The organism is Oligella sp. HMSC09E12, assembly GCF_001808505.1.
GTDB classification, from domain to species: Bacteria; Pseudomonadota; Gammaproteobacteria; order Burkholderiales; family Burkholderiaceae_B; genus Oligella; species Oligella urethralis.
Genome location: NZ_KV793581.1, coordinates 1 through 52,597, shown reverse-complemented (window position 1 = coordinate 52,597; position 52,597 = coordinate 1). Strand labels below are relative to the sequence as shown.

The window sequence follows — 52,597 nt, the reverse complement described above, 5'->3', positions numbered from 1 at the left end:
ATCTCCGGCCTTCAGGCCGGGGAGGATGTCAAAAACTGCGCTAGTACCTTAGCACTACGCTGCAGTGACTCAAGCCGTGCATCAATATCAAAAATTCGGGCATGCACCATTAACTCATCCGTCGGCACATCATTTAAAAACTGCTCTAATTGCGCTGCGACCGTCGCCTCCGAGCCCACAAAAGAATAGCGCAAATGTGAATCCACGGCATGACGCTCAGACACATTTAAGGACGCCTCATAGCCCTCGATCGGTGCCTGCAACTTCTGACTTTGATTACGGAATAAAGCCAAAACACTTTGTTGATGCGAACTAAACCAATACTTCGCCTCTTCATCCGTCTCGGCCACCACCATATTTACCGCAGGCATCGCATACGGCTCCGCTACCGCTTTAGAGGCCTTAAATTGCTGACGATACACCCTGAAGGCATCATGTAACATGGCTGGTGCAAAGTGTGAGGCAAAGGAGTACGGCAAACCTAAATACGCGGCTAATTGTGCCCCATACAAACTGGAGCCTAAGACCCATGGCTGCACTTGTGAATTCTGACCAGGAAAGGCCTGCACCTGCTGCCCCGCCTGCGGTTCCCCGAGGTACATTTGTAATTCTTGAATATCTTGAGGAAATGACTCAGCGGCTGCCCTGAGATCACGGCGCATGGCTCTCGCCGTCGTCTGATCGGTGCCCGGTGCTCGACCCAGACCCAAGTCCACCCGTCCTGGATACAGCGCATCCAAAGTACCATATTGCTCCGCAATCACTAAGGGCGAATGATTTGGCAACATCACCCCACCGGCACCAATGCGAATTGACTGGGTACCTGCCCCGATATAGGCTAAGGCAACCGCTGTCGCCGAACTGGCAATGGCCGGAAAATTATGATGCTCTGCCATCCAAAAACGGTGATAACCGTTGGCCTCAGCGGCTTGCGCCAATTGTAATGACTTGGCTAGAGCCTCACTCGCTCCCTCACCCTCAATAATGGTTGAAAAATCCAGTACCGAATACGCTTGCATAAAAAACTCCCTTACTCATTAGCTCATGCATCATTTTTATGTGGGGCGTATTGCTAGATTATCAATAGATCATATCTCTATCACTCAGCCACCCTATTCAGGCACATAGATCATACGACCGTCATTTAAGCGATAGGTAACACCGGCGCGCAAGCCCTCACCCTCACCGATTTGTTGAGTGGACTCATACTGTTGAATTTCCTCACCCTCTTTGATGGTGATGCGCATACGCTCCTCGCCGGGATTTTCTATCACAATCACCCTATCCTGCTGAAAAGGGCTTAAAGGATTTTGTGCCATCATGATCATCAGCACACCGATAATCACCAAAAAAAGATCAATTAAATTGACCACCGAGAGCATCGGATCGTTATCCTCTTCCGTGATAAATCGCATGCTTTAGGACTCCTGCTTTGCACTTTCGACACGACGCAAATCTTCTAATAACCAGCGACGCCTAAAGCTGAAAATAAAAAAGCTAAGGCTCGCAGCTAGCAGGGCCAAAATCACAGAAGAAAAGGCGACAACCATATTACGCCCAACCGCCGCCGTATCATGCTGACCTAAAGCCAGTAAGGCCGGCCCCATGGGAATCATGGTTGCAATTAAGCCCAACATGGGCGCTGTGCGCGAAATAATACGCAACCAATCCAGCGCTTTGATAATTTTCAATTCCAAATCATCGCTCTGAGAGCTCGCGCCATCACGCACAACAAAGGAACGGAATTGACCGCGTCGACGCTGCCACGCCTCCATTAAAAAAGCCCCAAAAGCAAATAGTGAATACAGCAAAGCCACCACGATTAATATCATCACCGGCACTAAAAAGAGTCGGGAGAAAGCATATAAAAAGCCTTCAAACTGTTGCATAACTTCCATTTAAACACTCATCATTTATGGCTAAGGACGTTGTTGACGATATTGCCAAAAACCACCCAAAGCGATCCATAACATTAAAAACAACACGTAATACGCCGGGCGAGGGTCGATAGCTTGCACCCTCACCCTTTCCAATACTTGTCCCTGTACCTGCTCTAATGGCGGTGCCTGCGAAGCGTCAGCTACCTCGTTCTGAGGCGGCTGTGCAGACTCAGTTGCCAGCTCAGCAGCGCTATCTGGACGAGCTCCAGTTAAACCATAACCCGCAGCCATCTCAGCTAAAAACGTCTGACTGACAGCGGCAATATCCGTGATCTCATAGCGCGCATTCAAATCCTGCCAACGCTCGGCCAAAGCCGCTTTGGTACTAGCCGAGGCCTCCCAGTAACCGTGACGAATAGCCTCTGCCATCCGCTCTAACAGTTGCGCCTCGGCATTGGGGTTATGCGCTTCAAACCATTGATTTAAACCGAGCTCATAGCGATCCATCACATAAGTATCAAACATGGCTTGCCATTGATCGTCTCGCACCGTGTTCTGATTCATCACTTGCCAACCAAATAAATTATTGGTGATATTCAACATCGCTAGGGTCCCAGCATAGCCCTCTCCTTGCATCGCTTGAATCCACTGCGGATTCAGATAGCGTGAACGCAATTCCTGCGCTAAAAAATGTTCTAACGAGCTCGTATGAGGTGTCTGCTGACGCAAATCAGACACCAATAACTGCGGCGCAGCCCCATTTATCAACTCAATCGCAGCCGATAAGCCACCCAAAAACTCAAAGCCATGATCGGTGGACAAAACGCCGTGGACATGAGAAGAACGGCTCATAATCGCTGCATCTACGCCTGCTAATTGAGCTGACAACACCGCCTTAGCATTTTCTGCACTAAGCTGACTTAAGCCAGTACCGTTGCGATAAGGATAGGATTGACTTTGCATAAATTGCTGCGCCAACACCTCGGCATCATCCCACTGACTAGACTGCAAGGCCAAATGTGGTACGCCCGTGCCATAATGACCGGCATCATTCGAGAAAATGCGTAAATTTGCCTGCGCCAGTGCCGCTTCTGCTGATAGCGACAGACCCGCTGTCTGCCTCAAATGCGCCGCCACGGCTTGACTATTCGCAGCAATGGGATTCATCGCCGGATCCTCATCTAAGGTCGCCAACTCGGCAATTGCCTGATTTAATAGCGTCATAAAATGATCAAACTGATCACGATAAACACCGGTCACCTGCACCACCACATCAACCCGTGCTCGCCCCAGTTCACTGAGCGGGATAATATCCAAGCGCTCTAGCCGCCCACTCGGTTCCCAGACGGGGCGCAGACCCAAGGCATGTAGTAACTGCGCCTCGGTGACACCTAAATGACGAATCGCCTCCGACGACCACAAACTGAAAGCCAATTTCTTAGGTAATGCGCCCTGATGCGCAGCTTGATACGCCGCTACCAACTGCTTAAAGGCAAGCTCACCCGCCTCATAGCTCTGCTTGGTAGGGATTTTATTTGCCTCAAATGCGTATAGATTACGCCCGCTAATCAGACCAGGTTGACGTATCGGATCACCCCCATTACCCGGCAAGACATAACCACCAGCCAAGGCCCGAATTAAGGCTGCATTTTCTTCATTCTGCTGCAGGGCTTGATTAAAGCTTAATGCATCATCATAAAAACCGCTTAAGGCACTCATTGCCTCAGGTACCTCGGCGCCATTTAGCCAAGCGGCAATTTTAAGATAGGCCGGATGCTGTTGTACTGTCTCCGCATCACTTACTAAGCGCTCCTCTGCAGCTAAACCCAAGGCATCATAAAAAGGCTCACCCAATTGCTGCATCAGGGTCACCATACGCTCATGCTCGCTCGCCGGCTCACCGAAAGTATGTAAACCTAAAGGTATGGCCGCTTCGGCTATCTCATGCAAATAATCATGTAACGCTGCGCTAAAAGCCAAGCTATCTTGCTCTGCCGTCTCACGCGTCCACCCTAAATCCTCTAGGTAGTGATGCTGAGCTGCCAAATCAATCAACTGCGCAAGAGTTTGCTGCTTGACCATGCCCTCATCTAATTGACTTAAGGCATGAATTAAATCGTGCATTGTGCGCAACTGATCGTATAAACCGGCCGGCGCAAAGGCAGGCGTTTGATGACTAATCATCACGGCCCGTCCGCGGCGTTTTGCTTGAATCGCTTCACCGACGTTATCTTGAATGTAGGGATAAAATACCGGCAAATCACCCAAGGCCAACCAAGGATAATCCTCCACCGCCAAGCCTCTGTCCTTACCCGGCAACCATTCCTGTGTACCATGCGTACCCAGATGAATTAAAGCGTGGGCGGCATACTGTTGTTGCAAATAAAGATAAGCTGCCATATAAAGATGATCCGGAATCTGCTGCACATCATGATAATGTGCATTCGGATCACCGGCTCGCGGCATTTGTGGCATCAATACTAGATTTGCTAAGCGTAAACGCGGCAGAACAAAATAGCGCTTACCGTCAACCTCTCGCAGCGCCCAATGGGCTTGAAGATCATGGTGACGCATCATGGCAGTCTGCACCGCTGGTGCTTGGATTTGCAACCATTGCATATAACGTTCGAGTGGCAACAAGGCATAGTGACGATACTCAAGCCGCTCTGCTGTTGGCACTTCCGCGGCAAGTAAGGCGTCCAGCTGCTCAGGCCTATAAATCGCACTCAACAAGGCCTGCAACTCAGTAATCAAAGTCTCTTCACTTAGCGTCTCACCCACCTCATAGGCGGCCGCTTGTAAAGCCTGTTGAATCGACAACACACTCCGCGGCACATTAAGATTAGAAGCACCGAGATTCTTTTCACCGGGCGGGTAGTTCCAAAACAATAACGCCAAACGCTTTTGTGGATTCGGCGTTTTTCTTAAGGCAATTAACTTCCTCAGTTTAGCCATCAAGGCATCCAACTGCTTTGGCATGAGGACATCACGCCCCTGACTACGCCCAGCCAACACAATCGGATCGCTTAAACCCCAGGTCTCGGGTAGCGCCAAAAACGTTGCCGCCACCGAGGCCGAGACCCCGCTACTTGCTTTGGACCACTGACGGATATCTGCCTCTCTAAAGCGCAAACTCTGAATCACCGGAATATCTAAAGCATCAAACTCACTGACTAAATCATGGCTATTTTGCAAGTGTGTCAAATTGACGAGGGCATCTAGCTGCGCCTCCTTAAATAGCGCTTGTAAGGCACCCGCTGGGGCATCATTTGCCAGCCAAAATACGATTGGCTGAATCCCCTTCAACTCCGCCGCAAGCATGATCTCATCAATTATGTCGGTGACTAAATCTGACACCACGCTAGCCGAAATTAAAAAAGCCACACGTCCTTGAGGTACGACCACTGGCGCTTGAAAATGATTGCCAGCCTCTTGTAAATAGGACTGATGCCACGCCAAATAGGCATTTAAATCGCTAAACACCGTTGCTGCGGCAAAGTGATAAAAGCCGCTTTCCGGCAAAGTCTGCACGGTCGGCAAGTCATTGACCTCTAAAGTAGCCAATGCTTGCTGCTGAATCAACTCAAAGAAATGCTGAAAATTCTGCGCCCCACCCTGTGTGTACAAGGCAATCAAGTGCTTTGCCAAGGTCGCATCCATATGCTGCCAATGCGCTGGCCCAGCGCCCATCACTAATTGCTTTTTGTCCTGTACATCAAAGGCCGCCAAAAAACGCGCTACACTCGCCCTATCACTGGGCCGAGGCACATCCAAAATTAAGCAATCGGCATCCGCAATTAACTCCGCAGCACGGGCTGCAGGCGTATTAATATTGAGCGATTGCAATACCACCTCATGCGCATCAGCAAAGCGCTGCAACACCTCGATTTTCTGCGTCGCCACAAAATCATTATGCACCACTAACAGCCGTGGCTGACTGTGCGCTGTTGTCATCGCCCCCATTAAGCAGACAATGAAACACAAGGCTTGTATAACTCGACACCACATACCGCTTAATACGCCAAATTAAAACCTGCGTAAAAACGTCTACCCTCATCCGCCGCCTGATAAAGCTCGGGCTGCTCATTGGCTAAACGTTTATTGCTGATATTTTCTACCCCACCATAGAGTCTGAGCGATTTATTCAGCTCATAACTTATATCCCAGTGGATTAAGGCATAGCTTGGACGTTTAATTGATTGATTAGCGACGGCGCCACTACCTAACTGCGATCCCACATACTCATAACGCAACGTCGTCTCAAGCTGCGCCAATGGGCTCCAAGTTAAAGCCACATTCGCGCGATGACGCGAACGATCCAATAAAGGCTCATTTTTTAGGCGATCGCGCGCACTTAAATAAGTGTAATTCGCACTGACTGCCCAGTCCGTACTAATATCCCATTGCGCACTTAATTCCACCCCTTGTAGCCGTGTTTGATTAATATTTTGGTAATTTAGACAAACAAAGCCACGCTCATTGCACTTGGGTAAACGTACGGTGGTGATAAGATTTTTCACATGATTTTGAAATAAGGTCGCTGCCACCGACCAATCATCCGCACGATACGCAGCCCCTAATTCGTAGGAGGTATTTGTTTCTGCGGCCAAGTCCGGATTACCCCGAACAATACCACGCCCTCCCATGGCCGCTCGGGACTCATAAGATGGTGACAATTGTTTTAAGGTTGGTGCTTTAAAACCCTTACCCACACCGGCTCTGAACGTCCAGTTATCAGTAGGTTTAAATAACAAATAACTGCGTGGGCTAAACTGCCAACCAAAGCGCTGATGCTTATCAAAACGCCCACCAATCACAGCCTCCCACTGCTCGCCTAAACTAATTTCATCCTGTAAATAAACCGCAAAATGACTTTGCTTATCCTTTTGCTCTGCATTGATATTCGGATCTTCCACCTGTTCACGGCGCCATTCCACACCTAAGCTCAGACGCTGGTAGGCTCCCACATCAATTTGCGTTTGCGCATCCCAAACCGTGTCCACAAAGCGGTTTGGTGCGCTTACTTCCTTGGTATCACTCCGCTCTACATCACGCTTTAAACGGCTTTGGTACCAGCGCAACTGCAACGATCCCCAAGCCCAATCACCACGATAAGCCAAGCTATAGCGATGTCGACGAATCAAGCTATCAATCTCATAGGGCGTATTAGCCTTAGTCCGTCCAGCAGATGCTAAGCGCACCCCCGCTAATTCCTCTCGATTGATATCAACCCCTAAATCAATGCGTTGATTCGTATCTGGCGTCCACGTCAATCCCACATGCAAGCTTTTTGCTTGTTGTTCATCGAGCGTACTAAGACGCCGATCCTGCGCATTTAATAAAGCTTGACGACGACGCAATTCACCCCATAGATTGATCCCTAAGGTATTTTCAATCAACGGTCCACCCGCATAAAAACCGCTTTTATATAAATCCCCCTTTAAGCGCTTGGAGCCCAAGCGAAAAAGCTGATTAAAAGAGGCCTGCCATTGTTCAGTGGCTGCCCGCGTTACCACATTCACCACACCGCCCAAAGACTCGGAACCATAAAGCGAGGACATCGGACCACGCACAATTTCAATACGCTCAATCGCTTCGGCAGGGACCCATGTTTGTTCCAAATTCGAGTGCGCAATGCTGCCTGCCGTATGATTAATCCGCTGCCCATCAATTAATATCAAGCTATGCTCTGAATCCATGCCACGAATGGATATACCGCGTCCGCCCCCAGCACCCACATACTCAGAAGCTATACCGACTTGATCGTGAATCATATCGAACAAATCATTATGCGGACGACGTCGCACCACAACACCATCGACCACGGACACACTGGCCATGGCTCGCTCAAGCTCACGTGTGGACGCTGTGGTTGAAACCACCACATTAGGTAATTGCTGAATTTCCTCCAACGCTTGGGCCTGCAACGCAGTGACTGGCACCAATGAATACATGGCAAAGACGATGCCTTTTATCGCTACAGGCTGATAACACGGTTTAAATGGAATCATTTTTAATCTTTTTATACACTCTGAAATATACGATATAACATAACAAACATTATGTAACGATATATCGTATCATTTTATACTAGTGCATTGCAATGGTTGTGAATGATTCCCAACACGATTTATGACAAATTATCGCTTGCTAGTTGTGCTAAAAATTTTAGATCAGCCTTAGAAAGGAGGCCTTTATCCCTAGCCTGTTGCAGCAGATCGGGACGACGCTCTGCGGTCAGTTGAAGCGAGCGCTGACGGCGCCATTGCTGGATATTGGCATGATGCCCAGAGAGTAATACCGGCGGCACCGCAAGCCCCTCAAACACCTCCGGCCGAGTGTAATGCTCACAGTCCAAGAGCCCTGACAGCTGCGGATGAAAGGAGTCCTGCAAGGCCGATTGCTGGTCATTCAACACCCCGGGCAGCAAACGGATGGTGGCATCCAACACCGCTAAAGCGGCGATCTCACCCCCCGACAACACAAAGTCACCGAGCGAGATTTCCTCATCCACATAGTGCTCGATAAAGCGCTGATCAATGCCTTCATAACGACCACAGACAAAGGTCATGTGCGGTAATTGCGAGAGCCGCTCTGCCTGCGCCTGATTAAAAGGTACCCCCGCAGGGCTTAGTAAAATCACTGGGCCGCTACTTTGCTGATGCTGCTTAATATCATTGAGCGCATCCAGTAAGGGCTGTGCTAGCATCACCATACCCGGGCCACCACCATACGGACGATCATCGACCGTTTTATGGATATCATGCGTGTAGTGCCGAGGGTTCCATGTACTTAGGGACCAAATCCCTTGCTCATGCGCCCTACCCGTCACGCCCTGCGTACTCAGCAGCTCGAACATCTGCGGGAATAGGCTAATGACATTAACTTGCATTAGAAATCCAAGGGCCAATCAACCTCAAGCCAGTTATTTTCGAGGTCAACCTCTAACACATGGGCATCTACAAAAGGCACCAGACTTTGCTGCGGCTGCCCCTTGGCATTAAAGAGCGGTTGCGGCTCGCTATCGGGCTCGCCACTATCGACATAACGATCGATATGCAGCACGGCGTGCACGCCATTATCCGATAGCTCACGTACACGACCTAGGAGTACATAGTCCTCATCAGCCACGGCTAACTCACGCACCGCCGCCTCATCAACGGTATAAACCCAGCAACCCACCAGATCGACCCAATAGAACTCATCCTCAGCCTGTACCGGAAAATCCGCTCGGGAAACCGAAATCACCATCCCTTTGAGCTCTTCTGCTACATCACGATCGCTAATATCACTAAAGGCGGCAATTAAATGGTCCGCATGCCAGCGGCACTGACTCACCTCAAACAGCTGATGCGCTGCCGGTGCCACGCTAGCGGCCGTCATGCCAGGCGCTAAACGACGCTGTAACCACCAACGATCGACCTGCGGCAAAATGGACTCGGTAGAGTACGGCTTGATCTTGACCATACCACGCACCCCGAAGGCGCCGGTAATGTGACCTAATGCGACCAGATCATCTGGTACTATGGAAGGACTTTGCTGCTGTGAGTGAGCTTTTTTCATAGAATTGTGCTTTTTTATAGGCATAAAAACAAGATTGACCGTCAAATAGTTGACGGTCAATCAAATCCACTAGGATCATCGCCTTTATGCTAATGAGTCAAAAGAGCTACTCCGCCTCGGTCAATCCCGGGCGCATAACGATAAACTCAATTAAGCAGCTTGCTGCTGAGCGTACTCTTTAGCTAAACGAGCAACGGTAGGAGATAACTGAGCGCCCTGACCCTTCCAGTACTCTAAACGATCCAAGGCAATACGTAAGGCCTCAGTGCCCTCAGGAGCTACTGGGTTATAAAAACCGATGCGCTCAATAAAGCGACCATCACGACGGTCACTACGGTTAGCTGCAACAATTGTATAAAATGGACGTTTTTTAGAGCCACCACGGGCTAAACGAATAACCACCATAGGTGTACTATCCTCATTAATTGGTAAATTGATATAAATATTGACAAAAATTAGCTAGATAGTATAACAACTTATTAGCCCTGACCGCAACAAAGCTTCACAACTAGGGGAAAAAGTGTCGCCTTTTCCCCTATGAAGCAGCGCTTATCCTACAAAAAAGTAAATAAATAACGACACCGCTGCCACGCATAGTACGTTAAGCACCATCCCGGCACGGATCATTTCTCGCTGATGAATTAAACCACTACCAAACACAATCGCATTAGGCGGCGTTGCAACTGGCAGCATAAAGGCGCAAGAGGCACCAATACCGATCACCAACACCAAGACCTCTGGCGGCATATTCATCTGCGTTGCCACACCAGCAAACACCGGCACTAGTAGCGCAGCCGAGGCCGTGTTACTTGTGAACTCTGTCAAGACAATAATGAAGGTACAAATCACAAAGATAACTAGCAGCGGATGAGCACCGCCAAAGGTATCCGCCACCAACTGACCAAGCACCTGGGAAGCACCGGATTGCTGCATGACCTGACTGAGGGTAATACCACCACCAAATAGCAATAACACGCCCCAGTCAGTATTATCCACCACGTCCTTCCAGCTAGCACAACCTAAGACGACCACCATCACGGCCGCAAAGATCGCAATCAATGAGTCAGTACTGCTAGTACCTAATAGGGCCGTGATATTGCTACTGAAAATCCAGCAAAGCGCAATAAACACAAACAAGACCAAGGTCACCAAGCGGATCGGGGTCCACTCAATATCCTCTTTAATCGCTAAGCTACCAGTCTCACCCTTAAAATTAGGACGGAAAACTAACCATAAAACATAAATCATCAATGGTAATAAAATGATCACCATTGGCAAGCCGATTTTCATCCAAGCAGCGAAATCCATACCCAGCTCACGTGCAGCAATGGCATTTGGCGGCGAGCCAACTAGGGTACCTAAACCACCGATACTGGCACTATACGCCACACCCAATAAGACAAACACGTAGCTGTTACGGTTAGTATTGCGATCCAAATTGCTCATCACGCCCAAGGCTAAAGGCAACATCATGGCAGCCGTTGCGGTATTACTAATCCACATAGACATAAAGGCTGTCACCGCAAAGATCATCAAGGATGCGAGCAGTAAATTACCGCGTGATAAAGACAGCAAATAATAGGCAATTTTGCGATCTAATTGCTGTATGTGCAAGGCAGTGGCTAAGGCAAAACCACCAAAGAAAATAAAGATCACGGGATCGGCAAAATTACTTAAAGCTGATTTAGTCGTGATCCCCTCAAAACCCAAGACCACCGCAATAATTGGCACCATCAAGGCCGTCACGGTAATGTGCACCGCTTCGGTAAACCATAAAATTGCGATAAACAAAAGCACCGCTAGGCCTTTGTTAACATCATTTTCAAAAGGCAAGAATAAATACAACAAATAAGCCAACACAAAGGCAAGCACAGCAACGGCCATCCCCTTGATACTGCCGCGAGGCATCAGACGTGTTAGCTGTTGATTCGATTGAGGCTCCGTCATACATACGCTCCATAAAGATAGAAAAATCGATACTAGCTGTACTCACATCAGATTGAATAGCAGGCACTAGCGACGCTGAATATAATGCTCGGTCGTCGCACCGGAATCGCGCTGAGCCAGTAATTGGTTTTTAGATTGCGCACAAAAAGCCTGAAAATCCCCCATCGCCTTAGGATCGGTGGTAAGCACCTTAAGCACTTGCCCACTCTCCATCGTAGACAAGGCCTTTTTAGCTTTTAAAATAGGTAGTGGACAAAGTAAGTTTTGCGCCTCAACCACCTGATCAAAATGAACCTCAGTCATATCACATCGCTCCGCAGCAGAAATTAACATATACAACAAATCATAACGACACTGCCCCGACACAATCCATCGGGGCAGCGGAATCAATTAATACATCAGTAAGATGGCCATATCAAGCAATAACGCTTAAGCCAGACAAAGGACCGTTTAACTTAATTTATCCTGTAGCCAAGGCATTACCGCATCCATGGCCGCCGGTAAAGCAGCCACATCGCTACCGCCACCCATCGCCATATCGGGGCGACCGCCCCCCTTACCACTGATATTGGAGCACACCAAGGACACTAATTCACCCGCCTTAATCCGCTCCGTAAGATCAGCGGTAACGCCCGCAGCAACGGATACCTTATCCGCCGAGGGTGCCGCTAAGACAATGACGGCAGACTTTAACTTATCCTTGAGCTGATCGATCATGCCACGTAAATCCTTGGCCTCAACTCCCTCAAGCGACTTGATGAGCACCTTAATACCGGCGACTTCAAGCGCTTCGGCGCTGAGATCGGCACTGGTCGCCGCAGCCAGCTTGGCCTTTAATTGGCTTAGCTCTTTTTCCAAGCCGCGTAACTGCTCTTGGGTGGCTGTCACACGCTCAAGTAAATCAGCCGGATTGGCTTTAAGCACTGCCGCTGCTTGATGCAATTGCTGCGTGAGTGACTCCACCCAAGCAAGTGCATTGGTACCTGTGATCGCCTCAACCCGTCGAATCCCGGCAGCGATACCACCCTCGGAAACAATTTTAAAAAGACCAATATCACCGGTGCGGGCAACGTGCGTACCACCGCAAAGCTCACGTGAGGTACCAATATCCAATACTCGCACCTCATCCTCGTACTTCTCACCAAATAACGCCATTGCACCACCAGCAACCGCCTCATCAAAACTCATCAATGCGGCTTGTACTGGCGTATTAGCAAGAATTTCTTGATTCACAATGGCCTCAACCGCAGCAATCTGCTCGTCCGTCATCGGTGCATCATGTGAAAAGTCGAAACGGGTCTTATCAGCATCCACCAACGAACCCTTTTGCTGCACATGCTCACCTAAGATCTCACGTAGAGCCTTGTGCATAATATGAGTGACCGAGTGGTTACGTACCGTATTTTGACGCTGCTCAAGATCAATCCGAGCACTCAGCTGATCACCCAGCTTAATCGTGCCTAAACTCACAACCCCGTAATGACCAAAGACATGCGGCAGAATCTTTTGCGTATCCTCTACCTTAAAGCTGCTGCCGTAGCCGCTCAACACACCGGCATCACCGACCTGACCACCAGACTCGGCATAAAACGGCGTCTGATCCAACACCACCACGCCCTCTTGCCCCTCGGCCAACTGCTCCACCTGAGTACCCTCAAAATAGAGCGCTAACACCGTGGCCTCGGTCTCTGACTTCTCATAGCCCTCAAAGCGCGTATCCTCGCCCTCGTAGCTTAGCTGCTGCTTAACCTTAAACTTACCGCTGGCACGTGCCATCTCGCGCTGCTTCGTCATGGCAGCCTCAAAGCCTGCCTCATCCACCTCAATGCCATGCTCACGGCATACATCTGCAGTCAAATCAAAAGGGAAGCCGTAGGTATCATACAAGGTAAACGCCACCTGGCCATCAAGCCGATCGCCCTGCTTTAGCTCGGCAAGGGCACGCCCTAGGATATCCATGCCGTTAGACAGGGTTTGTAAGAAGCGCTGCTCCTCTTGCAACAGGACTTTTGTAATGCGCTCACTTTGCTCGTTCAAGGCCGGATACGCCTCACCCATCTCAAGCGCTAAATCAGCCACTAGCCGATGGAAAAACGGCGTCGTCTGACCTAAACGATAACCATGACGCAAGGCACGACGGATAATACGGCGTAACACATAGCCACGACCCTCATTACCCGGCACGATACCATCCACAATCATAAAACTGCAAGCACGAATATGGTCAGCAATGACCTTAAGCGAGCTGTTACTCAAATCATCGGTCGCCGTCTCGCGCGCAGCCGCTTTAATTAACTGTTGGAACAGATCAATCTCATAATTAGAATGCACATGCTGTAATACTGCAGCAATACGCTCTAAGCCCATCCCTGTATCCACACAAGGATTAGGCAGTGGGTGCAGCACACCGTCCTCATCGCGGTTAAACTGCATAAAGACTAAATTCCAAATCTCGATATAGCGATCACCATCCTCCTCAGGTGAACCTGGAGGGCCTCCCCAGACCTCGGGGCCGTGATCATAGAAGATTTCGGAACATGGTCCACAGGGACCCGTATCTGCCATTTGCCAAAAGTTATCCGAGGCGTAGCGAGCGCCCTTATTATCACCGATACGGATAATGCGCTCTGCAGGCACACCGATTTGCTTTGCCCAAATATCGTAGGCCTCGTCATCCTCCGCATACACGGTCACCCAAAGCTTTTCTGCGGGTAAATGATAAACCTCGGTCAACAACTCCCAGGCATAGCTAATTGCCTTTTCCTTAAAATAATCACCGAAACTGAAATTACCCAGCATCTCAAAAAAGGTGTGATGGCGTGCGGTGTAGCCGACATTTTCTAAGTCGTTATGCTTACCGCCGGCGCGCAAACAGCGCTGCGACGAAGTCGCACGCACATAAGGACGCTTATCGTGCCCTGTAAACACATCTTTAAACTGTACCATGCCAGAGTTTGTAAATAACAACGTCGGGTCATTCGACGGCACTAAAGAGGAAGAAGGAACGATCGTATGCGCTTTGGATTCAAAGAAGTTCAAAAACTTACTACGTATTTCAGATGCTTTCATGGGCAAAGGCTATAGAAATAAAATGATTAAGATTAACCCTTAATTATAACGACTTCTATATACAAGCGGTGTCTTTTCAAGTAATTAGCACCTGAACAACAGCACAATAACACTAACGATCTAAGTTAAAGCTCGCATAGGCCTGCTCACCGCCTAAATTAAACTGCAATATCGGCCAATGATCTTTGATCACTAAATAGGGTAATTGACGATGATAGCTCAGCACCTGTCGCCGCCCCGCATGGTCAATACCAACAATCACCGGCAACTCACGCTGCGCCGGCCACTGCACCCATAGCTCATCTGAAGCGCTAAAAACCTGCTGCGGCGAGGCGTAGGCAGCGCCACTGATATGCCAATCAAAGCTGTAATCATGCACTTGCCGCGTTGAGTACTCCCAGCCGTGATACTGACGCTTGCGCTGTAACCAATCGGGCTGCGTACTGCAAGCGCTTAAAAATAGCAGCAAGAGAATAAAAGAGAGAGATTTGATCATAAGTACCACCTTAAGGTTGAGATGGTACTTATTGTGAAGTAGGATTCAGACCGTGACCATACCCGCGATTACTTACATCAGCCGCAGCGCCACCCTACTCGTCATCGGCCAATTGAGTTTGGGCAATTAAGCGGCGGTTAAAACGGTTTCTAAATAAGTGGCGATACACAAAACCGGGATATGCCAACACAATATATAAGCACAGCGCAATCGCATAAAACTGCCATTGTTGGCTATGCGCATTAGCATAATAGCCCTCAATCACAAAGCCGATCGCGCCGACAAAGAAATAAAAGGCCAACAGCTCAAAAATACGCACGGCAAAGCTTTTAACCGGCACCTGTCGACTAACGGTTAATAAGGGCAAGGCAAATAATAGCAAGCTGCCGCCAAAGGCGATTAATTGATAGCTATGCGCTGCGCTATTGGCCATGAGATAGGCCGCAACAATAATTAATATCCACTGCAAAAAGGCACGCACAGCAATCAGCCACGCAGGTGTAGCGCTTGACTCGCCCTGTTGGCGCCAAGGCACAAAGACAAAGGATTTTTCAGTAAAAAAAGGCAATAATGCGCTAAACGCGGCAATTGCGATAATCAACCAAAAGGACGACTCTGGAAACATAAAACAATCAGGTCCATATAAAAAATGACACGACGGCCAAAAGGCTAGCAGACTATTTTAACTGAAGTCTTAACAACAAAGCTCCAACAAAGCAAGCCTTTAGAGTTTATATCGCCAGATAAAGTTCAATGCGCCACGCATAAACCCCGAAAAGTATCGGAAATAATGACTCGCCGCATAAATTAAGGCTATAGTGGACCTTACATTATTCCTTTTAGTAGACAGGAGATTGTCATGATTAAATCACGTGCCGCCGTTGCTTTTGCTCCGGGTGAACCACTAAAAATCGTCGAAATTGATGTGGCCCCGCCCAAAAAGGGCGAGGTATTAATTCGTTGTACGCATACCGGTGTTTGCCATACCGATGCATTTACCCTCTCGGGCGATGACCCTGAAGGCGTGTTCCCAGCGGTGCTAGGCCACGAAGGCGCTGGTATTGTGGTTGAGGTGGGCGAAGGGGTGACAAGTGTCAAACCGGGCGACCACGTGATCCCGCTTTATACTGCCGAATGTGGTGAATGTGAATTCTGTACCTCCGGTAAAACCAACCTCTGTGTTGCTGTGCGTGAGACCCAGGGCAAGGGCGTCATGCCTGATGGCACCACCCGCTTCTCTTATCAAGGTGAACCCATCTATCACTATATGGGCTGCTCAACCTTTAGTGAATACACGGTGGTGGCCGAGGTTTCTCTCGCTAAAATCAACCCAGATGCTAATCCTGAACATGTGTGTCTGCTAGGGTGTGGTATCACCACGGGGATCGGTGCCGTACACAATACTGCCAAGGTACAAGAGGGCGACTCAGTGGTCGTGTTCGGCCTAGGGGCCATTGGTTTAGCGGTGGTGCAAGGCGCGCGTCAAGCCAAAGCAGGTCGCATTATTGCTATCGATCTCAATTCAGATAAATTTGAACTGGCCAAACAATTTGGGGCAACTGATTGTATCAACCCTAAGGATCACGATAAACCCATCAAAGACGTTTTACTAGACATCAGCAAATGGGGCTTTGACCACACCTTTGAGTGTATCGGCAATGTCAATGTGATGCGCGACGCACTCGAAACAGCCCATCGAGGCTGGGGACAATCCGTGATCATCGGTGTCGCTGGCGCTGGTCAAGAAATTTCCACGCGCCCGTTCCAGCTGGTAACCGGTCGCACGTGGAAAGGCACCGCTTTTGGAGGCGTTAAGGGCCGCAGTGAATTGCCCGGCATGGTAGAAGAAGCGATGAAGGGTGATATTGAATTAGCCCCTTTTGTCACACATACCATGCCACTCGATCAAATTAACGAGGCTTTTGACTTAATGCATGCAGGCAAGTCAATCCGCTCGGTGATTGTTTACTAATTTGGAGGCTTTATGAAACAAAAAGAACAGCACTTGGTTTTTGGTGGCTCGCAAGAGGTTTGGGAGCATCAGTCCGAGCTTTTGTCTTGTCCAATGAACTTTGCGATTTACATCCCACCACAAGCCAAAGATAAAAAACTTCCTGTGCTTTACTGGCTCTCAGGTCTTACCTGCAATGAGCAGAACTTTATTACAAAAGCTGGTTTTCAGCGCTATGCAGCCGAACAGGGACTGATTGTCGTCTGCCCGGACACTAGCCCTCGCGGTGAGGATGTGGCTGATGATGAGGGCTATGATTTAGGTCAAGGTGCTGGCTTTTACCTTAATGCCACCGAAGCGCCTTGGGCAAAGCACTACCGCATGTACGATTACATTGTCGAAGAATTGCCGGCCTTGATCCGTGAGCATTTCCCCGTGAGCGATAAGCAATCTATTTGCGGCCATTCAATGGGTGGTCATGGCGCATTAGTACTGGCACTTAAAAATCCCGAGTTTTATACTAGCGTATCTGCCTTTGCACCGATTGTCTCACCTACGCAAGTGCCTTGGGGTCACAAAGCCCTTGGCGCCTATTTAGGTGATGACAAGACGGCCTGGCAACAATACGATGCGGTCAAACTCATTGAACATGGCGCTCGTGTACGCAGCTTATTAGTGGACCAGGGGCTGGCGGATACTTTCTACGAGGAGCAATTGCGCACACCGCTGCTAGAAAAAGCCTGCGCGGATGCTGGGATCGCTGCGGATATTCGCTATCACGAAGGCTATGACCATAGCTACTACTTTATTGCTAGCTTTATCGTAGAGCATATTGCTTATCACGCTGACAAACTACGCTCAGACTAAAGCGTCGACAGTATAAACAACCGGGCCTTATTCAAACTGACTAAGGCCCTGATTTTATTCACCACTAAGACAATTCAATCCACTGTCGATCCCGATCTAAAATCCATACCGAGACCTTTGAAATCTGCTTTAAGGTGTTCTTAATCGACTCTATTGGCATTATCGAAAAGGCCGTTGCCAAAGCATCTGCTTGAGTTGCGGTTGGAGCAATTACTGTAACACTTAAATAGCGCTCATCGGATTGTGAAGTTGCGGGATCAAAGATATGATTAATACTTTTTTCATAGCTTAGATAAGTGCCTCTAGAAGATGAGGTTGCCATTGCTTGATTACCGAGTTCAAGCGTTTTTAAAATCTGACTAGCATCAAGCGGATCAGCTATCCCCAAGGACCAAGGTGCTTTGCCCAACGGTAATAAACCACGAATTTCACCCATATTGATTAGGGCATGGTCTACTCCTCGTTGTTGCATTAGATCCGTGACTCTATCGGTAATAAAACCCTGAGCAATGCCATTGAGAGTAATACGCTGTCCCGGTTTTGCTAAGCGAATACGATTAGGCGTTAATTGAATACCGTCCCAACCTAGTAAGTGCCGCACTTCTGTCATTCTTGCCTTTAACTCCTCCGGACTGGCCTGAGGATTCTCAATAAGATAATCTCTATAAGTTTCCCAAAGTATCTGAACAGTTGGGTCGAACACTCCGTGAGTTAATCTGACATGCTCATCAGCTAAAGACATTAGCCAATAAAAATCATGAGAAAATCCGGAGACTTCACCCTCATTATTTAAGTGGCTAATAACACTATCATCTCGGTATAAACTAAACAAACGCTCTTGACGCTGAACCTCTTTTAATATGGCCTGAAGCAGGTGACGGGCCTCGTGCTTATCCTCGTGGTAGATTTTTAACTGTGCATCAGCGCCTAGCGCAATCCCACGCCACTCTAACAATTCCACCTCATTGGAATTAGCAAGTGACACCAGCGGCCATTGTGATAGCGCTACTGTGCTACAAAACAAAGCAAGAATTTGTCTTCGCTTGGTCTTAAAAGGTTGCTTCATCATTTTTCACCAATTAGTGATTATGGTGCGCATCATGGGCAGAATGCTCTGCTTTAGAACCATGATTATCATGAGCACCTTGTGTGCCATGTCCTGCATGCGATTGTGGAGGTTGCTGGAACACAAAAGACTTTGGCATTTCATCAAAGGTCACCACACGTCCACCATGAGTGCTGGAATATTCTTCGGCCTTTGCGCGCTCTTTAAACGGTAAAGCATCTGAGCTACCCATCCCCCCGACAAAAGAACTTTCAATCACATAAAAAGCGGTTTTTGCGTCTAGCCATTTTTTGTTTACGCTGTGGTCAGTCCAATCTTCTACATCTGTAGCGTCATTAACGTACATAGCGCTAATATTTTTAGCCTCTTCTGGCAATAGACGGAAAGCAAAGAGCTGATTTACCTCGGTAAACCAAATCGGATCCTCCTGATCTGTCAAGAATAAATGTGCTTTAGGACCATCGTGCTCAGACAAAAACATATGACAAAAATGCCCTGTTGAGTCATCACTGATTTGTGCAGCAAGAGGTACTTCTACAGACTCTGAACTTGGTTTACAAGCAGTCAGGCTAAAACATAATAATAAAGAAGCTCCAATCACTTTAAATGTCATTTTCATCAAAATTTCTCCGATATGTTATAACTGCTTACGATTAAATACTGCTACAGCAAGAATAAAGGGCACCATTACCCATAAGCTTAAGGCGACATACAAAACACTGACTCGCAAATTCATTTGATCACTCAACCCCGCCATTCCTGCAAAAACAGAAATATTTTCAGAGTCCACTAAATTCAGTAAACGGTAAATATCAGCTGGATTAAAGAGTAATATATAGTTCAGCGTATCAGCGGTAATCGTTTGCTGCGTATCGGCCACCAAAATACCGATCAGTGCGATATCAAAAATCACCACCATAAAGAGCCATACAAAAAGTGCTAAACCAGCAGCAGTGGCTCGCTCTTTAACCAGCGTACTCAGCAAATAGCCAAGACTTAAAAAACTCGCCCCCAAAAAAATACTTAAAGTAATCATTTTGGAGAAATCTATCCACGCCTCAGTGCTAGAACCGTAAATAAAATGCAATACGAGTCCGGCAATCCCATAACCCACGACGGTAGCAATCGCTAAAATAGCCACATGCCCAATAAACTTTCCAGCTAACACGTGCCAACGCGCAACTGGATAACTTAGCAACAAAGACATCGTGCCACGCTCAACCTCACCAACAATGGCGTCATAACTAAGCAATAAGGCAATCAGTGGAATTAAAAATATCGATAGACTGGACAAACTCACCAACGTCACGGTTAAAGGATCAACCTTGACCGTACCAGTCGGAGCTGTACCCAATAAACCAAGCACCAAAGCAAACACCACTAACAATAAAGTGGTTGCCAATACCCAGCGATTTCTTAAACCGTCACGGATTTCTTTTAGACTGATAGACAGGATTTGCCTCATACATCCTCTCTTCTTAAATAATGAGCATAGATTTCATCTAAACTCGGCGCATATGTATTCACATCCAAAACGTGGGGATTTTGTACTAGCGTACTGAGCAATGACATTTTTTCATTTTGTTCACAATTGAATCGATAAATATTAGCATCAATTCTCTGCCACTCGTGCCCCGTATCCGGTGGATTGTCTGTGACGGTTTTTATCTGAATACGATAGCTCAATCCACTGTCACTGCGTAAACTATCTAAACTACCATCAGCGACCTTAAGCCCTTGATTCATCACCACTACTCTATCAACATTACCTTCAAGCTCAGTCAAAGCGTGAGTGCATAATAAAATCGTTGCACCACGTTCACGAAGCTCACGAATGATGTCGTAAAATTGTTGTCGTGATGCCGGATCTAAACCTGTAGTCGGTTCATCAAATAATAAAATTTTAGGATCACCTAAAAGCGCCTGAGCCAAAGCCAAACGCTGTTTCATACCTTTAGAGTAAGTATTAACTCGTTGCTTAGCGGCATTAGCGATCCCGACTTTTGCCAATAACTCAGGATAAGACCTATCCTTGATTTGTTTTAGTTCAGCATAAAAATCTAGTGTTTCCCTGCCAGTCAAATTCGGGTACAAAGACACGACTTCGGGTAAGTAACCTATATCAAAGCGTAGCTTGACTGATTGACGAGCGGAAGCTTGGCGTCCGAGTAAGCGCACCTCCCCCTTGCTCGGACTAATTAGCCCCAGGATCAACTTCATTACCGTACTTTTACCTGCGCCGTTATGCCCAGCCAAAGCAACGCACTCACCCTCGTGTAAAACCATATCCAGAGAATGAATAACTGTCCGTTTACCGTAAGTCATTTCGACCTGTTCAAGACAAACCAACTCATTTGCGCTCATCCAACAACTCCTGTAGTTTTTCATAAGTCTGGGTTTGCGGCATCCGCATAATCGGTGAGCTATCCATCAGACCACCTGGTAATAAAGCAGGAAACTGTGATTGCGCCCAACGCACGACAGCGACAGCCGGACTATTTAATAGAATGCGGCTGCTGGGTGCCCGCCAAATGACTTGATCAATAATGTCATTAGGTCGATAGGCTGTATCCGAAATCCCATCGCCATCCAAATCAAAACCACTATGATCGCTCCAGTAGTTACCCCTGCCCTCATAAGCCCAGTCCTCATAACGAGTACCTACATACTTGACCTGAGTCTGGTTGTAAACAAAGGCATTATTAAAAATGACATTACCTTGAGCAGCGCCCGTATAATGAACACCAATCTCACATTGTTCAAAATAATTATCTGTGATTTTATTGATATTGGCGTTATAGAAATAAACGCATTTCTCGGCTTTATGAACTGCATTAGCTATTACCGTAGAGTGATTGGCGTAGTTCATCATCACACCCTGATCTCTACTATTAATTGATATATTGCGCAATACTTGGATGCGATCTGAAAACATAATCGCATAACCAATATCATTATCTAAAGATATATTGTCCGACACCTCACTGTCATTGGTGTACATATAATGCACCCCATAACGTAAATTTCTAAAGGTATTACCGGAAAAGACATTTTCCCTACTCGTGTTAGAGAAAATGCCATCACGACCATTGAGAATGTCATTTTTTAAAACTTGACTGCCAGGAGAGTTCCAGACCGTCACCCCATTACCACGTTCTGACATACGTAATTTATTATTGCCGACGATATAATTTTCCCGGACCACCACATTATGCGGCCCCCAAAGATAAACGCCGACCAAATTGTCCAACACGCGATTTTTTTCAATTAAAGCTCGGTGCGCTGTTTTATCCAGGAAAATGCCGGCATCCATCTGCGATAAACTCTGACCAGAATTCATGACCGTTAAAGAACGTACCGTCACGTCTTCACTTTTAATCCAGAGAGTACGTCCTTCACGAGCTCCCTTAAGCACCGCGCTATGATCATCGGGGCCAATGAGTTTGAGATTGTTAACATCAACAACAAACTGCCCTTCATATTGACCTGACTCAAGCTGAATCGTATCACCTGACTGTGCAGCGTTCAGGACGGCTTGTAAATCATCACCTTCCTGAACAACATGCACATCACTGTGGGCTGCTGAGTGCAGCATCAACGCACCAAACAACCCACTAGATGCTAGACTTATAAGACGTTGCCATCTAAATAAAGTCATAGACACTCAATTACACCTTTTTAGGGTGAACCAACATCTGACCAGACATCTCCATATGTAATGCATGGCAGAACCACTGGCAGTAGTACCACTGTACGCCAGGACGTGAAGCTTTAAAAGTTACTGAAGCAGTTTGACCCGGAGAAACCTCCATCGCAATACCATGACCTTCTAACGTAAAGCCGTGAGTCAAGTCTTCAATTACTTCCACGTTACTGACATACACAGTGACTTCATCACCTTGATTTACTTCAAACTGGCTTAAACCAAACTGAGGTGCAGTCGCCGTCATATAAACACGCACTTTATCACCATCTCTAATGACTGTGTTAGCTGTATCTAAATCAACACCATCGGCCTTGGCTTGTTGTCTTGCAGTTTCCCATTGCGGGTCATCGCGATCCCAGATATTTTTCGGATTAACGACGGAACGATGTACTAAAAGCATATCGTGCGGTTCAGCAAAACTTGGTACGTCAGCGACTAATTTCATCTCATCACCCGAAATATCAATTAACTGATCGTTTTCAGGCTTTAATGGACCAACGTTAAGAAATCGGTCTTTAGAGAATTTATTCAGAGAAACTAACCACTTACCATCAGCATCTTTCGTCTCACCCATGGTTGAGTGATTATGACCTGGCTGGTAGTGAACATCAAGTTTCTGAATAATTGGGTCAACATCTTCACCCTCGTACTGACGTCTCGCTAAATCGATATTCCATTTCACTAATTGGCTATCAATAAAGAGTGTAGTGTAAGCATTACCACGACCATCGAAGGCAGTGTGTAGAGGACCTAAACCTAACTGAGGCTCAGCCACCACACAATCACGCGGTTCGATCTTGTCATCAAACAAATCATCCAATCTGCGCACGTCAATTAAAGTGACAGTTGGGGAGACCTTACCATTAAGAGCAATGTGAATACCATCAGGAGCAGCGTTACAACCGTGCGGAGAGTTAGGGATCGGAATATAACGAGTGTATGGCGAACCATGACGTCCATCAACCATCTTCACGCCGTTTAGTTCCTCATAATCACCTTTTTCAATCGCTTCTTCAATACGCTTAATATTAAAGACCACTACCCAGTCTTGCTCATTAGCAGAAGAACCTGCTAAATTAAGTGCTTGCTCAGAGTTATAACAAGTAGCAAAGGAGTATTTACCTTGGTAATCCGCATCACCGTTATCAAGGTTACCGTCAACCTTGACCTGCCATGCAATTTCCATGGTTTCACCGTCAACCGCAGTATAGACAGCAAAGAAATTCTCTTTTGGATTATCCATCACAGTACCATCATTAGGCAGCGGGATAATATGTTCACCATTACAAAATACGTAACCAGTCTTAGGATAACGCTGTGGACGTAAACCGTGAACTGCTGCAACGTTAGGTAACTCAACAATCTTGTCGGTTTTCATTACATCACAGCGAATACGAGCAATACGGTTATTGGCCTTATCATTAATGTAAACATAACGACCGTCATAGGTTTGATCAGTGAAGGACATATGCGGGTGATGCGCGTCACCGTTAGGCAAGCAACGTAAGTTCTGATCTTCCAAGAACTGGCGAGTTTGTGGCGTAATATTCCCATTAAGTATCTCTAGGCTCTCATTGGTACGCCCCCAACCGGTAGCACTACACATATTAAAAACTGGGATACGCATAAGCTCACGCATAGAAGGTAAGCCTAGAATACGGATTTCACCAGACTGACCACCTGAGTTAAAGGCGTAGTACTCGTCCAATTCACCAGGACCTACATGATTATCCAAACCCCCTTCAGCCCCTTTAGCTTGAGCATGGGCGTTCTTAGCGCCAAAGACTTTAGGCAATCCGACGCCACCCGCAAAACCGGCAGCACCGGTAGCTGCTGCCGCACCTAAAAATCGACGGCGCTTCATTTCAAGAATTGGCTTCTTGTCTGCATTATCTTTCATAGTAAACCTCATGGATTATTGTGCTTTTTCAAGCACGATGACTCAGAATAAATAGAACACCAAACTATCTACCCTCTTTCTGCTTCTTGGGCTTTGCTTCAAAAGCAGTGGCATTAGGCATAAAGCGTAATACCTCTTCTGTAAACACCGGCTCCGGACTCGCTTTCGCACCAGGTGATGGACGACGACGACGTTTAGCCGAACGTTGAATTAATTCAGGACATTTTTTCTCATGTAAATACAACATCTGACAATGTAAGCACTGGATACACTCATTAGGTTCAATAGGACCTTCCGGTGTAATCGCATCAACCGGACACTCCACCGCACAACGCTGACATGGGTCACCACACATTTTGTAACGGCGTAACCAGTCAAAAATTCGTAACCTAGCAGGAATCGCTAAGCCGGCACCAAGGGCACATAAATAGCGGCAATAAAAGCGTTCAATAAATAGACCTGCAACAAGTAATAACACTGCAAAAGTAACAAACGGCCAACTGCGCAAGAACTTCAAGATAATTGCCGTCTTAAATGGTTCAACCTCTGCCAACTTCTCGGCAAATGCCAAGTCATATAAAGAGAAGCCGAATAAAGCAATAAAGATGACGTACTTAATTGCAGCTGCCCGATGGTGAATGGCATAAGGCACCTTGATCTGTTTAATGCCCAGCTTTTTAGCTACTTTATTAAGTAATTCCTGTAAGGAGCCAAAGGGACATAACCAGCCGCAGAATGCACCACGGTTCCAGAAGATCATAGAGATCGCTGTGGCACACCAGAGAATAAAGACAACGGGATCCATCAGGAAGTATTCCCAATTAAACTCTGTCCGCAGTGAGGTGGTAAAGGTTAAGACGTTGACTACTGATAATTGTGCATTGGCGTACCAGCCGATATAAAACAGACTAAATAGTAAGAAAGCAGTGCGGAAGTAATTGTATAGCTTCTCGTGACGCGCCAAGGCATGCTGGAAGAAGAATACAAAGCCAAGCAATATCAGTGCAATAACAACCACGATAATCTGTGGCAATTTAGTTTTCCAAATAATCTGCCATAACGGCACGTCGTCCGCAAACATTTGCGCATGATCAGTGACTTGGTGATCAACAGGTCCAGCCGTTTCGGCTTGAGAAGGCGTCGCTACAGCTGCAGCGATGTCTGTCACCACCGGTGCAGAAGGATCATCAATGGTATAAATCTCAGGCAATTGATAATTTAGTTCGACTGGAATGAAAATTTTCTCATGCACGGTGATTTCACGCTGAACTAACAACTGCAGACGCCAAGGTTCAACCGGATTAAAGAAATCATAATCCTCAGATACAAAAAATAAACCAACCTCTTTAAAGCGAGGCGACCCCTCAGCCATCACATCATAAAGTCGCTTATGTTCCAAGTCGGTAAAACGGAAACTATGTTCGCCCTGAATAATATCGAAACGATCAAAAATACCGCCGCGCACATAACCAGAGCCTTTAAAAGAATAAATGCCATTACCGGCAATCAGAATCGCCTGCTGTCCCTCCTTTAGGCGAGACTGCATATAGTTAAACTCAGCCTCTCCTAAAAGACTACGACCAATGGATGGCACAGACACCACTGCCGCATACAAATCAATAAACTCAGCTTCAGGGTCCCCACCTACTTCTTTACGCCCAGCCCCGGGACGACCAGAGTCTATGAAGCGTTGATTAATCTCACCAACGTTGATGTTTAGATTAGCAACAGCGCCCTCTTCTAATAAAACATCCCAAGACTTTATCTCCAACAGGTCTTGATTAATTACTTTAGGTGTCGCCTTAGTGTCAGTCTCAGCTCTTGCTACGGTATCGGCAACGGGAGAGACCGCATCTGGTGACATACCAATTTGATACGCTTGCCCCATAATTCTGGATGAACGCAAAATACTGTCACCAATAACCATCAATGTCACCGTAGCACCACTAATCATATCGACTGGTGGCGGCGCGCCGACCGGTAATGGGTTTTTAATTAAGTTCATACCAATGTAGCCGTTAATGAAATCGACCATCTTGGTTTCAGGAATACCAATTAAAACAATTGGTTCGTGGTGTTCAACTAATTTAGCACCGACAATCTTACCCTCATTATCCAATGCCACTAAGGTATCAATAGGCTTACTGGAATAACCACGCGTGTTCACAATATCCGTGGTCAGAAATACATAGCCCACAGCCTCCTGGCCTTTAAATACCTGAGCATAGGGCGGATTACCCTGAACGGCACCATAACCATCAGCGTCAGGAAACACCTCAGAAGCTTGAACCGTAGCGAGAAACTCACCCAAGCGCGAGTTAGCCACAGCAGCTGAGCTAAAGAACATACAGCAAACAATGAGCATAAAGCTCAGCAGAAATGGTAGAAAGGATTTAGAAAAGGGGCATGCTAAGCACTCTAACTGAGTTGACCCAGAACTATCTGAAGGATTTACTGGTATATTTTGTCGATATAGCAAGATATTCTCCTTAGCTTTTCCTCTACCTACAGCCAAGAAAAGCTCTCTTAAGCTTTAATTTTTAACTTGAAAAATATATGTATTTTAAATACATCTTTTGTAATGAATATTAACATGAAACTTCGCTAGCATTTAATCACTTATTGACAATTTTTGATTTTAATCAAAATCTTTAATGAACTATTACACTTATTAATAAGATAACTAGGGCAAATCTTAATTTACATTCATGCTTTCTAGCGTATAATCATGCTCTGTCGCAGGAGAGAGGTTTTCTACACCCGCCGAAGGCGCAAACTCCCATAAACGCTCAGGCTCATGTACTGCACATCGCAATTATCCGCCAACTGGAGAGTGGTTAGATGACTAACCCACCGAAGGAGCAAGTAGCCTTAGCTATCAAAACTCTCAGGTACCAAGAACAGAGGGAGTGGCATCACAATCTAGTAGGTCTTGCCGATGATGTTAAACTATATTTTTGTGATCGCTATTACTGCCGAAGCCATGTCCGGGGCACTAGCCGCTGGTCGTCGCAATATGGACTTATTCGGCGTTGCGCTGATTGCCTTTTTAACTGCACTTGGTGGTGGTACCGTGCGTGATATGCTGCTCGGCAACTACCCCATCACTTGGACCCAACACCCACTCTATATTTATCTCACCATTGGTGCCGGCCTGTTTACCATTGTCATTGCCAAATACATGCGTAAACTCAATCAGATCTTCTTATTAGTGGATGCCATGGGTCTGGTTGCCTTTACCATTATTGGTTGCAATGTCGCGCTGAAACTGAACTATGCCCTACCCGTGGTAATTATGGCAGGGATTACGACGGGGATTTTCGGCGGCATACTCAGAGATATTATGTGTAATCGCACGCCCTTAGTGCTTCGCAAGGAGCTCTATGCGAGCGTGTCCTTTATTGTGGCAAATGTCTATCTGCTACTGATTTACTTTAAGTTTAATGAAAATATCACCTTACTGGTACCTTTTGTACTGGGCCTCAGTATGCGCTTAGCCGCATTGAAATGGCAATGGTCACTGCCCGTTTTCTCCTACGATCCCGAGCGCTGGGATAATTAGCCACCCTGCCCTCACTTCCCCTCATCAATACAAAGCCGTTCAGCGCATGAACGGCTGATTTTTTACTACCCTAGCCCAAGTCCTCTATCCCTTAACATTGTTGTAAAAAACTTACAGAAAATTAACAATTATTGCAAATACATTAAAATCTTTGCCTTTCTTAATAGTAATCATTACCATTTGCATTAGTGTTCTTGACATAAATCAAGGGCCCCACTTTTTAACACTCAATTTTCCTCAGAGGGAAAGGGAAAAATTAATGTCTACAAAGTTTGATTTAAATAAGCCGATCACACAGACGGTGCTATTTTCTGCCATGTCTGCTGCCTTAGGCAGTGGTATTGCACTGGCACAGGAGCAAGGGAATGTGCAACAGCTGCCGTCGCTCAACGTTGAAGCGAGCGCAGCGAGCAACTACCAGGTAACGCGCGCCCAATCACGCAAAATGACGGCGCCATTAGTGGATACGCCGCGTACAGTGAATGTGGTGACAGAAGAGCTGATGAAAGACAGAGCAGCCACTTCATTACAAGACGTATTAAGAACCACGCCGGGTGTGACCCTAGGCTCAGGTGAAGGTGGTACGCCCACAGGTGACCGTCCATTTATTCGTGGTTACGAAGCCAGTACCGATATTTTTATTGATGGTGCACGTGACTATGCACGCGGTTCACACGAAACCTTTAACCTAGAATCGGTAGAAGTAGTAAAGGGCCCAAGTTCAGCCTATACAGGCCGTGGTGGTACCGGTGGTAGCATTAACCTCGTGACCAAGAAGCCTCACTTAAACAATGCGATCGAAGGCGGTGTCACCTATGGTAACCGTGGTCAGCATCGTTTAACCTTTGATGGGAATGCAGTCTTAACCGATAGCATCGCCTTCCGCTTAAATGCCATGCGTATGGGTGGTCAGGTGCCCGGTCGTGGTCCGGTCAAGTATGACCGCTGGGGTATTGCTCCGTCTATCGCCTTTGGTTTAGGCACACCAACACGCGCTATCTTAAGCTACTCACATATTGAAAATAACGACACGCCAGACTTTGGTATACCGTATCAAAATTTTCGCCAGCCTGATATGAGCGAGCCATTAAAACCTAACCGTAGTAATTACTACGGCCGTTATGGTGCGGACTTTAGAAAAAATATCTTTGATACGGCAACGATTGAATTAGAGCATGATATTAACGATAGCTTCACCGTACGTAACTTAACGCGCTATGGCCGTAGCTTAAATAAATACCTCTATACTCGCCCAAGCTTTGATAACTGCGGTTCGATGCGTCGTGGTAAATTAGCCCCAGGTCCAAAAGCCCATTTAGCAAGTTGTCGCTCGCTTGATGATAACCTCATGTTCCGACGCGATGATCGTGCTCGTTGGCGCTTAGCGGAGTCACTCATCAACCAAACTGATATTTACGGTGAGTTCAAAACAGGCTCTGTGGAGCACAGCATCAGTGCGGGCTTCGAATTTGCTAAAGAGGATATTTATAACCGTGATACGAGCAAGGTAAAGATCGGCAGAAGTCATGATAACTTCTGGCAGCCTAACCCACACCAAGACTGGGGGCACGTCAACAAAAGCTTTGGTGATAAAAGCAAAGCAGGTGATATCAGGACTAAATCAGTCTATTTATTTGATACCATCACGTTTAATCCAAACTGGTTAGTTAACGCCGGTGTTCGCTTCGATAATTTCAGAGTGCACGATGCGCTTAACAATCAACGTGCCGATCACAATATCGTGAGTTGGCAAGCTGCCTTAATTTATAAACCTGTGGAGTACGGTTCTATCTACTTCTCGTATGCGAGTTCTGCTAACCCGCCAGGTGAAAACTTAGGTCAGGCAGGTGGTGCAGACGGTCCAGCGGGCGCAGCTAAAATCTATGAGGATCTAAAGCCTGAGCGCGCCCACAGCTATGAGTTAGGTACCAAGTGGGATCTACTGAATGAGCGCTTAAGCGTTGCCGCAGCCATCTTTGAAACCCGCAAAAATAATGCCCGTTCATCTGACCTTGATGGTTCGGTACAAAATATCGGTAAGAACCGCGTACGCGGTGTGGAGCTATCGTTTAATGGCTCAATCACCGATAAGTGGAATATTGCGGCCGGTTGGACTTATTTAGATCCTAAGATCCTGGAATACCGTAACGGCAAAAACGTCTTTGATGGCAATCAAACGAAGTTTATCGCCAAACATAGCGCTAATGTATGGACGAGCTATCAGGTACACCCTGCGGTGACCGTCGGTACAGGTATCACCTATGTTGGTAAGCGCTTTGTCGATGACGCCAACACCAAAAAGCTTCCATCGCATCTAGTATGGGATGCCATGGTACGCTGGGATGTGAACAAACATGTTGAGCTACAAGCCAATGTGAACAACATCACTGATACACGTGTCTATGATGCTTCACACGTGGGTATTTTTGCTAACGTCGGCCCTGGCCGTTCCTACACCTTAAATGCTAGATTTAAATATTAATCCTTTTTAGTATTTAAGCTACCACCCACTTTATTTATACTAGAGTGGGTGGTTTTTTTATAGAGTTATACCAATGATTATCGTAATTGAAAATCTACTATCAACCGATGAGCTGAGTATCATTCGACAGCGTTTAGAAAAGGCTAACTGGGAGGATGGTAAAAAAACAGCAGGTTTCCTGGCACAGGATGTTAAGCACAATCTACAACTCAACCCCCAAAGTGAATTAGCCTTAGAACTGGGTGATTTTTTAAGACAAGTCTTGCGTGCCAATCCTAGCTATATTGCCGCTGCCCTCCCCGCTAAAATTCTGCCACCACGCTTTAATCGCTATGAACATAGTGGCACCTACGGCAACCACATTGATAACTCCATTTTCAATCTACCCGAAGGCCAGCAAATGATGCGCAGCGATGTGTCTAGCACCATTTTTTTCAGTGAGCCGGATGAGTATGAGGGTGGTGAGCTGATCATAGAGGATAGCTACGGCAGCCATTCCGTCAAATTAAAAGCAGGTGATATGGTAGTGTATCCTGGCGACAGTTTACACCGCGTGGAACCGGTCACCTCTGGAGTACGCTTTGCCTCATTTTTCTGGGCCCAAAGCATGATTCGCCAAGCCCATCGTCGACGTTTACTGTGGCAATTGGATCAGAGTATTCAGCGACTATCCATGAGCCAAGATGGTAGAGCAGAAGCCATTGCACTCAGTGGCGTTTATCATAATCTGATTCGCGAATGGGCCGAGGTATAGCATGGCCTTAGCCCCCTTAAGCCAAATCCCAGCTGATGTCGTCGCAGTGGACGACTATATTGAGCTGGCCAAAGCACGCATGTCACCACAAGCGTGGGCCTATTTTTCAGGCGGTGTAGCAGATGAGCGTTTATTAGCGGATAATATCCACGCTTGGCATCAATACAGCGTCATGCCCCGTGTATTAAGCGATTTTGATGGAGCCACCACCGCTTTTTCTTTACTTAATAAAACGCATCCCTTTCCGATTTTCTGTGCCCCCATCGCCTATCAACGAATGGCCCATCCCGCTGGTGAACTCGCCTCTGCCCTTGCCGCAGCGGCAATGGAGACACCTTATATTATCAGCATGCAGAGCTCGACCCCACTAGAGCCACTATGTGAGCAGGCGCCGGGTACCAAGTGGTTGCAATGGTATTGGCAAACAGATGAGAGCGCCTCCCAAAAACTCTTGAGTAAAGCGCAAGCACTCGGCATTGAGGCCATTGTCTTAACCGTAGATGCCCCCGTGAATGGCCTTAGAAATCGTGAACAGCGCGCTGGCTTTGCTTTACCAGCTGACATTCAAGCAGTGCTACTGGAGGACTTTGATATACCGCCGCTGCCGCAAGGCGCGCCCGGAGAAAGCCCCATCTTTGGTAGCGGTTTTTTAGCCAATACCCCTAATTGGGACAAGGTAGAGCAGTTTATGGAAAACTGTCCCTTACCCGTGATGCTTAAGGGCATATTACATCCCCTAGATGCGCAAAAAGCCCTTGAAGTCGGTGCGGACGGCATTATTGTGTCCAATCATGGCGCCAGAGTCTTGGATATCTTGCCCCCAACCGCAAGGGTCTTAAAAAGCATCTGTGATCTTATTGACGGGCGCATACCCGTGTTGGTGGATGGCGGCATTCGACGCGGTAGCGACGTATTTATCGCATTGGCTTTAGGTGCTACCGCCGTGATGATCGGCCGTCCCTATCTATATGCCCTCGCCGCAGCTGGTGCTCCCGGTGTGGCGCATGTATTGCATATACTACGGACGGAATTAGAGGTCTGCATGGCACTCAGCGGTTGTACAACCCCGGCGCAAATTAAATCCATCGAGCTGCTCAGCCATTAAGCACCAGCTGATTTGGCACTTAGCAATATAAAGCTTATAATGCCTTATATTTCGGCTAATTACATTGATTTATTTTAAATCAAAACTAGTTATAAGGAGATGATGATGCCTTTTCCACCCTGTCCTCAATGTCAGTCTGAGTTAACGTACCATGACGGTATGCAGCTCGTGTGCCCTGAATGTGCTCACGAATGGTTAGCGTCCGAGCCGGAAGTTGAAGAGGACGATGGTTTGCAGGTCTTTGATGCGCACGGCACGCGACTACAAGACGGTGATGATGTGGTGTTAATTAAGGATTTACGCGTCAAAGGCAGCTCCACCGTGATTAAGCAAGGCACGCGCGTAAAATCCATTCGCTTACAAGCAGGTGACCACAACTTCTCCGGACGCGTCGATGGCCAATCCATGGATTTAAAATCTGAGTTTTTCAAGAAAACTTAAGATTAACAGCCTAAACACATTCAAAGGACCGCTTCTCCCATGAGACCGGTCCTTTTGCTTTTTAATTCAGAAAAACAATAACTAAACAAGGATTAATTATTATTAAAACTTAGTAACACTTGACTTACATCAAACCTCGAACAATAATGATAACGATTCTTATTATGATTAATATTAAGCATGAGGTTTTTGATGCGTTTAAAATTACCGGTACTTATTATTACAGGTGCCATTACTCTTCCCGTCTACTCACAAGACACCACAACTAGCTCAACGCCTGTCATTGAATTGCATGGCATTAATCTACGCGCCACTTCTTACTATACTAATAGTGAAGTTCACGAAGACGATCTTCAGTTAAAAAATGCAGGCGATCCACAGCGTGTCTTGCGTGGGATACCAGGGGTCTTCACCAACCAATTAAGTAATCAACCTGGGATAGAGATTAGTATTCGTGGTTTAAGTGGTTATGGTCGTATTAACACCATGCTTGATGGCGTTCCGCAAACCTTTAAAAACATTGCAAGTCATACCTCATCTGGGAATAGCTTAATCTATGTACATCCTGAACTGCTAGGTGGGATTAATGTGACTCGTGGTGTTGTTAAGGGTGCTCATGGCACTGGCGCACTAGCAGGTGCCGCTAACTTAACAACAATCACTGAGGATGACGTATTGGCTTTTGGTAATACCGGTGGCCTCACTCGAATCCGTTTGGGTAATAATGGCATGCATGCCTCAGGTCTAGCTGCAGTAGGTCATCGTTTTACTGAGGTAGGTGGAGAGGATGGTACGCTCAGTATCATCGCAGCAGGTGCTTACAAAAATGAAGGTAACTATAAAACGGGTAATGGCACTAAATTAGACTCCGCCAATTCCTCAGCTAGCTCACCTAAAGGTGGTTTAGTTAAAATGCGCTTCAAACCTAATGAAAGACACCAGCTTGACTTAGGTACTGTTTGGTATAGAAATACATTTAGCAACTCTAACTACGAATGGGACGTAGATAATACCACTGTCACTGCGGATTATGCCTACACTCCTAATAATCCACTAATCTCACTACAAGCACATGCCTACTACAATGAAACCGTGCTGGATTATGCCGATCACATTGGCGGCACCTATGCCGGTAGACGTATTGATAATGAAACTTGGGGTATCAATGTCACCAATGACTCCCTCTTATCAGTGCTTGACCAATACGACTTATTACTTAGCTATGGACTAGCATGGGATCATAATAGCTTTATTCCTAAGAAAAACCGTGGCGGCAACCATCCTGGAAAAATCGACAAAGGCAGTGTGTTTACTGATCTACAATGGAAAATTGGCCAAGCCACCTTATTAGCGGGTCTTCGCTATGACCACTATCGTCTCAATGGCTATCGACCTCCGTACAATGCCGGCATCGCTGGTTGTCCAGCTGGCGGTCCCACATGTGGAGATACTTGGGAGCACAACTCAGATGGTAAAGTACTGCCAAGCATTGGCTTCCAGTATGACTTAACAGATAACTGGAGCTTATACGGTATGTACTCTCATACCTACCGTCCTCCAACCACACATGAAGTGTTCTATGCTGGAACACCTTTCGGTGATGGTATAGGTAATGGACAAAGTAATAACTTAGCACTTAAGGGTGAAACCAGTGATGGCTTTGACGTTGCTATTTCTTATCAAAATAACAATGTATTCCTAGACAAAGATAGTCTGCACTTCCGCCTTGGTTATTTTAATAATAGAGTAAAGGATTATATCTTCAATGATTTTGGTCCAGTGGCAGGTCTACCTTATGACACCATTATGTGGGTCAACTCTAAAGAAGATGTTCGCATAAGAGGTGCAGAGATAACCTTAGGCTACGATGCGCGTGTAGCCTATATAAACTTTTCTTACTCTCATAGTAAATTAACTAACCAACCAATTGGTTTTGGTACAGGTATTAATGGTGGTGCTGCGAGCTTAGCGCCTGATACTTATTGGACCATTGACCTAGGCACACGACTACTTAATGAGCGTCTTAACTTAGGTACTCAGATCCGCTATGTGAGCAGCAGTAAAGCAGCCGCTGGACAGTTTACTGATAATTCCTATTGGAGAGATTTACCAGGCTATACACTAGTGGATCTCTATGCCAATTTCAAAGTTAACAAGCATCTCGATATCTTTGCGAATATTGACAACCTCACTGATAGAAACTATGGCTACGCAGGTTCTATGAACTACGACACCTTATCCGGTCGTGGCCGAACCTTCAGCGCTGGTATTCAAGCTCGTTTCTAAGCTCTATTTAATATACAGCCACTTTCAAGCATACGCTAGGAAGTGGCTTTTTCTCTTTATTTATTAATAACTTTATGCAACGCTTTTTTTATCCTTTTTTTAGACTAATGAGATTGTGCACACAAAACAAAGCGGGTGTTTTTGGTATTGCACAATTCATTTTTGTCCTGCTGCTAAGCTTAGCTGGACTAGCCATTTCCATTCGTATGATTCGATGGAGTAACGATTTTTATAATGCGCTTCAGGAAATTAATGGTGAAGAAATTGTTCATCAAATCGGTATTTTCGTCGTTCTTGTGCTATCTAGTGCAGCACTGCATCTCATTGGCAAATACATACAAAATCTATTAGAAATACGCTGGCGGAAACTACTTACAACCTCAATCACTAACCGCTGGCTCAGTGGTCATAAGCATTGGTATCTCAAACTAGACTCAAATTCTGACATTGTAGATAACCCTGAACAACGTATTGCCGAAGACTGTAAGATTTTTATCAATCTGACTGTGACACAAGTACATGCATTAATCATGGCCATCATCTCCGTCATATCGTACTTTTCTGTTTTATGGTCTTTATCTACTTTTGCTCTTTCTTTTAATGTCTTTGGCTATGTGGTAGAAATTCCTCGTTATATGGTGTGGGCTGCACCACTTTATGTTTTGATTTCAAGTGGTGTTACGCATTTTCTCGGCTCCCCGTTAAGAAACTTAACAGTACAGCAACAGCGACGTGAAGGAGACTTTCGCTATGCTCTTACTCATGTACGTGACTCCAGTGAAGCTATCGCACTACAGCGTGGTGAAAAGCAAGAGCAAAAGCATCTGCAAGCATTATTTAAAGCAATCGAAACAAATTGGCGTCAACTCAACGTGCGCAATCTGATTTTAGGTTGTTTTACACGACCCTATTATCAAACCGTACTCAGAATTCCCATGTTCTTAGCTCTACCCGCATTTATTGCTGGAAAAGTAAGCTTAGGCGGTCTCATGCAATTGGCAAGTGCCTTCACCAATGTAGTAACTACCTTGTCTTGGTTTATTTTCTCTTACCAAGATTTGGCCGAATTAGCGGCATCTACTCGCCGTCTTGATCAATTACTCAAAAAACTCAATCATAACACGGTAAATGATTCAGACTATGCACACCAGGAGGATGGGTATTTATCAATTACAAACTTGCAACTATATACTCCAACGAAAGAACCCTTATTATTCGTAAAATCTCTCAACGTCAAACCTGGTGAGCGCATTTGGCTACAAGGAAATTCCGGTATTGGCAAAAGTACCCTATTAAAGTCCATTGCCGGTTTATGGCCTTATACCAAGGGTAATGTGCATTATCCAAGTCACCAGCAAAGTCTTTACCTACCCCAGACCCCCTATATTCCTAAACAAGGAATTCTCGCTGCTTTATGTTATCCCAACGCTAAAGAAAGTCTGAGTCTTGATGAAGCCAAGCAATTGCTAGATGCCGTTGGCCTCCCTCATCTGATCGAAAAACTTTCACTTTCGAAAGAAGAGCAACAAGCAACATTAAATGCCTTATCCGGTGGTGAACGACAACGTCTAGCCCTAGCAAGAGCAGTTTATCTAGCACCTAAATGGCTATTCCTCGACGAGGCAAGCAGCGCCCTAGATGCTGAAAGTGAAGCAAAAATACTGACTATGCTTAGCGAACAGCTCCTAGAGAGTGCCATTATTTTACTCTCGCACCATAAACCACATGGCTTCGACTATGAACGCCATATTTTATTCCGTTCGGACTCCGCATCCTCTACAGAGTCTGTAACAGAAAGCCCAAATTATTGTTAAATTTTAAAAAGGATTATAAATGTCTGAACAATCTGAATTACTAAAACATTTACAGCAATTACTACGTAGCAAACGCAGCGCCTCTTTTGCTACCCTGACCAACCAGGGAGAACCTTTTGTTTCTATGGTTCCTTTTGCAATTGACACACAACACGCACATTTTGTGATCCATATTAGTGAGTTTGCAGCTCATACACGTTATTTATTGCAGCGTCCAACGGCATCATTGATGTTATGCACTAGCGAAGAGGAAGATAAACCAGTCCATGATTTATCGCGAGTTACTTTTCAAGTTAATGCGATCGCCCAAGAACGTGGCACAACAAGTTGGGCGTATTATCGTGATGTGTATTTAAACCGCTTCCCTGATGTCGAGTTCATGACTCATTTTAAAGACTTCAATTTCTTTGCTTTAGAAATCACTCGAATCAGACAAGTGGCTGGTTTTGGAGCAGCAAAGACACTCGATGTTAGCGAAGTACAATCATTGATTAAAACGCTCTAACTACTTTAAACGACAAACGGCCCCGAATCCTTATCAGACTCGGGGCCGTTTTTATACCTACACAGAAAGAGCGCCGTAGCGCCCTATCCTAGTAATTAAAACTTCAAGGAAGCATCAATTACCTGCACACACAGTGCCATTAAGCCGCCTGGTAGGATACCTAACACAATAATTAATAAATTATTAACCGATAAGATACCCTCACGGAAAGTCATTGGCGCACTTAAAGCAGGTGCATCAGCCGCCGGCTCATCAAAGTACATTACCTTTACCACTCGTAAGTAGTAGAAGGCACCGATTAGGGACAGCAACACCGCTAATACTGCTAACCAAATATGACCGGCATTAACCGTTGCCTGCAATACAGCTAATTTAGCGTAGAAGCCAACTAAGGGTGGAATACCGGCAAGTGAGAACATCAGAATCAAGACGCCAAAGGCTAACCACGGACTACGACGGTTAAGCCCCTTGAAGTCAGCAATTTCCTCAGACTCAAAACCCGCACGGCTTAGAATCAGAATAATACCAAAGCTCGCCAATGTCGTGAGCACATACGTCACCATATAGAATAAGGCCGTACCATAGGCACCACTACTCACCTGACCATTAGCATCCACACCGGAAAGCAAGCCTAAGAGCACAAAGCCGATATGCGAAATGGTTGAGTAACCCAATAGACGCTTAAAGTTCGTTTGCATCAAAGCAGTGATATTACCAATGGCGAGTGATAGTACCGCCATAATGATCAACATCGGCTGCCAACTGATAGCGACATCATTTAGTGTCTCGATCAGTACCCGCAAGGTCATCGCCAAGGCCGCTAATTTAGGAGCCGAACCGATGGTTAGCGCCACCGCTGTCGGTGCCCCTTGATACACATCAGGCACCCACATATGGAACGGTACCGCACCTAATTTAAAGGCAATACCTGACACCACAAAGACCAAACCAAGTAGCAACACAGATAACTGCGCTTCACCACTCTGTAGTACTTGCATAATCGTCGCTAGGTGAATCGCCCCGGTCGCACCGTAGATAAGCGAAATACCATACAGCATAATACCTGAAGCAAGTGAACCTAGAATAAAGTACTTCATCGCCGCTTCCGCACTACTTAGCGAATCACGACGCAAGGCCACCAAGGCGTAGAGTGATAAGGACATCAACTCTAGACCCAAGTAAATGGTCAGCGTACTGGCTGCTGAGATCATCACGAATTGACCTAATAAACAGAATAAGGCCAAGGCGTAAAACTCACCGCCGGCCACCATGCTGCGGTCAATTAAGTACTGACGGCTGTAAATTAAGGTCACCAGCACCGCAATCGTGGTACCAACTTTTAAGAAATGGCTAAGTGCATCGGCTATATACATTTGGTAGAAGGTAGTGCCTGCAACACCAGAACTCCACTGGAATAGCACGACCACTAAGACCAACAGTAGCGATAGCAAACTGCTGTAGTAGGACAGCACGCTGTCCTTACTGCGAGCAAAGGCATCGATCAACAACACACCCATTGCCAAGAGACATAGAAGAATCTCCGGCAAGGCCATGGCGAAATTAAATTGATTTTCTATCATTGTTCTAACCTACAGTTTGGATTGTGCAATCTGTTCCAGCAAATGCTGAACTGATACATGCATGACATCAGTAAATGGTTTCGGATGAATACCCATATACAACACAAAGATTGCAAACAGACCTAAGACCAAAAATTCACGCTTATCAAGATCAAGCATTTTGGCTACCTCAGGATTTGTCACCGGACCATAAGCCACGCGTTTAACCATCCAGAGCGAATAAGAGGCACTTAAAATCAATGACGTTGCTGCCAATAAGCCGACCCAGAAGTTGAAGTCAATCGCCGCTAGAATCACGTAGAACTCACCCACGAAACCTGAAGTTGCGGGTAGACCGCTATTGGCCATTGAGAACAGTACAAAGAAGGTCACAAACTTAGGCATGACCTTGACCACACCACCGTAAGCCGCAATTTCTCGGCTGTGTAAACGGTCATAGAGCACACCGATACACATAAACATAGCGCCTGACACAAAACCGTGGGAGATCATTTGTACAATAGCACCCTCAATACCTGCTTCGCTAAAGAGGAAGGTACCTAAGACCACAAAGCCCATATGAGCCACTGAGGAATAAGCCACGAGCTTCTTCATATCATCTTGTACAATCGCCACCAAACCGATGTAGATCAGCGCAATCAGTGCTAACACGATCATTAACCAGCCCATTTCCTGACTAGCGTCCGGGGCAATCGGTAAAGAGAAGCGAAGGAAACCGTAGGCACCTAGCTTCAACATAATGGCCGCTAACACAATCGAACCACCGGTCGGCGCTTCAACGTGCGCATCTGGTAACCAGGTATGCACCGGCCACATAGGTACTTTCACTGCAAAGGCGGCAAAGAGCGCAAAGAAGATGAATAACTGCTCATTCATCGTCAATGGCAAGGCATGCCAAGCGGCAATATCGAAGGTACCTGCCTGGAGGTACAGATAGATGAAAGCAACTAAGGTTAATAAGGAACCTAATAAAGTATAGAGGAAGAACTTAAAGGCTGCGTACACACGATTCGGACCACCCCATACACCGATAATGATATACATCGGAATCAGGGTTGCCTCAAAGAATACGTAGAACAATAAGCCGTCCAAGGCAGCAAAAACACCAACCATCAAGCCCGATAAAATCAGGAATGCTGCCATGTACTGTGCTACTCGGTCAGTAATGACCTTCCACCCAGCAATCACCACCATAATGGTAATAAAGGCGGTTAACAGTACAAACCAAATGGAAATACCGTCTACACCCAGGTGATAATGTGCTGTAAAGGCTGAAATCCAGCGCACATTTTCAACGAACTGCATTTCTGCAGTAGTAGAGTCAAAGCCAAAGATCAGTGGCAAGGTGACTAAGAAGCTGACAATTGCACCAATCAAAGCCATTTGCTTGGTGTACTCTGCTCGCTCGTCACGACCGAATACGAGTACAAAAATACCGGCAATGATCGGTACAAAAATCGATAAGGAAAGCCAAGGAAATGTTGTCATCTTATCGCACCACTACAAAGAAAGAGATTAAAACAATAATACCCACCAACATGGAGAAGGCGTAATGGTATACGTAACCGGACTGGAGCTTGCGGCTAAGCGAGGCAATTAAAGCAACCGCTTTAGTACTGCCATTGATGATAAAGCCATCAATCACACCCTTATCACCACCTTTCCAGAAGCCTTGACCGAGCGCGCGAGCGCCACGAGCAAAGACATTTTCATAGACCCAGTCAACATAGTATTTATTTTCCAAAATACGGTTAATACCGGATAAGGAGTGGTAGATTTTGCCCGGCGTAGCTGGACTGACCACGTAAAGGAATAGGGCCACCACAAAACCGGCCACCACTAACCAGAACGGTAAGGTCATAAAGGCATGTAAGCCGTACTCAAGCCAACCATGGAAAGTCGCAGCAATATCTGCCATCGCAGGATGAGCTGCCGCATCCACGTAGATCACGTTCTTGAAGAAATCACCGAACAGCATCGGCTCAATCACCCAGGCACCGATCAACACCGATGGAATCGCTAATACCACTAAAGGTACAGTCACCACCCATGGTGATTCTTTAGGCTTCTCATTTTTCTCAAAACGATGCTCCGCATCCGCCGGCAAGTCCTCATAACGCTCCTTACCGTGGAATACTAAGAAGTACAGTCGGAACGAATACAAGGAAGTAACGAACACGCCAATCAGCACGCAGTAGTAGGCAAAGTTCGCACCCCAGATATTGGCCGCACCGGCCGCTTCGATAATATGCTCTTTGGAGTAGTAGCCTGAGAAGAATGGCGTACCCACCAGGGCTAAGGTACCTAATAAGAAAGTAATCCAAGTAATTGGCATGTACTTACGAATACCGCCCATGTAGCGAATATCTTGATTATGGTGCATACCGATAATCACCGAACCAGCGCCTAAGAACAGTAAGGCCTTAAAGAAAGCGTGCGTCATCAGGTGGAAGACTGCCACGCTGTAAGCCGAAGCACCCAGTGCCACCGTCATATAACCTAACTGCGACAAGGTAGAGTAAGCCACCACACGTTTGATATCGTTTTGAATCAAACCGAGTAGACCGAGGAACAAGGCACCGATAGCACCCACCACAATCACTAAGGATAGCGCAGTATTAGATAGCTCAAAGATGGGTGAGAAGCGAGCCACCATAAAGATACCCGCTGTCACCATAGTGGCCGCGTGAATCAATGCAGAAATCGGTGTTGGACCCTCCATCGAGTCAGGTAACCATGCATGTAAAGGTACTTGCGCAGACTTACCCATGGCACCGATAAATAAGCAGATAGCAGCAACCGTGACCAAAGACCAATCCGTACCCGGGAAGCTGGTATATGACAAGATGCTAGCACTATCAAACACCTGATCATAATTTAAGCTACCGGTGTAGGCAAAGAGTAAACCAATACCTAAGATGAAACCAAAGTCACCCACACGGTTCACAATAAATGCCTTCATATTAGCGAAAATCGCCGTCGGTCTTTCGTACCAGAAACCGATTAAGAGATAAGACACTAAACCAACTGCCTCCCAACCGAAGAATAGCAACAGCATATTATTTGCCATCACTAACATCAGCATGGAGAAGGTAAAGAGTGAAATGTAGCTAAAGAAGCGCTGGTAGCCAGGATCGTCCACCATATAACCGATGGTATAAATATGCACCATCAGTGAGACCGAGGTAACCACCACCATCATCGTGGCCGTTAGCGAATCCACTAAAAAGCCGATTTCAATCGGAATATGTCCGATCACGGTCCAAGTGTAGATAGTCCCGTTGAAATAGGCATCGTGCGCAATCACCTGCCATAAGACATAAAGTGATGCCACAGCGGAAAACGCTACTAAGGCAATGGTAATACCATGCGCACCGGCACGCGTGACTTGACGCCCGAAAAAACCGGTACCAAATAGACCCGCTAGCACGGAACCCAGTAAGGGCGCCAATGCAATGGCGAGTAAGAGGATTGGAGATAATGTTGATTCCATGATTTACCCCCTACCCTTGTAGACGACCAATGTCGTCAACGTTAATTGAATTAATCTTACGGAATAGCATAACAAGAATGGCCAAACCGATTGCCGCTTCAGCCGCCGCAACAGTTAAGACAAAGAAAACAAAGATTTGCCCTGCCGTTTCCGGTAAACCATCAGGTCCCGGATGCCATTGAGAAAAGGCCACGAAGTTCATATTGACCGCTAATAATAGCAACTCAATCGACATCAAAATCCCAATCATGTTACGGCGATTTAAGAAAATCCCGAAAACCCCAATAGCAAACAGCACAGCGCCGAGTATTAAATAATGCGCTAAACTCAAGGTCATTTGCTTTCTCCCTCTTGGACTTCAACTGCAGCCACCGTGCGAGGCTCAGACTCGGAAGCCATACTCACGATACGTAAACGATCCTTAGGATCGGCTTTTAACTGATCACTCACATTAGTGTATTTGCGATTCTTACGTTCGCGTAAGGTAATACCTACCGCTGACACCATACCCACTAATAATACCAAGGCACCGACCTGAATCGCATAGCTATATTCAGCATACATAGCGATACCGATCTGTACCACGTTGTTGTAGGATTGAGGTAAAGAAACCGCAATTGGTGCGCCTGTACCCAAATAAACCGCCGCTAACACGGAGGCGATTTCCAACACCATCACACCGCCAACCACTAAACCGAGTGGCAGGTAGGTACGGAAACCTTGACGTAAACTCTCGGGTACCACATCAATCATCATCACCACAAAGAGGAACATCACCATCACCGCACCGACATAAATAATAATCAACAATAAACCGAGGTATTCGGCACCGATTAAAATCCACAGCATCGACGCAGAGAAAAAGGTCAACATCAGGTGCAAGGCAGCAACCACCGGACTACGTGCTAACACCACACGGGCGGCAGCAACAATGGCAATAAAAGCCAGAATATAAAAAAGAACTGTCGAAAAAACCATGATCTCCACCTATTAGCGATACGGCGCATCTGCTTCGCGACGCTTGGCAATTTCGTCCTCATAACGATCGCCCACCGCAAGCAACATGTCTTTAGTGAAGTACAAATCACCGCGCTTCTCGCCGTGATACTCGTGAATATGCGTCTCAACAATGGAGTCAACCGGGCAACTTTCCTCGCAGAAACCGCAGAAAATGCACTTGGTTAAGTCAATGTCATAACGTGTGGTACGGCGCGTACCGTCTTCACGTTCATGCGACTCAATGGAAATCGCCATGGCTGGACAGACCGCCTCACATAATTTACAGGCAATACAACGTTCTTCCCCGTTTGGGTAACGACGCAAAGCATGCAAACCGCGGAAACGAGGCGACATCGGCGTTTTCTCGTAAGGATACTTAAGGGTGAACTTCGGCTTAAAGAAATAGCTACCAGTCAGCATCATCCCTTTGAGTAACTCGGTCAGCATAAAGCTGTTCATAAAGCGTTTCAACTTGCTCATAATCTCACCCTTAATTCCAAATACTTAATGGTGTTTGCATCCAAATTGCCACCACAAAAAACCAAATTAAGGTTAACGGAATAAATACCTTCCAACCTAAACGCATAATCTGGTCATAGCGGAAGCGTGGGAAGGAGGCACGGAACCACACAAATAGCGACACCACGCAGAAGGTCTTAATACCTAACCACAACCAACCAGGTACCCAGGTAAATGGAACCATATCCAATGGCGCCGACCAACCGCCCAAGAAGAAGATTGAGCATAAGGCCGACAATAAGATCATATTGGCGTACTCGGCTAAGAAGAACATCGCAAAGCCCATACCCGAATATTCCACCATGTGCCCGGCCACAATTTCCGATTCACCCTCTACCACGTCAAATGGGTGACGGTTAGTTTCCGCCACAATTGAGATGATATAAACAATAAATAAAGGGAATAAGGGAATAAAGTTCCATGATAAGAAGGTCACGCCTTTATCAGCAAAAAAACCGCTCGTTTGCTGAAGTACGATACCGTTCATATTCATGGTGTCGGAAACGAGAATGATGGTCACCAACACAAAGGTCAGCGATAACTCATAAGAAATCATTTGTGCCGATGCACGCATCGCACCTAAAAAAGGATACTTAGAGTTAGAGGCCCAACCTGCGAAAATCACACCGTACACACCCAATGCGGTAATCGCCACAATATATAAAATACCGGCGTTAACATTAGCCAACACGGCTTCTGGACCAAACGGCACCACGGCCCAGGCCGCTAATGCGGGCACTAAGGTCATAATTGGCGCCAAGATGTACATCACCTTGTTGGCTTTGGCCGGGACGATCACTTCCTTGGTCAATAGCTTAAGCACGTCAGCAAAAGGCTGTAATAGACCACCAGGGCCTACCCGGTTAGGACCGCGACGCACGTGCATATAACCAATCATGCGGCGTTCCCACAGGGTTAAAAACGCCACACAGATAATAATCGGCAGTGCGATCACGAGGATCAGAATAATCGTCCACAGCACCATCCATAGGGTTTCACCAAGTAAATTGCTACCCCATGCATTGAGCGCTGCTACACCATCAGTAAACCATGCCCAAATATTCGTATTCATTAGACCTTCTCCACTGAAAGTTGGACAAATGCACCACCTAAGACAGCGGTTTGCTCAAAGCCCAGCGGCACACTGACCGTATTATCAGCCAATTGCGCTTGCAACTGCACTGGCAACACAACTTCGCCCCTATTGCTCTTAACGCGCACCTGATCACCCTCAACCACGGCTAAATTAGCCATCATGGCAGCGTTTAGACCGGCCACTGGCGCCGCCGTCTGCTTTTGTAAGGCAGGTGCACGACGTACTATCGCATCGCTTCGATAAATCGGTAGATTAGCCACTCGTTCAAAAGCATTAAGCGCTACATTTGGATTATACGGTTCTGCCTTCACCTCGTTATTGAAGCTACCGGTATAGTTCTGAGCTAAAACCGCATCACGTACAGCCTCTGAGCTTTCCGCATCAAAGTCAGCCAGTTTTAGTAAATTACCTAAGACGCGTAATACCTTCCAGGCTGGGCGGCTATTGCCCAATGATGGCACCACGCCTTTGAAGCTCTGGGCACGTCCCTCAGCATTAATAAAGGTACCGGAAGTCTCAGTAAAAGGACCAACCGGCAGCATAATTTTGGCCCATTGCTTTGCATCTGACTGATAAGAAGTCAGGGCAATGGTAGCGGCCTTACTGAAAATCTCACGCGCTCGAATCGGATCCTCAAAATCCAAGCTCTCCGCATGCAACACCACATAGGCGCTTAGCGGATTCTTCATCATCTGCGCGGCATTCATACCGTTTTGCTGCGGCGTCGCCCCGGCAACCGAAGCACCCACGTGGTTAGCACCACGCGTTAAATAGCCTAATGGCGCTGCTAAAGCCTCTGCTAACACATGGCTATGGGCCAAGACATTACTGGCCGATGACTTACTTAAGACACCGTTACCCATAAACACAGCTGGCTTTTTACCCGCTAATAAAATAGCGGCAATCTGATTGATTGGATCCTGCTCGTCAAGCTCTGCACCGCCTTTCAGCTGCGCTACCGCCTTGGCGATATTATCAATAGCAGCGCATAACTGGCTTGGTGCCACCGTTAAACGGGCCGCCACCGGGAATAATGGATCCTCGCCATTACTATCAAGTAAGACGATACGTGCACCGGCCTTTGCCGCTTGGCGTAAACGCTGTGCAAATAATGGATGATCTTGACGTAAATTACTGTCAACCACTAACACACCGTCTAAGTGATTCAACTCAGCAATCGGCATACCCAACCATGGGGTACCCTCTAAGGCCTTATCAATGTTCTCGTCGCCTAAACGTAAGCGGCTATCGATGTTGTTAGAGCCTAGACCACGCACAATACGGCTTAATAAGGTCATCTCCTCGAGTGTAGAGTACTCGGCAGCAAATGCACCGATGCTATCCACGCCCTGTTGCTCATTGACATTTTGTAAAAGCTCAGCGGCTGCTAATAATGCCTCTTCCCAACTCGCTTCACGCCAAACACCGTCACTACCCTTAAGCATCGGTGTGGTTAAACGATCCTCGGCGTATAGACCCTCATAAGAGAAGCGATCCTTATCGCTAATCCAGCACTCGTTAACCGCTTCATTTTCAAATGGCACCACACGTAGCACGCGGTCATTTTTCACCTGTACCACAAGATTTGCACCCACGCTATCGTGCGGGCTGACCGAGCGACGACGTGCTAATTCCCAGGTGCGCGCCTGATAGCGGAAGGGCTTAGAGGTTAAGGCACCGACTGGGCAGAGATCGATCATATTACCCGATAACTCGGAGCTGACCGCCTTGCCCAGGAAGGAAGTAATCTCTGCGTGCTCACCGCGATTTAACATACCTAGTTCCATCACCCCGGCCACCTCTTGGCCAAAGCGAACACAACGCGTACAGTGAATACAGCGGCTCATCTCCTCAGCCGAGATTAGCGGACCCATTGATTTGTGGAACACCACCCGCTTTTCTTCTTGGTAGTGACTGGCATCATAACCGTAGCCCACGGCTAAATCCTGTAACTGACACTCACCGCCCTGGTCACAGATTGGGCAATCAAGGGGGTGATTGATTAATAAAAACTCCATCACCGCCTGCTGTGCAGCTAATGCCTTTGGTGATTTCGTATGGACAACCATACCCTGTGTCACCGGTGTGGCACATGCCGGTAATGCCTTAGGCGCTTTCTCGACCTCGACTAAGCACATACGGCAGTTGGCGGCGATAGATAATTTTTTGTGATAACAAAAATGTGGCACATAAAGACCCAGTTCGGTCGCAGCGTGCATAACAAAGCTGCCCTCAGGAACGGATACTTTCTTGCCGTCAATGGTAAGTTCAACCATGGTACAAACCTATTAAATATACGGCGCTACCAAACATTGCTTATTATCAATGTGGTACGCGAACTCATCACGGAAATGTCTCAAGAAACCCTGCACCGGCATTGCTGCCGCATCACCAAGGGCACAAATGGTACGGCCCATGATATTACCGGCAATACGCTCCAGCTCATCCAGATCCTCAGGACGACCCTCACCATGCTCAATACGGTGCACAATACGCCATAACCAACCCGTACCCTCACGACAAGGGGTACATTGGCCGCAGCTCTCATGCTGGTAGAAATACGACAGACGCAATAATGAACGCACCATACAGCGACTATCGTCCATCACCGTTACGGCACCGGAACCCAACATCGAACCGGCCTTGGCGATGCTGTCGTAGTCCATAGTACAGTCCATCATGATATCAGCCGGCAACACCGGCGCACTCGAACCACCGGGGATCACGGCCTTGAGCTTAGCGCCATTACGCATGCCGCCTGCAATCTCTAATAGCTTGCTAAATGGTGTTCCCATCGGAATCTCATACACACCTGGTCGCTCAATATCACCGGTGATAGAAAATAGCTTGGTACCGCCATTGTTTGGTTTACCGAGCTCTAAGTACTGCTGACCGCCCATTGCTAAAGCATAAGGCACACTGGCAAAGGTCTCGGTATTGTTAATCGTGGTCGGCTTACCGTAAACACCATAATTCGCAGGGAATGGTGGTTTAAAGCGTGGCTGACCCTTTTTACCCTCAAGTGACTCAAGTAAAGCAGTCTCCTCGCCACAAATATAGGCACCGTAACCGTGGTGTGCATGCAGTTGGAAACTAAAATCACTGCCGAGGATATTATCACCTAAGAAACCGTGAGCTCGCGCCTGCTCTAGCGCCTCTTCAAAACGCTCATAGACCTCGAAAATCTCACCGTGAATATAGTTATAGCCAACACTCGCACCCATGGCAAAACCGGCAATAATCATGCCCTCAATTACCGCATGGGGGTTAAAGCGCAGAATATCACGATCCTTAAACGTTCCCGGCTCACCCTCGTCCGAGTTACAGACGACGTACTTTTGACCGAGGTAGTTTTTAGGCATAAAGCTCCACTTTAAGCCCGTCGGGAAACCTGCACCGCCGCGACCGCGTAAGGATGAGAGTTTAAGCTCATTAATCACCGTGTCCTGATCTAACTGACCGGCACAGATTTTGCGCAATACCTCGTAACCGCCACGGGCCATATAGCCCTCAATACCCCAGTTATGACCGTCTAAACCCTTGAGAATCTGTGGGTTAATATGACGATTATGAAATATCATACTGCTGGATAAATCACCGCCCGGATTGGGCTCCAGTCCGCCGCTATACTTTTGGATAATACGTTCTAAACCCATGACGCTTAACCCTCACTTTGAATATCGGCTAACAACTCATCAATACGCTCTTTGCTCATGCGCACGCACATATGATGGTTATTAATTAATAAAACGGGGGCATCACCACAGGCGCCCTGACACTCACTCTCTTGGAGCGTGATTAAGCCGTCAGGCGTCGTTTCACCAATGGCAATACCTAATTTTTCGCTGATGTAATGCGCAGTTTTTTCACCATCTCTTAAGGCGCAAGGCAAGTTGGTACAGACGGTTAGTTTGTACTTACCTACCGGCTTTAATTCATACATATCGTAGAAGGTGGCGACCTCTTGCACCGCAATTGTCGGCATGCCTAAATACTCGGCAACGTCAACGATGACTTCATCGGAGACCCAGCCTTTTTCCTCTTGGGCAATGCGCAAAGCGGCCATAACTGCTGATTGACGTTGATCGGCAGGATACTTTGCCAACTCCTTGTCAATCTTTTTATAAGCCTGTTCAGAAAGCAACATGTTAATTTCCTGTAATTCGTTGATGCTATGAAGCACTGGCTTCCTAGCGGTCAATCTCACCAAATACAATATCCTGGGTACCGATAATGGTTACCGCATCCGCCAACATATGACCACGCGACATCTCGTCTAAGCCTTGTAAGTGCACAAAGCCCGGGGCACGGATTTTGAGACGATATGGCTTATTGGCGCCATCAGAAATCATATAAATACCGAACTCACCCTTAGGATGCTCAACCGCTGCGTATGCTTCACCCTCAGGTACAGGGAAACCCTCTGAGAATAACTTGAAGTGGTGAATCAACTCCTCCATACCGGTCTTCATCTCAAGACGCTTAGGTGGGGTGATTTTATTGTCCTCGTACATGACAGGGCCTGGATTATCACGCAACCACTGTACACATTGCTTGATGATTTTGGTACTTTCGCGTAACTCCGCAATACGGCATAAGTAACGGTCATAACAGTCACCGTTAACCCCGACCGGGATATTAAAATCTAACTCATCATAGACGGCATAGGGCTGCTTACGACGAATATCCCACTCCACGCCAGAACCGCGCAGCATCACCCCGGTAAAGCCCTTATTGAGGGCGCGCTCAGGGGTCACAATACCGACATCGACCAAGCGCTGCTTCCAAATACGGTTATCGGTCAACAGCGTCTCGTACTCATCAATCGCCGATGGATAGTAATCGACAAAGGCCTCAATAAAGTCAAGCATAGAGCCTTCACGCCACTCGTTAAGACGCTTCATATCGCGTACGCTACGGTACTTCGAGTCAATCTCGTGCTTAGGCATGCTATCAGGCAGATCACGATATACACCACCGGGACGATAGTAGGCGGCATGCAAACGCGCACCGGACACTGCCTCATAGCAGTCCATCAGGTATTCGCGATCACGGAAAGCGTATAAGAACACCGCCATTGCGCCCACGTCTAGTGCATGCGAACCGATAGACATCAAGTGGTTAAGAATACGGGTAATCTCATCGAACATGGTACGGATGTACTCAGCACGCTTAGGTAATTCGATACCCAATAGCTTTTCTACCGCCATACAATAGGCGTGCTCATTAACCATCATGGAGACGTAGTCTAAACGATCCATATATGGGAGCGCCTGTACATAAGTACGCTGCTCGGCTAATTTCTCAGTACCGCGGTGTAATAAACCAATATGCGGGTCCGCTCGTAAAATCACCTCACCATTAAGCTCAAGAATCAAGCGTAAAACGCCGTGAGCGGCCGGGTGCTGCGGACCGAAGTTTAAGGTATAACTTTTAATATCTGCCATAATTACTCTCGCCCTGCTCCATAACCCTCTTCGCGAATGACTCGCGGTGTAATCTCGCGATTTTCAATCGACACAGGCTGATAGACCACACGCTTTTGCTCAGGGTCGTAAATCATCTCAACATGACCAATCACCGGGAAGTCCTTGCGGAAAGGGTGACCGATAAAGCCGTAGTCGGTCAAAATGCGGCGTAGGTCGGGGTGACCCTCAAACACAATACCAAATAAGTCAAAAGCCTCACGCTCAAACCAGTTAAGACTGTTCCAGATATTGACTAAGCTAGGTACGGAGGGGAAGTCGTTATCCTGCGGGAAGGTGCGCACACGTAAGCGCCAATTATGCTTGACTGATAATAAATGCAAAACCACCGCAAAACGCCCTGGGAACTGACTAGGCTGCTCGGAGGGCATCGCATCCACAGGCTCTAAGGCCACATCTAAATCAGCAGTAGCCTCTGTTGGCAACAATGGTTGATTATCCTCAGGCGCAACCGATACCCCACCATAGGTTAAATAGTCCACACCACAGAGGTCAATCGCTTGCTGGAACGCTAGCTCCTCGTGCTCATGCAGCATCGAACAGGTCTGCACCCAATGCTCGGGCGCCACGGTCAAGGTCAGCTCACCAGCGTAGGCTACAATCTGAGCCTGCTCGCCTAACAGCTTGACTAAGGTGTGATGTAATTTCTCTAAACGCGTCATCTCAGCCTCCTACGCCTCACGAGCGATCGTCTTTTGATGACGAATTTTATTTTGGAGCTGTAATAAGCCGTAAATCAAGGCCTCTGCGGTTGGCGGACAACCTGGCACGTAAATATCAACCGGCACTACGCGGTCACAGCCACGCACCACAGAGTATGAGTAGTGGTAGTAACCACCACCATTAGCACAGGAACCCATGGACACCACCCAACGTGGCTCAGCCATCTGGTCGTATACCTTGCGTAGCGCAGGTGCCATTTTATTACACAAAGTACCGGCAACAATCATCACATCGGACTGACGCGGACTGGGACGGAAAATAATCCCGAATTGGTCCATATCATAACGTGCCGCACCAGCGTGCATCATCTCTACCGCACAACAGGCCAAACCGAAGGTCATCGGCCACATCGAACCCGTCTGGTACCAGTTCATCACCGCATCCACGGAGGTAACCAGAAAGCCCTTTTCTTTTAATTGAGTTTGTTCAGACATTTATCTACCCTTCTCTGAAAATTAATCCCAATCTAGCGCACCCTTTTTCCACTCGTAGATAAAGCCAACCGTAAGAATGACTAAAAACACGACCACTGTGGAGAAACCGACTAAGCCAACTTGCTGATTGGCAACCGCCCATGGGAATAAAAAGGCAATCTCTAAGTCGAATAAAATAAATAGAATGGCGACTAAGTAGTAACGAACATCGAAACGCATGCGCGAATCCTCAAATGCCTCGAAACCACACTCGTACTGGGACAGCTTCTCATCATACGGGTTTCTCGGGCCCAACACGACCCCCAGCAATAACAACACACCCCCAAGGCCGCCTGCCACTAGGACAAACAAAAGCACCGGAAAATACTCTGCTACATTCATGAAACACCTTTAAAGAAAGCTTATGAACTTTTTAAACTGTCTATCGCTACAATTAATTAATAAAATTGTAATTAAATAAACCTTTCTATTGTAGCATTTTTTCACACATTGAGCGTTGCGCATATACTATAAAAGTAGGAGGAAATTCAATCTAGACTGTAGCGACAACAGATGCATGCCACTAGGTGCATTAACAGACTATTACAAGTAGCTGAAAAACAAAAATCAATCAATTGAAACTACCCAAACTGGCAAAAAAGAGGCTTTCAAGAGCTACACCAAGCTGATGCAAAAACGCCATATTAAGCCATCCCTCACCGCTAACTTGCCAGCCACCATCACGCACTCGGTCTGACCCCGCCCTTGTCCAACAGCACTTTGCCATTAACATTAAAATTATCTGCCCCTTCATTCCCCTTAGGCAGGGCGATTCAGCTTGACCAGCCTAGCTAGGCAGACATCGAGTAGGGTGAGGTTTGCACCTCATCCCTC

General features: G+C 46.8%; 44 protein-coding genes and 2 riboswitches. Of the genes, 10 read left to right on the top strand and 34 right to left on the bottom strand.

The window, feature by feature from the left end; translation table 11 throughout:
• Positions 1 to 11 precede the first annotated feature (11 nt).
• The 13 genes from HMPREF3179_RS06400 to HMPREF3179_RS06340 form a co-directional block, all read right to left on the bottom strand.
• Positions 12 to 1,019 (bottom strand): LLM class flavin-dependent oxidoreductase, encoded by a 1,008-nt coding sequence (locus tag HMPREF3179_RS06400; protein ID WP_048767305.1) that lies wholly within the window; start codon positions 1,017 to 1,019, stop codon positions 12 to 14.
• A gap of 93 nt (positions 1,020 to 1,112) precedes the next feature.
• Positions 1,113 to 1,415, bottom strand: a complete 303-nt coding sequence (locus HMPREF3179_RS06395; RefSeq protein ID WP_048767303.1) for a DUF2149 domain-containing protein — start codon at positions 1,413 to 1,415, stop codon at positions 1,113 to 1,115.
• Between the two features lie 3 nt (positions 1,416 to 1,418).
• Positions 1,419 to 1,898, bottom strand: a complete 480-nt coding sequence (locus HMPREF3179_RS06390; protein ID WP_115117227.1) for a MotA/TolQ/ExbB proton channel family protein — start codon at positions 1,896 to 1,898, stop codon at positions 1,419 to 1,421.
• A gap of 21 nt (positions 1,899 to 1,919) precedes the next feature.
• Positions 1,920 to 5,888 carry a cobaltochelatase subunit CobN gene (cobN, locus tag HMPREF3179_RS06385; protein WP_083290707.1) on the bottom strand — a complete coding sequence of 1,323 codons (3,969 nt, stop codon included), beginning with the start codon at positions 5,886 to 5,888 and terminating at the stop codon, positions 1,920 to 1,922.
• Positions 5,889 to 5,893: 5 nt separating this feature from the next.
• Positions 5,894 to 7,891 carry a TonB-dependent receptor plug domain-containing protein gene (locus tag HMPREF3179_RS06380; RefSeq protein ID WP_070470142.1) on the bottom strand — a complete coding sequence of 666 codons (1,998 nt, stop codon included), beginning with the start codon at positions 7,889 to 7,891 and terminating at the stop codon, positions 5,894 to 5,896.
• A gap of 119 nt (positions 7,892 to 8,010) precedes the next feature.
• A complete protein-coding gene (gene trmD, locus HMPREF3179_RS06375) occupies positions 8,011 to 8,772 on the bottom strand; it encodes a tRNA (guanosine(37)-N1)-methyltransferase TrmD (protein ID WP_070470139.1) in 762 nt (253 codons plus the stop codon).
• On the bottom strand, positions 8,772 to 9,443 hold the full coding sequence (rimM, locus tag HMPREF3179_RS06370; RefSeq protein ID WP_052043640.1) for a ribosome maturation factor RimM: 672 nt from the start codon (positions 9,441 to 9,443) through the stop codon (positions 8,772 to 8,774). Before rimM ends, trmD begins: the two co-directional genes overlap by 1 nt.
• Before the next feature lie 150 nt (positions 9,444 to 9,593).
• Positions 9,594 to 9,848, bottom strand: a complete 255-nt coding sequence (gene rpsP, locus HMPREF3179_RS06365; protein ID WP_018027193.1) for a 30S ribosomal protein S16 — start codon at positions 9,846 to 9,848, stop codon at positions 9,594 to 9,596.
• A gap of 144 nt (positions 9,849 to 9,992) precedes the next feature.
• Entirely contained in the window at positions 9,993 to 11,390 is a 1,398-nt protein-coding gene (locus tag HMPREF3179_RS06360; RefSeq protein ID WP_070470136.1) for an SLC13 family permease, read from the bottom strand.
• A 66-nt stretch (positions 11,391 to 11,456) separates the two neighbouring features.
• Positions 11,457 to 11,693, bottom strand: coding sequence for a sulfurtransferase TusA family protein (locus HMPREF3179_RS06355; protein ID WP_070470149.1), 237 nt, complete (start codon positions 11,691 to 11,693; stop codon positions 11,457 to 11,459).
• Positions 11,694 to 11,840: 147 nt separating this feature from the next.
• The gene (gene alaS / locus HMPREF3179_RS06350) at positions 11,841 to 14,459 is read right to left on the bottom strand and encodes an alanine--tRNA ligase (RefSeq protein ID WP_070470132.1); all 2,619 of its coding nucleotides are present in this window, start codon (positions 14,457 to 14,459) and stop codon (positions 11,841 to 11,843) included.
• A gap of 112 nt (positions 14,460 to 14,571) precedes the next feature.
• A complete protein-coding gene (locus HMPREF3179_RS06345) occupies positions 14,572 to 14,955 on the bottom strand; it encodes a TrbG/VirB9 family P-type conjugative transfer protein (protein ID WP_070470129.1) in 384 nt (127 codons plus the stop codon).
• Positions 14,956 to 15,049: 94 nt separating this feature from the next.
• Positions 15,050 to 15,580 (bottom strand): DUF2818 family protein, encoded by a 531-nt coding sequence (locus HMPREF3179_RS06340; RefSeq protein WP_018027199.1) that lies wholly within the window; start codon positions 15,578 to 15,580, stop codon positions 15,050 to 15,052.
• Between the two features lie 237 nt (positions 15,581 to 15,817).
• Here HMPREF3179_RS06340 and HMPREF3179_RS06335 point away from each other — a divergent pair, with 237 nt between their 5' ends.
• Positions 15,818 to 16,927, top strand: coding sequence for an S-(hydroxymethyl)glutathione dehydrogenase/class III alcohol dehydrogenase (locus tag HMPREF3179_RS06335; protein ID WP_141743451.1), 1,110 nt, complete (start codon positions 15,818 to 15,820; stop codon positions 16,925 to 16,927).
• 12 nt (positions 16,928 to 16,939) lie between these two features.
• Entirely contained in the window at positions 16,940 to 17,773 is an 834-nt protein-coding gene (gene fghA / locus HMPREF3179_RS06330; RefSeq protein WP_036559628.1) for an S-formylglutathione hydrolase, read from the top strand.
• 64 nt (positions 17,774 to 17,837) lie between these two features.
• Here fghA and HMPREF3179_RS06325 read toward each other — a convergent pair whose 3' ends face one another.
• The 7 genes from HMPREF3179_RS06325 to HMPREF3179_RS06295 all read right to left on the bottom strand — a co-directional run bounded on the left by HMPREF3179_RS06325 (position 17,838) and on the right by HMPREF3179_RS06295 (position 26,810).
• Positions 17,838 to 18,842 carry an FAD:protein FMN transferase gene (locus HMPREF3179_RS06325; RefSeq protein WP_231552504.1) on the bottom strand — a complete coding sequence of 335 codons (1,005 nt, stop codon included), beginning with the start codon at positions 18,840 to 18,842 and terminating at the stop codon, positions 17,838 to 17,840.
• A gap of 10 nt (positions 18,843 to 18,852) precedes the next feature.
• Positions 18,853 to 19,458, bottom strand: a complete 606-nt coding sequence (locus HMPREF3179_RS06320) for a nitrous oxide reductase accessory protein NosL (protein ID WP_018027203.1) — start codon at positions 19,456 to 19,458, stop codon at positions 18,853 to 18,855.
• An 18-nt stretch (positions 19,459 to 19,476) separates the two neighbouring features.
• Positions 19,477 to 20,304 (bottom strand): ABC transporter permease, encoded by an 828-nt coding sequence (locus HMPREF3179_RS06315; RefSeq protein WP_018027204.1) that lies wholly within the window; start codon positions 20,302 to 20,304, stop codon positions 19,477 to 19,479.
• The gene (locus HMPREF3179_RS06310; RefSeq protein WP_018027205.1) at positions 20,301 to 21,203 is read right to left on the bottom strand and encodes an ABC transporter ATP-binding protein; all 903 of its coding nucleotides are present in this window, start codon (positions 21,201 to 21,203) and stop codon (positions 20,301 to 20,303) included. The genes HMPREF3179_RS06315 and HMPREF3179_RS06310 overlap by 4 nt, the downstream gene beginning before the upstream one ends.
• Positions 21,190 to 22,434 (bottom strand): nitrous oxide reductase family maturation protein NosD, encoded by a 1,245-nt coding sequence (locus HMPREF3179_RS06305; RefSeq protein WP_018027206.1) that lies wholly within the window; start codon positions 22,432 to 22,434, stop codon positions 21,190 to 21,192. Before HMPREF3179_RS06305 ends, HMPREF3179_RS06310 begins: the two co-directional genes overlap by 14 nt.
• Before the next feature lie 73 nt (positions 22,435 to 22,507).
• On the bottom strand, positions 22,508 to 24,445 hold the full coding sequence (gene nosZ, locus HMPREF3179_RS06300) for a TAT-dependent nitrous-oxide reductase (RefSeq protein WP_026156938.1): 1,938 nt from the start codon (positions 24,443 to 24,445) through the stop codon (positions 22,508 to 22,510).
• Between the two features lie 64 nt (positions 24,446 to 24,509).
• The gene (locus tag HMPREF3179_RS06295; protein WP_070470122.1) at positions 24,510 to 26,810 is read right to left on the bottom strand and encodes a NosR/NirI family protein; all 2,301 of its coding nucleotides are present in this window, start codon (positions 26,808 to 26,810) and stop codon (positions 24,510 to 24,512) included.
• A gap of 363 nt (positions 26,811 to 27,173) precedes the next feature.
• Positions 27,174 to 27,260: riboswitch (glycine riboswitch) on the top strand.
• Between the two features lies 1 nt (position 27,261).
• A riboswitch (glycine riboswitch) is annotated at positions 27,262 to 27,359 on the top strand.
• A 27-nt stretch (positions 27,360 to 27,386) separates the two neighbouring features.
• Between HMPREF3179_RS06295 and HMPREF3179_RS06290 the strand changes: the two genes are divergently transcribed.
• The 8 genes from HMPREF3179_RS06290 (at position 27,387) to HMPREF3179_RS06255 (ending at position 37,394) form a co-directional block, all read left to right on the top strand.
• A complete protein-coding gene (locus HMPREF3179_RS06290; RefSeq protein ID WP_018027209.1) occupies positions 27,387 to 28,007 on the top strand; it encodes a trimeric intracellular cation channel family protein in 621 nt (206 codons plus the stop codon).
• 259 nt (positions 28,008 to 28,266) lie between these two features.
• Positions 28,267 to 30,489, top strand: coding sequence for a TonB-dependent receptor (locus HMPREF3179_RS06285; protein ID WP_070470120.1), 2,223 nt, complete (start codon positions 28,267 to 28,269; stop codon positions 30,487 to 30,489).
• Between the two features lie 73 nt (positions 30,490 to 30,562).
• Entirely contained in the window at positions 30,563 to 31,243 is a 681-nt protein-coding gene (locus HMPREF3179_RS06280) for a Fe2+-dependent dioxygenase (protein ID WP_018027211.1), read from the top strand.
• A gap of 1 nt (position 31,244) precedes the next feature.
• Positions 31,245 to 32,348 (top strand): alpha-hydroxy acid oxidase, encoded by a 1,104-nt coding sequence (locus tag HMPREF3179_RS06275; protein WP_048767283.1) that lies wholly within the window; start codon positions 31,245 to 31,247, stop codon positions 32,346 to 32,348.
• 102 nt (positions 32,349 to 32,450) lie between these two features.
• Positions 32,451 to 32,789, top strand: coding sequence for a zinc ribbon domain-containing protein YjdM (locus tag HMPREF3179_RS06270; RefSeq protein WP_181778368.1), 339 nt, complete (start codon positions 32,451 to 32,453; stop codon positions 32,787 to 32,789).
• A 192-nt stretch (positions 32,790 to 32,981) separates the two neighbouring features.
• Positions 32,982 to 35,075, top strand: a complete 2,094-nt coding sequence (locus HMPREF3179_RS06265) for a TonB-dependent receptor domain-containing protein (protein WP_018027214.1) — start codon at positions 32,982 to 32,984, stop codon at positions 35,073 to 35,075.
• Between the two features lie 74 nt (positions 35,076 to 35,149).
• Entirely contained in the window at positions 35,150 to 36,889 is a 1,740-nt protein-coding gene (locus HMPREF3179_RS06260; RefSeq protein WP_018027215.1) for an ABC transporter ATP-binding protein/permease, read from the top strand.
• Between the two features lie 19 nt (positions 36,890 to 36,908).
• Complete coding sequence (locus HMPREF3179_RS06255; RefSeq protein ID WP_018027216.1) at positions 36,909 to 37,394, top strand: HugZ family pyridoxamine 5'-phosphate oxidase; 486 nt, start codon at positions 36,909 to 36,911, stop codon at positions 37,392 to 37,394.
• A gap of 95 nt (positions 37,395 to 37,489) precedes the next feature.
• On the opposite strand, the gene nuoN is transcribed toward HMPREF3179_RS06255, so the two are convergent.
• Genes nuoN through ndhC form a run of 14 tightly spaced genes read right to left on the bottom strand, consistent with a single transcriptional unit; the run spans position 37,490 to position 52,105 of the window.
• Entirely contained in the window at positions 37,490 to 38,974 is a 1,485-nt protein-coding gene (gene nuoN / locus HMPREF3179_RS06250; protein WP_048767004.1) for an NADH-quinone oxidoreductase subunit NuoN, read from the bottom strand.
• Positions 38,975 to 38,983: 9 nt separating this feature from the next.
• Positions 38,984 to 40,462, bottom strand: a complete 1,479-nt coding sequence (locus tag HMPREF3179_RS06245; protein WP_018027310.1) for an NADH-quinone oxidoreductase subunit M — start codon at positions 40,460 to 40,462, stop codon at positions 38,984 to 38,986.
• Between the two features lies 1 nt (position 40,463).
• Positions 40,464 to 42,467 carry an NADH-quinone oxidoreductase subunit L gene (gene nuoL / locus HMPREF3179_RS06240; protein WP_070470117.1) on the bottom strand — a complete coding sequence of 668 codons (2,004 nt, stop codon included), beginning with the start codon at positions 42,465 to 42,467 and terminating at the stop codon, positions 40,464 to 40,466.
• A gap of 10 nt (positions 42,468 to 42,477) precedes the next feature.
• Complete coding sequence (gene nuoK / locus HMPREF3179_RS06235; RefSeq protein WP_018027312.1) at positions 42,478 to 42,804, bottom strand: NADH-quinone oxidoreductase subunit NuoK; 327 nt, start codon at positions 42,802 to 42,804, stop codon at positions 42,478 to 42,480.
• Positions 42,801 to 43,445, bottom strand: a complete 645-nt coding sequence (locus tag HMPREF3179_RS06230) for an NADH-quinone oxidoreductase subunit J (protein ID WP_018027313.1) — start codon at positions 43,443 to 43,445, stop codon at positions 42,801 to 42,803. Before HMPREF3179_RS06230 ends, nuoK begins: the two co-directional genes overlap by 4 nt.
• A 12-nt stretch (positions 43,446 to 43,457) precedes the next feature.
• Positions 43,458 to 43,946: an NADH-quinone oxidoreductase subunit NuoI gene (gene nuoI, locus HMPREF3179_RS06225; protein WP_018027314.1), complete on the bottom strand. Its 489-nt coding sequence runs from the start codon at positions 43,944 to 43,946 to the stop codon at positions 43,458 to 43,460.
• A gap of 10 nt (positions 43,947 to 43,956) precedes the next feature.
• Positions 43,957 to 45,057, bottom strand: coding sequence for an NADH-quinone oxidoreductase subunit NuoH (gene nuoH, locus HMPREF3179_RS06220; protein WP_070470113.1), 1,101 nt, complete (start codon positions 45,055 to 45,057; stop codon positions 43,957 to 43,959).
• Positions 45,057 to 47,357, bottom strand: a complete 2,301-nt coding sequence (gene nuoG, locus HMPREF3179_RS06215; protein WP_070470109.1) for an NADH-quinone oxidoreductase subunit NuoG — start codon at positions 47,355 to 47,357, stop codon at positions 45,057 to 45,059. Before nuoG ends, nuoH begins: the two co-directional genes overlap by 1 nt.
• Before the next feature lie 12 nt (positions 47,358 to 47,369).
• Complete coding sequence (gene nuoF / locus HMPREF3179_RS06210) at positions 47,370 to 48,737, bottom strand: NADH-quinone oxidoreductase subunit NuoF (RefSeq protein WP_018027317.1); 1,368 nt, start codon at positions 48,735 to 48,737, stop codon at positions 47,370 to 47,372.
• A gap of 5 nt (positions 48,738 to 48,742) precedes the next feature.
• Positions 48,743 to 49,228 (bottom strand): NADH-quinone oxidoreductase subunit NuoE, encoded by a 486-nt coding sequence (gene nuoE / locus HMPREF3179_RS06205; protein ID WP_018027318.1) that lies wholly within the window; start codon positions 49,226 to 49,228, stop codon positions 48,743 to 48,745.
• Positions 49,229 to 49,271: 43 nt separating this feature from the next.
• The gene (locus HMPREF3179_RS06200; protein ID WP_018027319.1) at positions 49,272 to 50,528 is read right to left on the bottom strand and encodes an NADH-quinone oxidoreductase subunit D; all 1,257 of its coding nucleotides are present in this window, start codon (positions 50,526 to 50,528) and stop codon (positions 49,272 to 49,274) included.
• 2 nt (positions 50,529 to 50,530) lie between these two features.
• Entirely contained in the window at positions 50,531 to 51,229 is a 699-nt protein-coding gene (locus tag HMPREF3179_RS06195; protein ID WP_036559604.1) for an NADH-quinone oxidoreductase subunit C, read from the bottom strand.
• A gap of 9 nt (positions 51,230 to 51,238) precedes the next feature.
• Entirely contained in the window at positions 51,239 to 51,724 is a 486-nt protein-coding gene (locus HMPREF3179_RS06190; protein WP_018027321.1) for a NuoB/complex I 20 kDa subunit family protein, read from the bottom strand.
• Between the two features lie 21 nt (positions 51,725 to 51,745).
• Positions 51,746 to 52,105 (bottom strand): NADH-quinone oxidoreductase subunit A, encoded by a 360-nt coding sequence (gene ndhC, locus HMPREF3179_RS06185; protein ID WP_070470106.1) that lies wholly within the window; start codon positions 52,103 to 52,105, stop codon positions 51,746 to 51,748.
• Between the last annotated feature and the right edge of the window lie 492 nt (positions 52,106 to 52,597).

Bases quoted from the DNA above. Each gene is read 5' to 3' on its own strand.
- HMPREF3179_RS06400 (WP_048767305.1), bottom strand. From the start codon at position 1,019: ATGCAAGCGTATTCGGTACTGGATTTTTCAACCATTATTGAGGGTGAG.
- HMPREF3179_RS06395 (WP_048767303.1), bottom strand. From the start codon at position 1,415: ATGCGATTTATCACGGAAGAGGATAACGATCCGATGCTCTCGGTGGTC.
- HMPREF3179_RS06390 (WP_115117227.1), bottom strand. From the start codon at position 1,898: ATGGAAGTTATGCAACAGTTTGAAGGCTTTTTATATGCTTTCTCCCGA.
- cobN (WP_083290707.1), bottom strand. From the start codon at position 5,888: ATGTGGTGTCGAGTTATACAAGCCTTGTGTTTCATTGTCTGCTTAATG.
- HMPREF3179_RS06380 (WP_070470142.1), bottom strand. From the start codon at position 7,891: ATGATTCCATTTAAACCGTGTTATCAGCCTGTAGCGATAAAAGGCATC.
- trmD (WP_070470139.1), bottom strand. From the start codon at position 8,772: ATGCAAGTTAATGTCATTAGCCTATTCCCGCAGATGTTCGAGCTGCTG.
- rimM (WP_052043640.1), bottom strand. From the start codon at position 9,443: ATGAAAAAAGCTCACTCACAGCAGCAAAGTCCTTCCATAGTACCAGAT.
- rpsP (WP_018027193.1), bottom strand. From the start codon at position 9,848: ATGGTGGTTATTCGTTTAGCCCGTGGTGGCTCTAAAAAACGTCCATTT.
- HMPREF3179_RS06360 (WP_070470136.1), bottom strand. From the start codon at position 11,390: ATGACGGAGCCTCAATCGAATCAACAGCTAACACGTCTGATGCCTCGC.
- HMPREF3179_RS06355 (WP_070470149.1), bottom strand. From the start codon at position 11,693: ATGACTGAGGTTCATTTTGATCAGGTGGTTGAGGCGCAAAACTTACTT.
- alaS (WP_070470132.1), bottom strand. From the start codon at position 14,459: ATGAAAGCATCTGAAATACGTAGTAAGTTTTTGAACTTCTTTGAATCC.
- HMPREF3179_RS06345 (WP_070470129.1), bottom strand. From the start codon at position 14,955: ATGATCAAATCTCTCTCTTTTATTCTCTTGCTGCTATTTTTAAGCGCT.
- HMPREF3179_RS06340 (WP_018027199.1), bottom strand. From the start codon at position 15,580: ATGTTTCCAGAGTCGTCCTTTTGGTTGATTATCGCAATTGCCGCGTTT.
- fghA (WP_036559628.1), top strand. From the start codon at position 16,940: ATGAAACAAAAAGAACAGCACTTGGTTTTTGGTGGCTCGCAAGAGGTT.
- HMPREF3179_RS06325 (WP_231552504.1), bottom strand. From the start codon at position 18,842: ATGATGAAGCAACCTTTTAAGACCAAGCGAAGACAAATTCTTGCTTTG.
- HMPREF3179_RS06320 (WP_018027203.1), bottom strand. From the start codon at position 19,458: ATGAAAATGACATTTAAAGTGATTGGAGCTTCTTTATTATTATGTTTT.
- HMPREF3179_RS06315 (WP_018027204.1), bottom strand. From the start codon at position 20,304: ATGAGGCAAATCCTGTCTATCAGTCTAAAAGAAATCCGTGACGGTTTA.
- HMPREF3179_RS06310 (WP_018027205.1), bottom strand. From the start codon at position 21,203: ATGAGCGCAAATGAGTTGGTTTGTCTTGAACAGGTCGAAATGACTTAC.
- HMPREF3179_RS06305 (WP_018027206.1), bottom strand. From the start codon at position 22,434: ATGCTGCACTCAGCAGCCCACAGTGATGTGCATGTTGTTCAGGAAGGT.
- nosZ (WP_026156938.1), bottom strand. From the start codon at position 24,445: ATGAAAGATAATGCAGACAAGAAGCCAATTCTTGAAATGAAGCGCCGT.
- HMPREF3179_RS06295 (WP_070470122.1), bottom strand. From the start codon at position 26,810: ATGCTCATTGTTTGCTGTATGTTCTTTAGCTCAGCTGCTGTGGCTAAC.
- HMPREF3179_RS06290 (WP_018027209.1), top strand. From the start codon at position 27,387: ATGTTAAACTATATTTTTGTGATCGCTATTACTGCCGAAGCCATGTCC.
- HMPREF3179_RS06285 (WP_070470120.1), top strand. From the start codon at position 28,267: ATGTCTACAAAGTTTGATTTAAATAAGCCGATCACACAGACGGTGCTA.
- HMPREF3179_RS06280 (WP_018027211.1), top strand. From the start codon at position 30,563: ATGATTATCGTAATTGAAAATCTACTATCAACCGATGAGCTGAGTATC.
- HMPREF3179_RS06275 (WP_048767283.1), top strand. From the start codon at position 31,245: ATGGCCTTAGCCCCCTTAAGCCAAATCCCAGCTGATGTCGTCGCAGTG.
- HMPREF3179_RS06270 (WP_181778368.1), top strand. From the start codon at position 32,451: ATGATGCCTTTTCCACCCTGTCCTCAATGTCAGTCTGAGTTAACGTAC.
- HMPREF3179_RS06265 (WP_018027214.1), top strand. From the start codon at position 32,982: ATGCGTTTAAAATTACCGGTACTTATTATTACAGGTGCCATTACTCTT.
- HMPREF3179_RS06260 (WP_018027215.1), top strand. From the start codon at position 35,150: ATGCAACGCTTTTTTTATCCTTTTTTTAGACTAATGAGATTGTGCACA.
- HMPREF3179_RS06255 (WP_018027216.1), top strand. From the start codon at position 36,909: ATGTCTGAACAATCTGAATTACTAAAACATTTACAGCAATTACTACGT.
- nuoN (WP_048767004.1), bottom strand. From the start codon at position 38,974: ATGATAGAAAATCAATTTAATTTCGCCATGGCCTTGCCGGAGATTCTT.
- HMPREF3179_RS06245 (WP_018027310.1), bottom strand. From the start codon at position 40,462: ATGACAACATTTCCTTGGCTTTCCTTATCGATTTTTGTACCGATCATT.
- nuoL (WP_070470117.1), bottom strand. From the start codon at position 42,467: ATGGAATCAACATTATCTCCAATCCTCTTACTCGCCATTGCATTGGCG.
- nuoK (WP_018027312.1), bottom strand. From the start codon at position 42,804: ATGACCTTGAGTTTAGCGCATTATTTAATACTCGGCGCTGTGCTGTTT.
- HMPREF3179_RS06230 (WP_018027313.1), bottom strand. From the start codon at position 43,445: ATGGTTTTTTCGACAGTTCTTTTTTATATTCTGGCTTTTATTGCCATT.
- nuoI (WP_018027314.1), bottom strand. From the start codon at position 43,946: ATGAGCAAGTTGAAACGCTTTATGAACAGCTTTATGCTGACCGAGTTA.
- nuoH (WP_070470113.1), bottom strand. From the start codon at position 45,057: ATGAATACGAATATTTGGGCATGGTTTACTGATGGTGTAGCAGCGCTC.
- nuoG (WP_070470109.1), bottom strand. From the start codon at position 47,357: ATGGTTGAACTTACCATTGACGGCAAGAAAGTATCCGTTCCTGAGGGC.
- nuoF (WP_018027317.1), bottom strand. From the start codon at position 48,737: ATGGGTTTAGAACGTATTATCCAAAAGTATAGCGGCGGACTGGAGCCC.
- nuoE (WP_018027318.1), bottom strand. From the start codon at position 49,228: ATGTTGCTTTCTGAACAGGCTTATAAAAAGATTGACAAGGAGTTGGCA.
- HMPREF3179_RS06200 (WP_018027319.1), bottom strand. From the start codon at position 50,528: ATGGCAGATATTAAAAGTTATACCTTAAACTTCGGTCCGCAGCACCCG.
- HMPREF3179_RS06195 (WP_036559604.1), bottom strand. From the start codon at position 51,229: ATGACGCGTTTAGAGAAATTACATCACACCTTAGTCAAGCTGTTAGGC.
- HMPREF3179_RS06190 (WP_018027321.1), bottom strand. From the start codon at position 51,724: ATGTCTGAACAAACTCAATTAAAAGAAAAGGGCTTTCTGGTTACCTCC.
- ndhC (WP_070470106.1), bottom strand. From the start codon at position 52,105: ATGAATGTAGCAGAGTATTTTCCGGTGCTTTTGTTTGTCCTAGTGGCA.